The 56,947-nt window shown below is 63.5% G+C and carries 51 protein-coding genes and 1 pseudogene (1 of these 52 only partly in view); 29 read left to right on the forward strand and 23 right to left on the reverse strand.

Annotation, left to right across the window (positions count from 1 at the left end; all coding sequences use genetic code 11):
• Nucleotides 1–145: 145 nt before the first annotated feature.
• On the forward strand, nt 146–853 hold the full coding sequence (locus V3314_RS12030; protein ID WP_046615865.1) for a VacJ family lipoprotein: 708 nt from the start codon (nt 146–148) through the stop codon (nt 851–853).
• 196 nt (nt 854–1,049) lie between these two features.
• Nucleotides 1,050–2,279, forward strand: coding sequence for a hypothetical protein (locus V3314_RS12035; protein WP_338460264.1), 1,230 nt, complete (start codon nt 1,050–1,052; stop codon nt 2,277–2,279).
• Between the two features lie 26 nt (nt 2,280–2,305).
• Here V3314_RS12035 and V3314_RS12040 read toward each other — a convergent pair whose 3' ends face one another.
• The gene (locus V3314_RS12040; RefSeq protein ID WP_046615867.1) at nt 2,306–2,605 is read right to left on the reverse strand and encodes a PilZ domain-containing protein; all 300 of its coding nucleotides are present in this window, start codon (nt 2,603–2,605) and stop codon (nt 2,306–2,308) included.
• A 269-nt stretch (nt 2,606–2,874) separates the two neighbouring features.
• Between V3314_RS12040 and rssB the strand changes: the two genes are divergently transcribed.
• Together rssB and rssC are read left to right on the forward strand one after the other, a co-directional pair.
• Complete coding sequence (rssB, locus tag V3314_RS12045; protein ID WP_046615868.1) at nt 2,875–4,059, forward strand: two-component system response regulator RssB; 1,185 nt, start codon at nt 2,875–2,877, stop codon at nt 4,057–4,059.
• On the forward strand, nt 4,056–4,538 hold the full coding sequence (rssC, locus tag V3314_RS12050) for an anti-sigma factor antagonist RssC (protein WP_013971741.1): 483 nt from the start codon (nt 4,056–4,058) through the stop codon (nt 4,536–4,538). The genes rssB and rssC overlap by 4 nt, the downstream gene beginning before the upstream one ends.
• Nucleotides 4,539–4,678: 140 nt before the next feature.
• On the opposite strand, the gene V3314_RS12055 is transcribed toward rssC, so the two are convergent.
• From V3314_RS12055 to V3314_RS12075, 5 genes are all read right to left on the reverse strand, one after another.
• Nucleotides 4,679–6,529 carry an alkaline phosphatase D family protein gene (locus V3314_RS12055; RefSeq protein ID WP_046615869.1) on the reverse strand — a complete coding sequence of 617 codons (1,851 nt, stop codon included), beginning with the start codon at nt 6,527–6,529 and terminating at the stop codon, nt 4,679–4,681.
• 144 nt (nt 6,530–6,673) lie between these two features.
• A complete protein-coding gene (gene tal / locus V3314_RS12060) occupies nt 6,674–7,600 on the reverse strand; it encodes a transaldolase (RefSeq protein ID WP_046615870.1) in 927 nt (308 codons plus the stop codon).
• A gap of 347 nt (nt 7,601–7,947) precedes the next feature.
• Nucleotides 7,948–8,958, reverse strand: a complete 1,011-nt coding sequence (dusA, locus tag V3314_RS12065; RefSeq protein ID WP_338460265.1) for a tRNA dihydrouridine(20/20a) synthase DusA — start codon at nt 8,956–8,958, stop codon at nt 7,948–7,950.
• A gap of 203 nt (nt 8,959–9,161) precedes the next feature.
• Nucleotides 9,162–10,031: an AraC family transcriptional regulator gene (locus tag V3314_RS12070; protein ID WP_196174488.1), complete on the reverse strand. Its 870-nt coding sequence runs from the start codon at nt 10,029–10,031 to the stop codon at nt 9,162–9,164.
• Between the two features lie 79 nt (nt 10,032–10,110).
• On the reverse strand, nt 10,111–10,542 hold the full coding sequence (locus V3314_RS12075; RefSeq protein ID WP_080958494.1) for a GFA family protein: 432 nt from the start codon (nt 10,540–10,542) through the stop codon (nt 10,111–10,113).
• Between the two features lie 210 nt (nt 10,543–10,752).
• Between V3314_RS12075 and V3314_RS12080 the strand changes: the two genes are divergently transcribed.
• Nucleotides 10,753–11,790: a sterol desaturase family protein gene (locus tag V3314_RS12080; protein ID WP_046615873.1), complete on the forward strand. Its 1,038-nt coding sequence runs from the start codon at nt 10,753–10,755 to the stop codon at nt 11,788–11,790.
• A gap of 33 nt (nt 11,791–11,823) precedes the next feature.
• Here V3314_RS12080 and V3314_RS12085 read toward each other — a convergent pair.
• From V3314_RS12085 to V3314_RS12100, 4 genes and pseudogenes are all read right to left on the reverse strand, one after another.
• Nucleotides 11,824–12,003: pseudogene (locus V3314_RS12085) on the reverse strand (chitin deacetylase); the annotation flags it as partial.
• A gap of 30 nt (nt 12,004–12,033) precedes the next feature.
• Nucleotides 12,034–12,951 (reverse strand): amidohydrolase family protein, encoded by a 918-nt coding sequence (locus tag V3314_RS12090; protein WP_338460266.1) that lies wholly within the window; start codon nt 12,949–12,951, stop codon nt 12,034–12,036.
• A gap of 88 nt (nt 12,952–13,039) precedes the next feature.
• Nucleotides 13,040–14,368: an MFS transporter gene (locus V3314_RS12095; protein ID WP_338460267.1), complete on the reverse strand. Its 1,329-nt coding sequence runs from the start codon at nt 14,366–14,368 to the stop codon at nt 13,040–13,042.
• A 78-nt stretch (nt 14,369–14,446) separates the two neighbouring features.
• Nucleotides 14,447–15,424 (reverse strand): hydroxyacid dehydrogenase, encoded by a 978-nt coding sequence (locus V3314_RS12100; RefSeq protein WP_046615876.1) that lies wholly within the window; start codon nt 15,422–15,424, stop codon nt 14,447–14,449.
• A gap of 238 nt (nt 15,425–15,662) precedes the next feature.
• Here V3314_RS12100 and V3314_RS12105 point away from each other — a divergent pair, with 238 nt between their 5' ends.
• On the forward strand, nt 15,663–16,340 hold the full coding sequence (locus tag V3314_RS12105; protein ID WP_013971794.1) for an RraA family protein: 678 nt from the start codon (nt 15,663–15,665) through the stop codon (nt 16,338–16,340).
• A 132-nt stretch (nt 16,341–16,472) separates the two neighbouring features.
• Nucleotides 16,473–17,654, forward strand: coding sequence for an MFS transporter (locus tag V3314_RS12110; RefSeq protein WP_046615877.1), 1,182 nt, complete (start codon nt 16,473–16,475; stop codon nt 17,652–17,654).
• 4 nt (nt 17,655–17,658) lie between these two features.
• Here V3314_RS12110 and V3314_RS12115 read toward each other — a convergent pair whose 3' ends face one another.
• A complete protein-coding gene (locus tag V3314_RS12115) occupies nt 17,659–18,993 on the reverse strand; it encodes an MFS transporter (protein ID WP_338460268.1) in 1,335 nt (444 codons plus the stop codon).
• A gap of 48 nt (nt 18,994–19,041) precedes the next feature.
• Nucleotides 19,042–19,962, reverse strand: coding sequence for an SMP-30/gluconolactonase/LRE family protein (locus V3314_RS12120; RefSeq protein ID WP_013971797.1), 921 nt, complete (start codon nt 19,960–19,962; stop codon nt 19,042–19,044).
• 233 nt (nt 19,963–20,195) lie between these two features.
• Here V3314_RS12120 and V3314_RS12125 point away from each other — a divergent pair, with 233 nt between their 5' ends.
• The 6 genes from V3314_RS12125 (at nt 20,196) to V3314_RS12150 (ending at nt 28,078) form a co-directional block, all read left to right on the forward strand.
• Complete coding sequence (locus V3314_RS12125) at nt 20,196–21,512, forward strand: OprD family porin (RefSeq protein WP_338460269.1); 1,317 nt, start codon at nt 20,196–20,198, stop codon at nt 21,510–21,512.
• A gap of 248 nt (nt 21,513–21,760) precedes the next feature.
• Complete coding sequence (locus V3314_RS12130) at nt 21,761–22,477, forward strand: helix-turn-helix domain-containing protein (RefSeq protein ID WP_080958495.1); 717 nt, start codon at nt 21,761–21,763, stop codon at nt 22,475–22,477.
• 468 nt (nt 22,478–22,945) lie between these two features.
• On the forward strand, nt 22,946–23,428 hold the full coding sequence (locus tag V3314_RS12135) for a formate dehydrogenase subunit gamma (protein WP_108481876.1): 483 nt from the start codon (nt 22,946–22,948) through the stop codon (nt 23,426–23,428).
• Nucleotides 23,422–24,999: an NADH-ubiquinone oxidoreductase-F iron-sulfur binding region domain-containing protein gene (locus V3314_RS12140; RefSeq protein ID WP_338460270.1), complete on the forward strand. Its 1,578-nt coding sequence runs from the start codon at nt 23,422–23,424 to the stop codon at nt 24,997–24,999. Before V3314_RS12135 ends, V3314_RS12140 begins: the two co-directional genes overlap by 7 nt.
• Nucleotides 24,996–27,878 (forward strand): formate dehydrogenase subunit alpha, encoded by a 2,883-nt coding sequence (gene fdhF, locus V3314_RS12145; RefSeq protein WP_108481854.1) that lies wholly within the window; start codon nt 24,996–24,998, stop codon nt 27,876–27,878. The genes V3314_RS12140 and fdhF overlap by 4 nt, the downstream gene beginning before the upstream one ends.
• A complete protein-coding gene (locus V3314_RS12150) occupies nt 27,875–28,078 on the forward strand; it encodes a formate dehydrogenase subunit delta (RefSeq protein ID WP_046615883.1) in 204 nt (67 codons plus the stop codon). The genes fdhF and V3314_RS12150 overlap by 4 nt, the downstream gene beginning before the upstream one ends.
• A 163-nt stretch (nt 28,079–28,241) precedes the next feature.
• Here V3314_RS12150 and V3314_RS12155 read toward each other — a convergent pair whose 3' ends face one another.
• A complete protein-coding gene (locus V3314_RS12155) occupies nt 28,242–29,105 on the reverse strand; it encodes a universal stress protein (protein WP_046615884.1) in 864 nt (287 codons plus the stop codon).
• 154 nt (nt 29,106–29,259) lie between these two features.
• Here V3314_RS12155 and miaE point away from each other — a divergent pair, with 154 nt between their 5' ends.
• A complete protein-coding gene (gene miaE, locus V3314_RS12160; protein ID WP_046615885.1) occupies nt 29,260–29,877 on the forward strand; it encodes a tRNA isopentenyl-2-thiomethyl-A-37 hydroxylase MiaE in 618 nt (205 codons plus the stop codon).
• Nucleotides 29,878–29,899: 22 nt separating this feature from the next.
• Here miaE and V3314_RS12165 read toward each other — a convergent pair whose 3' ends face one another.
• Nucleotides 29,900–30,220, reverse strand: a complete 321-nt coding sequence (locus tag V3314_RS12165) for a DUF883 family protein (protein ID WP_046615886.1) — start codon at nt 30,218–30,220, stop codon at nt 29,900–29,902.
• Nucleotides 30,221–30,349: 129 nt separating this feature from the next.
• Between V3314_RS12165 and V3314_RS12170 the strand changes: the two genes are divergently transcribed.
• Nucleotides 30,350–30,613 (forward strand): hypothetical protein, encoded by a 264-nt coding sequence (locus V3314_RS12170; RefSeq protein ID WP_046615887.1) that lies wholly within the window; start codon nt 30,350–30,352, stop codon nt 30,611–30,613.
• 18 nt (nt 30,614–30,631) lie between these two features.
• On the opposite strand, the gene V3314_RS12175 is transcribed toward V3314_RS12170, so the two are convergent.
• On the reverse strand, nt 30,632–31,114 hold the full coding sequence (locus tag V3314_RS12175; RefSeq protein WP_085601656.1) for an LEA type 2 family protein: 483 nt from the start codon (nt 31,112–31,114) through the stop codon (nt 30,632–30,634).
• 135 nt (nt 31,115–31,249) lie between these two features.
• On the opposite strand from V3314_RS12175, the gene V3314_RS12180 reads away from it, so the two are divergent.
• Both V3314_RS12180 and V3314_RS12185 read left to right on the forward strand, forming a co-directional pair.
• Entirely contained in the window at nt 31,250–32,371 is a 1,122-nt protein-coding gene (locus tag V3314_RS12180; protein ID WP_046615889.1) for a sigma-70 family RNA polymerase sigma factor, read from the forward strand.
• Between the two features lie 213 nt (nt 32,372–32,584).
• Nucleotides 32,585–35,011 carry a TonB-dependent receptor gene (locus V3314_RS12185; RefSeq protein WP_046615890.1) on the forward strand — a complete coding sequence of 809 codons (2,427 nt, stop codon included), beginning with the start codon at nt 32,585–32,587 and terminating at the stop codon, nt 35,009–35,011.
• A 114-nt stretch (nt 35,012–35,125) separates the two neighbouring features.
• Here V3314_RS12185 and V3314_RS12190 read toward each other — a convergent pair whose 3' ends face one another.
• Nucleotides 35,126–36,016 carry a LysR family transcriptional regulator gene (locus V3314_RS12190; RefSeq protein ID WP_046615891.1) on the reverse strand — a complete coding sequence of 297 codons (891 nt, stop codon included), beginning with the start codon at nt 36,014–36,016 and terminating at the stop codon, nt 35,126–35,128.
• A gap of 102 nt (nt 36,017–36,118) precedes the next feature.
• Here V3314_RS12190 and V3314_RS12195 point away from each other — a divergent pair, with 102 nt between their 5' ends.
• The 6 genes from V3314_RS12195 to V3314_RS12220 all read left to right on the forward strand — a co-directional run bounded on the left by V3314_RS12195 (nt 36,119) and on the right by V3314_RS12220 (nt 41,725).
• Nucleotides 36,119–37,198 carry a polyamine ABC transporter substrate-binding protein gene (locus V3314_RS12195; RefSeq protein ID WP_338460271.1) on the forward strand — a complete coding sequence of 360 codons (1,080 nt, stop codon included), beginning with the start codon at nt 36,119–36,121 and terminating at the stop codon, nt 37,196–37,198.
• Nucleotides 37,199–37,223: 25 nt separating this feature from the next.
• Nucleotides 37,224–38,189 carry an agmatinase gene (gene speB, locus V3314_RS12200; protein WP_046615893.1) on the forward strand — a complete coding sequence of 322 codons (966 nt, stop codon included), beginning with the start codon at nt 37,224–37,226 and terminating at the stop codon, nt 38,187–38,189.
• A gap of 189 nt (nt 38,190–38,378) precedes the next feature.
• On the forward strand, nt 38,379–38,696 hold the full coding sequence (locus V3314_RS12205) for a hypothetical protein (RefSeq protein WP_046615894.1): 318 nt from the start codon (nt 38,379–38,381) through the stop codon (nt 38,694–38,696).
• Nucleotides 38,697–38,719: 23 nt separating this feature from the next.
• Complete coding sequence (locus tag V3314_RS12210; RefSeq protein WP_338460272.1) at nt 38,720–39,871, forward strand: PQQ-dependent sugar dehydrogenase; 1,152 nt, start codon at nt 38,720–38,722, stop codon at nt 39,869–39,871.
• A 151-nt stretch (nt 39,872–40,022) separates the two neighbouring features.
• Nucleotides 40,023–41,129: a cell division protein ZapE gene (gene zapE, locus V3314_RS12215; RefSeq protein ID WP_338460273.1), complete on the forward strand. Its 1,107-nt coding sequence runs from the start codon at nt 40,023–40,025 to the stop codon at nt 41,127–41,129.
• 14 nt (nt 41,130–41,143) lie between these two features.
• On the forward strand, nt 41,144–41,725 hold the full coding sequence (locus V3314_RS12220; RefSeq protein WP_046615897.1) for a DinB family protein: 582 nt from the start codon (nt 41,144–41,146) through the stop codon (nt 41,723–41,725).
• A gap of 31 nt (nt 41,726–41,756) precedes the next feature.
• Here V3314_RS12220 and V3314_RS12225 read toward each other — a convergent pair whose 3' ends face one another.
• The 4 genes from V3314_RS12225 to V3314_RS12240 all read right to left on the reverse strand — a co-directional run bounded on the left by V3314_RS12225 (nt 41,757) and on the right by V3314_RS12240 (nt 43,875).
• Entirely contained in the window at nt 41,757–42,755 is a 999-nt protein-coding gene (locus tag V3314_RS12225; protein ID WP_046615898.1) for an alpha/beta hydrolase, read from the reverse strand.
• A gap of 75 nt (nt 42,756–42,830) precedes the next feature.
• Nucleotides 42,831–43,268 carry a YqaA family protein gene (locus V3314_RS12230; RefSeq protein WP_013971818.1) on the reverse strand — a complete coding sequence of 146 codons (438 nt, stop codon included), beginning with the start codon at nt 43,266–43,268 and terminating at the stop codon, nt 42,831–42,833.
• Nucleotides 43,268–43,699, reverse strand: coding sequence for a DUF411 domain-containing protein (locus tag V3314_RS12235; RefSeq protein WP_046615899.1), 432 nt, complete (start codon nt 43,697–43,699; stop codon nt 43,268–43,270). The genes V3314_RS12230 and V3314_RS12235 overlap by 1 nt, the downstream gene beginning before the upstream one ends.
• Nucleotides 43,700–43,710: 11 nt before the next feature.
• Complete coding sequence (locus tag V3314_RS12240; RefSeq protein ID WP_158090606.1) at nt 43,711–43,875, reverse strand: hypothetical protein; 165 nt, start codon at nt 43,873–43,875, stop codon at nt 43,711–43,713.
• Between the two features lie 90 nt (nt 43,876–43,965).
• Here V3314_RS12240 and V3314_RS12245 point away from each other — a divergent pair, with 90 nt between their 5' ends.
• Nucleotides 43,966–44,616 carry a hypothetical protein gene (locus tag V3314_RS12245; RefSeq protein ID WP_046615900.1) on the forward strand — a complete coding sequence of 217 codons (651 nt, stop codon included), beginning with the start codon at nt 43,966–43,968 and terminating at the stop codon, nt 44,614–44,616.
• 9 nt (nt 44,617–44,625) lie between these two features.
• On the opposite strand, the gene yegQ is transcribed toward V3314_RS12245, so the two are convergent.
• Nucleotides 44,626–45,945 carry a tRNA 5-hydroxyuridine modification protein YegQ gene (gene yegQ / locus V3314_RS12250; RefSeq protein WP_046615901.1) on the reverse strand — a complete coding sequence of 440 codons (1,320 nt, stop codon included), beginning with the start codon at nt 45,943–45,945 and terminating at the stop codon, nt 44,626–44,628.
• Between the two features lie 133 nt (nt 45,946–46,078).
• Between yegQ and V3314_RS12255 the strand changes: the two genes are divergently transcribed.
• Nucleotides 46,079–47,143, forward strand: coding sequence for an AI-2E family transporter (locus tag V3314_RS12255; RefSeq protein ID WP_046615902.1), 1,065 nt, complete (start codon nt 46,079–46,081; stop codon nt 47,141–47,143).
• Nucleotides 47,144–47,285: 142 nt separating this feature from the next.
• On the opposite strand, the gene phnX is transcribed toward V3314_RS12255, so the two are convergent.
• Nucleotides 47,286–48,113, reverse strand: coding sequence for a phosphonoacetaldehyde hydrolase (gene phnX, locus V3314_RS12260; protein WP_046615903.1), 828 nt, complete (start codon nt 48,111–48,113; stop codon nt 47,286–47,288).
• Nucleotides 48,114–48,146: 33 nt separating this feature from the next.
• Nucleotides 48,147–49,253 carry a 2-aminoethylphosphonate--pyruvate transaminase gene (locus tag V3314_RS12265; protein ID WP_046615904.1) on the reverse strand — a complete coding sequence of 369 codons (1,107 nt, stop codon included), beginning with the start codon at nt 49,251–49,253 and terminating at the stop codon, nt 48,147–48,149.
• A gap of 112 nt (nt 49,254–49,365) precedes the next feature.
• Between V3314_RS12265 and V3314_RS12270 the strand changes: the two genes are divergently transcribed.
• The 4 genes from V3314_RS12270 to V3314_RS12285 all read left to right on the forward strand — a co-directional run.
• On the forward strand, nt 49,366–50,229 hold the full coding sequence (locus V3314_RS12270) for a LysR substrate-binding domain-containing protein (RefSeq protein WP_046615905.1): 864 nt from the start codon (nt 49,366–49,368) through the stop codon (nt 50,227–50,229).
• A 57-nt stretch (nt 50,230–50,286) separates the two neighbouring features.
• The gene (locus tag V3314_RS12275) at nt 50,287–51,309 is read left to right on the forward strand and encodes an AraC family transcriptional regulator (protein WP_085601645.1); all 1,023 of its coding nucleotides are present in this window, start codon (nt 50,287–50,289) and stop codon (nt 51,307–51,309) included.
• Between the two features lie 78 nt (nt 51,310–51,387).
• Complete coding sequence (locus V3314_RS12280; RefSeq protein ID WP_338460274.1) at nt 51,388–55,896, forward strand: NEL-type E3 ubiquitin ligase domain-containing protein; 4,509 nt, start codon at nt 51,388–51,390, stop codon at nt 55,894–55,896.
• A 120-nt stretch (nt 55,897–56,016) separates the two neighbouring features.
• On the forward strand, nt 56,017–56,947 hold the 5' end (the start) of the coding sequence (locus V3314_RS12285; RefSeq protein ID WP_338460275.1) for a DUF6543 domain-containing protein. Its footprint extends 3,500 nt past the window's final position; the window shows 931 of its 4,431 coding nt (coding positions 1–931); its start codon is at nt 56,017–56,019; its stop codon lies off the right edge, out of view.

Consider the following 56,947-nt stretch of genomic DNA (forward strand, 5'->3'; position numbering starts at 1 on the left):
CAGCGGGCGCCACGCAACAGTTGTTCACAAAATATTGAGCAGTGATGTGTAAAGCTGTTTATCAGCCCGCAAGCCTCTATACTGCCGCCGTACAGCAGCGCACCCGTTTGCGCTTGCGGCCGAGAAATTCGATGGAGAAACACCTATGCGTAGGATCGGTGCCAGTGTGATCGAACGAGTCACCCAGGCCTGTGTCTGCGCCAGCATGCTGCTGGCGCCCGTGGCAGCCACCCAGGCCGCCACCGAGGAAGATCCCTGGGAAGCGGTCAACCGCCCGATCTTCCGTTTCAACGATACCCTCGACACCTATGCCCTCAAGCCATTGGCCAAGGGCTACCAGGCGGTCACCCCGCAGTTCCTCGAAGATGGCATCCACAACATCTTCCGCAACCTGGGTGACGTGACCAACCTGGCCAACGACCTGCTGCAGTTCAAGCCCCATGCGGCGGGCGTGGATACGGCGCGGCTGATCGTCAACACCACCTTCGGCCTGGGCGGCTTCTTCGACGTGGGTACCAAGATGGGCCTGCAGCGCAACGACGAGGACTTCGGCCAGACCCTCGGCTACTGGGGCGTGCCGAGCGGCCCGTACGTGGTCATCCCGCTGCTGGGCCCGAGCACCGTGCGTGACGGCGTGGCCAAGTACCCGGATACCTACACTAAACCCTACCGCTACATCGACCATGTACCGACGCGCAACTCGATCTTCGCCCTGGACATCATCGACACCCGCGCCGACCTGCTGTCGGCAGAGAAGCTGATCCAGGGTGACAAGTACATCTTCATTCGCAACGCCTACCTGCAGAACCGCGAGTTCAAGGTCAAGGATGGCGACGTCGAAGACGACTTCTGAGTTGGGCTTTAGCTGAGCCAAACCCTGGTTCTGAATTGTCTTAAAATAACGCCGGCGCTTTTAGAAGCGCCGGCGTTATTTCTGAATCGGTTGGGGTGGTTGTTTCGGGCATCCTTTACCTATCATTTTTGCCAGTATCTTAATCCTGTCTCGGGCGTTATAAAACTTGCGTAATTTCATTTTATAGGTGAGCGCAATGATTGGAAACGCAGCTAGGCAGGCAGGTGAGCTTGATCCCGAATTCAATGGGGGGAAGGTCAACCTTTCTCATTTGGGTCTTGACCCGGTACTCATGAACCAAATCCGGCCAACGCCTGATGGCGGTGTTTTGGTGACCGCTCGCGGGCGAAGAGATGAACGATTCATCAGCAAGTTTACTCGGCAAGGTGAGTTGGATCTGAACTTTAGAGGGCAGGGCTATTTCGCTATCGCGGCTCAACAACAGCTGGTAGTTGCAGTGGATGGCGGTTTTTATTTGGTCGACAAGTTGTCAGCAACAGAGATCTTTGTGGAGAAATTCCATAAGGATGGCCAGCCCGATGAACGCTATGCAGAAAAGGGAAAATCCATTATCAACTTCGCAGGGGTTCATTCGGAGTTGCTTGAACGCCCCCGTACTGTTCCTGAGCTTGGTTCAACTGTACTAGCCGTGTTGGATGGAGAGTCGCTTTACGTTATTTCAGCGGGATACTGGGGAGGTTTTAACGGCTTCAGGACTGTGATCGCTCGCCTTAATCCAAACGGTGTGCTTGACCAGCTCTTTGGCAAGCAGGGCTTCGTCTTGCTTGACCGTCCTGACGAGAAATTTAATTTGCCACTCATGGCGGAGATACAACGTATTGCCGGACAGCCGGCAAGTCTGATCCTGCAAGTTGAAGAAGCTCGTCCGACTATCGAGTGGGTTCCGGGCTATTACACCTACCTGTATCGTATTACAGGTGCTGGCTCATTTGATGGTAACTTTGGTGATGGGGGAAGGTTGTCGAGACATCTGGATCAAGGGTTGTCTGTTAAATTTTTTGTTGATGAGCAGCAAACGCTCAAGGCTGGTTACCGATATGAATATAATAAGATTGAGGTTCATGGGTGGACGGTTGATGGTGGGCAAGATGAGAATTTTGAGGCGTTGTCGATTTCCATGCCGCCGGAAATGAATATTGGACTAGGTCTTAAGTCTTACGGCGCCGGCATCGATTACCGCTTGGTGCACTTTGGTTCTCGTCATGGTGAGGCAGAGGAGAAACGTGATGTGTACTGCTACTTGGCGGACGGGAACGGGGACCCAGCGTTTGGGGAAAATGGTACTGTGACTCTGGATGTCAGGTACTCAGGATGGCTTATGAATGTAGAGCTGGAAGTTGTACCCGGCACACATGATCTGTTTTTCACGACTGTCGATGATGTGTTCCGCTTGAAAGGGCGCTAAGCCCTCGAGCCTTGGCTTGTGTGGGATTAATGCATGGCGAGTACGCGCAAACCTAGTTTGTGCTGCCCGCCAGGCTGATCGGCAATCCACACTACCTCGGTGCTGGCATGGAGACCCTTCAGCGCCGGGTGGTCGGACTCGATCCTTACCTCGATATGGTCCCCCACCTGGAAGCGCTGCGGTGCCTGCACCTGCATGCCGCCGCTGGACAGGTCCAGGCATACTGCCGCGATCACCTGGCCTTCGTGCAGCAGGCTGGCCTCGGTGTCGATGCGCATGCGGATGAAATCGCGTTTCTCGTCATGGCTGGAGGGCGTGTGGGGCATGCTGCATCCGTCCCATCGGGTTGCGCTGGTCGGCTTTCTTATAACTCCCGGTGATTTGGCCTGTAAAGTGCGTCGAGGTGAACCTTTGCATGCTTGAAACGCCTGCCGGATGGGAGTACCGTCTGCGCCTTACAAGGTCCCTCTGACAGTTGCCGGGCAAGTGTTCTTGTCCTACAACTCAAGTAGAGTGTGACCACAGAGAATTCCCGTAGCTGGCCGTCTGCCTTGCCGACACCGCTGCACCACCCAAATCGGCGCCGTTCGCCCACATGCAGAAAACCAGTGCAACGCTGCTGATCATCGATGACGACGACGTGGTCCGTGCAAGCCTCGCCGCCTATCTTGAAGACAGTGGCTTCAGCGTCCTCCAGGCCAGCAATGGCCAGCAGGGGCTTCAGGTCTTCGAAGAACACCAGCCCGACCTCGTGATCTGCGATCTGCGTATGCCGCAGATGGGCGGCCTCGAGCTGATCCGTCAGGTCAGCGAGCGTGCCCCGCAGTTGCCGGTGATCGTGGTGTCCGGTGCCGGCGTCATGAGTGATGCGGTGGAAGCGTTGCGCCTGGGCGCTGCCGACTACCTGATCAAGCCGCTGGAAGACTTGGCCGTGCTCGAGCATTCGGTGCGCCGCGCCCTCGACCGTTCGCGCCTGGTGCTGGAAAACCAGCGCTACCGCGACAAGCTTGAAGCTGCCAACCGCGAACTGGAAGCCAGCCTGCACCTGCTGCAGGAGGACCAGACTGCCGGTCGCCAGGTGCAGATGAACATGCTGCCGGAAAGCCCTTGGGTGGCCGGCGATTTCGCCTTCGAGCACCAGATCATCCCGTCGCTTTACCTGTCGGGTGATTTTGCCGATTACTTCCGGGTGGACGAACGGCGCATCGCTTTCTACCTCGCCGATGTCTCCGGGCATGGTGCGTCGTCAGCGTTCGTCACCGTGCTGCTGAAATTCATGACCACACGGCTGTTGTTCGAATTCAAGCGCGGCAGCAAGATGCGCGAGTTCAAACCCTCGCAGGTGCTCAGCCACATCAACCGCGGGCTGATCAACTGCAAGCTGGGCAAGCACGTGACCATGGTTGGCGGGGTGATCGACGAAGACACCGGCCTGTTGACCTACGCCGTTGGCGGCCATCTGCCGCTGCCGGTGCTGCACACCCCCGAGCACACCCGCTACCTGGAAGGCCGCGGCCTGCCGGTGGGGCTGTTCGACGAGGCCACCTACCAGGACCTGGTAGTGGAGCTGCCGCCGCAGTTCAGCCTCAGCTTGATGTCCGATGGCATTCTGGACCTTTTGCCGGGTGACACGCTCAAAGATAAAGAAACCGCCCTGCCGGAAATCGTCAGGGCAGCAGGTGGCAGCCTGGATGGGCTGCGCCAACGATTTGGATTGGCTACGCTTGGGGAGATGCCGGATGATATCGCCCTATTGGTGTTGAGCAGGAACCTTCAATGAGTACCGGTAGAATCCAGTTCGCCGAGCAGAGTGGTACCTTCGTCCTGAAATTCGTCGGTGAAGTGCGCCTGACCCTGTGTTCGGCGCTGGATGCGACGATCGAGAAGATTTTCACCGCGTTGAACTTCTCGGCGATTGTCATCGACCTGACCGAAACCGAGAGCATCGACAGTACCACCCTGGGCCTGCTGGCCAAGCTGTCGATCCTGTCGCGTCAGAAGGTAGGCCTGTTGCCGACTGTGGTCACCACCAACCCGGACATTTCCCGGTTGTTGCAGTCGATGGGCTTCGATCAGGTGTTCAACATCGTCGATCGACCGATCCCTTGCCCGGAATGCCTGACCGACCTGCCGTCCCAGGACCAGAATGAGGACGTGGTGCGCTCCAAGGTGCTGGAGGCGCACAAGATCCTCATGGGCTTGAACGACTCCAACCGCGAAGCCTTCCATGACCTGGTCAATGCGCTGGAGCGGACCTGATCTTCAGCCTGTACCGGCCTCTTCGCGGGTAAACCCGCTCCCACAGGTACTGCGTTGCATTCAGAACCTGTGTTGCCCTGGTGGGAGCGGGTTTACCCGCGAAGAGGCCGGCAAGGCCAACACAAGCATTACCTGCCTGATCACCCCCGCCGCGCAAACTCGGTAGCCTCACCCCCACCCGCATCCAGCTGATACACCCGCGCCGGCCGCCCCTGTTCATCGAAGAACACCTGCCCCAACCCCGCGCCATTCCACAACCGTTCGCCAGCCTTGCTATGGCTGGGCGTACGCGGCACTACCTCCATTTCCCGCCGCTTGGTAAACCAGTTGAGCGGCGAGCGTGGCGCATACAGCCAGCGGTTGAGCCGGTCGAGCACATCCAGCAGGCGCCGCGGGAATTCGTTCTTGATCCCGCTGCTGGTCACCTGCCACAAGTGCGGGCTGCGCTGGCGGTGGCGAATCAGCACTTCATAGACGAACGAGTAATGCACGTCGCCGGACAGCACCACGTAGTGCCCCGGCGTGCGCGAGTGGCGGAAGATGTTGAGGATGACCTGTGCTGCACCGCGATGGGCCATCCAGTTCTCGGCATCCACCAGCAGCGGGTAGCCCAGCCAGCTGAACAGCTTCTGCACCGTCTCGATCAGCTTCACGCCAAAAATCGGCGCAGGCGACACGATGATCGCCGACGGGTGGTCCAGCAATGCTTGCTGCAGCTCGCTCAGCGCCTCCCAGTCCAGCAGGCCGGACGGCTTGGCCAGGCTGCTTTCGCTGCGCCAGCGGCGGGTGCGGGTGTCCAGCACCAGCAAGGGTGGGTTGGTGGGCAGGCTGAACTGCCAGCCCTGGAAGCGCAGCAGCGCGCCGATCAGCTCATCCTGGGTCTGGCTGTTCAACGCCTGGCATTGCCCGACCAGGGGCTTGCAGCCCTGCGGGTCGTTACCCCAGGCCTGGCACAGCAGGTAGCCGAGCAGGGCATTGCCGATGATCCGTCGCGAGAAGGGGTGGCCGTAGGCGGTTTCTTCCCACAGCGCCGAGAGGTTCCAGTCGTCGGTGATATCGTGGTCGTCGAAGATCATCAGGCACGGCAGGTGGGCCATCACTCGCGCTACCTGGCCGAGGTTGTCGGCAAACGCCTGGATCAGCGGCAGCTCCTGGAGGTAACGGGCCTGGCGCGGGGCGGTGAGCCCATCGGGCATGTCCAGGTTCACCAGCTGCCAGGGCACTGGTGACCACACCAGCAGGTACATGGCCATGACCTCGGCGAAGGTCACCAGGTGGTTGTCGGCGTTGCTGGACGAGAAGATCGGCTTGCGCTTGCCGCCGAAAAAGCGCTCGCGCAGGGTTTCGTTGCGTTCCTGCGCCGGCAGCAGGTCGGCGCGGTGGTAATAGCAGGCCGGGTGCTGGTACAGCGCCTGGCTGTCGGGCACCACCGCGCCCTCCAGTTGCTCGTCGAACAGGCCCAGGCGCGCAATCAGGCTGTGGATGGCGCGCAGCATCGGGCCGGCGACGTCGTCGGCATAGACCTGGTCGCCGGTCATCAACAGCACGGCGGGCCGGTCCGCGGGGCTTTCGCAGGCCTGCAGCAGGCGGTCGGCGCAGAGCAGGCCATCGGCGGCCGGAAAATGCGGCTTGCGGCAGGAACCGTGCAGCAGGTGGTCGAGCCGATCGCGCAGCACCAGGCTTGGGCGCTGGGCGCCGGAGTAGAGAAGGTGCGGCGCCCAGCCGGCGACGCCCTGGCCGTTGATGAGCAGGTCATAGTCGAGCAGCTGGTTGCAGGGCAGGGGCTGGGTGAAGTAGATGTCCAGCAGGTGGATGAAGGCGTGCTGGCCCACCGTGACGACCTGGCAATCGACCCGGGCCTCGCCTGCCGGGAAGATGAATTCGGGTTGCAGCGGTTGCGTGGCGACCAGCCAGATGGCCAGGCGCTGGGGTTCCAGGCGGCGCAGTACCGGGCCAGCGAGTACTAGGGGCAATGGGGTAGAGGAGGTCATCGACAGCTCAGGTTGCTTCTCGGGCCTCTTCGCGGGTTTACCCGCGAAGAGGCCCTGGAATTCAATACAAATCTAAGGCCAGGTAAAACAAAACGGGCGGAAAATGCTGAACACTTCCCGCCCGTCAGGCAATCTCGAAATGTGTCAGGCCTTTTCAGCCATCAACTTCTCCAGCTTCTCCTGGTCCCGCGCGAACTGGCGAATGCCTTCGGCCAGCTTCTCGGTACCCATGGCATCTTCGTTCATGGCCCAGCGGAACTGGCTTTCGTTCAGTTGTTGCTTGGGCTCGCCGGCATTGCCCGGCTTCAGCACTTGCGGCAGGTCGCCCTGATCATCGCTGAGCTGCTGCAGCAGCTCTGGGCTGATGGTCAGGCGGTCGCAGCCGGCCAACTGCTCGATCTGGCCGATATTGCGGAAGCTGGCACCCATCACCACAGTGTTGTAGCCGTTGGCCTTGTAGTAGTTGTAGATGCGAGTGACCGACTGCACGCCCGGGTCTTCGGCGCCCACGTATTCCTTGCCGGTGCTCTTCTTGTACCAGTCGTAGATACGGCCAACGAACGGCGAAATCAGGAACACCCCCGCATCGGCGCAAGCCTGGGCCTGGGCGAAGGAGAACAGCAGGGTGAGGTTGGTCTGGATGCCTTCCTTCTCCAGCTTCTCGGCGGCGCGGATGCCTTCCCAGGTGGAGGCCAGCTTGATCAGCACGCGTTCGCGGCCAACACCGGCGGCTTCGTACAGCTCGATCAGCTTGCGCGCCTTGGCCAGCAGGGCGGGTTCGTCGAACGACAGGCGGGCATCCACCTCGGTGGAGATACGCCCCGGGATGACCTTGAGAATGCCCGAACCCACGGCCACCGCGAACTTGTCGCAGGCCAGGTCGACATTACCCTTGGCATCGGCCTTTACCTGCTTGAGCAGCTCGGCGTAACCCGGGATGGCCGCAGCCTTGAGCAGCAGCGACGGGTTGGTGGTGGCATCGACCGGTTTCAGGCGGGTGATGGCGTCCAGGTCCCCGGTGTCGGCGACCACGGTGGTGAACTGCTTTAGTTGTTCCAGCTTGGAGGTCATGGGCGTGCTCTGTCCTGTGCAATGACTCGACATTACCCGAGCCCCGACGGCCACTCAAGGGCCCGCGAAGCGCGGTGCGAAAGGTGAAGCTTCGAGTCGCAGGCGGCCCCGAGGTTCCGCATCTGATTGCAAGGGCCACTGTGGATACAACCGGCTTACACAAAATCCGGAAGTTTGCGCGATCCCGGTGGGAGCGGGTTTACCCGCGAACACCGGCGAAGCCGGTGCCATGCACCGCGTTGCCTTCTTCGCGGGTAAACCCGCTCCCACAGAATCTGCATATGTCTGAACCCCGGCAGCATGCTGCGGGAGGGCTGGCTTGCCGGCGAGTACGCCCGCCTGCTGAATCACCGCCCCTGCAACAATTCCACCGCCTGGTCGAACACCGCTAACGGCTCTGCCGCCTTGTGAATATCCGCCGACAGCAGCTGGCGGAAGCGCCGCGCGCCTTTGAACCCTTGCGCCAGCCCCAGAATATGCCGGGTAACGTGATGCATCGCGCCACCACTTTCCATGTGCGCGACAATATAGGGCCGCAACTGCGCCAGCGCCTCGCTGCGGCTGACCACCGCCGCCTCGCTGCCGAACAGCTGCTGGTCCACCTCGGCCAGCAGGTAAGGGTTGTGGTACGCCTCACGTCCCAGCATCACCCCATCGAAGGTTTCAAGGTGTGCCTGGCACTCGGCCAGGGTCTTGATCCCCCCGTTGAGCACGATCTCCAGGTCCGGGAAGTCCGCCTTCAACTGCGCTGCCACGTCATAGCGCAGGGGCGGAATCTCACGGTTCTCTTTCGGCGACAGCCCTTCCAGGATCGCGATGCGCGAGTGCACGGTAAAGCTCCGGCAGCCTGCCTCGCGCACCTGGCCGACGAAGTCGCACAGCTCGGCGTAGCTGTCGCGGCCATTGATGCCGATGCGGTGCTTGACCGTCACCGCTGTCGACACCGCGTCACGCATGGCTTTCACGCAATCGGCCACCAGCGCCGGGTGGGCCATCAGGCAGGCACCGATCATGTTGTTCTGCACCCGGTCACTCGGGCAGCCGACGTTGAGGTTGACCTCGTCGTAGCCAGCCTCCTCGGCCAGGCGGGCGCAGGCGGCCAGGTCGGCCGGCACACTGCCGCCCAGTTGCAGGGCCAGCGGGTGCTCGGAGGCGTCGTGGCGCAGGAAACGGTGGGCGTCGTTGTGCAGCAGGGCACCGGTGGTGACCATTTCGGTGTAGAGCAGGGTGTTTTTGGAAAGCAGGCGCAGGAAGAACCGGCAGTGGCGGTCTGTCCAGTCCATCATGGGCGCAACGCTGAAGCGACGGGAAGGCTCAGAGCGCGTGGTTGCTGGGTTAGAGCCTGTGTTTGTAGTCATATCGTTCAACGTGTCTTGTACCAAATTCAGCAGTTTCGAGGGTGTTTGCAGCAAACCGAGAAGCTCGACGTAGCAAAAGTCGGCGGCAGGAGATCGGTGATTGCCAGGTCAGGCGGCTAGTTTACCAAGAGAGCTGGCTATCCGTCTGGACTCGATCCATGCGCAGCCCAGCAGCCTTCTACCCAGATTAGCCACCAGCCAACCTACTTGAGTGGCACGTAGATATCCGTTTGCCAGTGCTCCAGCGGCGTTTCCGGATACACGCTCAAATAGTGAAAGAACAGCGGATGATCCCGCAGTTCCTCATTGCTCGAAGGCAACCAGTCCCGATAAAGCGGATAAATGGTTTCGCCAATGTAGTCAGGCGACCCGGTATGCCGGATCACGGCGCAGCGGCCCGCTGGGATGACGCGTTCGTGCACGCCGAAATCATTGGGCTGCACAGCTTCGTCTATCTCGCCACACACGGCGAAGCGAAAGGCGTGCGCCGGGGTGGTGTCCGGGTTGTCGTAGGGGATGCCGAAGGTTCGGCTGCTGGCCACCGGTGACTGGCCGCTCTGAATGCGCCATTGGCGAAAACGCGCAACGCTTTCACTGACCAGGCCGGGCGCCCCTTGGTGTTCGAGCGCGGCCACATGGGTTTCGGCGAAATCCACGATGCGGATCTGCATGGTGATACTCCTTGAAAGATGAGGAACAACGAAAACCGCACTCCAGGCCTGCCAGTTCGGGGCCTTGGCAAATACGCTCGGCGCCATGCCAAACGCACGCTTGAAAGCCCTGGAAAAGGCTTCGGGGCTTTCGAAGCCGGCGCCGAAAGCTGCTTCCAGTACGGAGATGGCCGGCGAGGCGACCAGTTGATGCGCCGCGCGTCGCAGCCTCATCAGTTGCACATACCGTGATACCGGAATGCCGATGTATGCCGTGAATTGCCGATGAAAGTGAAAGGCCGAGAAATTGGCGATGCGGCTCAGGGCATTTACCGACAGGTCCCCTTCGAGGTGGCTGTCGATATAGGCAAGCACGGCTTCGAACCGTTTTGCGTAGGTTGGGTTGTGCTGTGAGTCAGTCAACGAACGGAATCTCCGGAAGGTGCGGTGAGCGCTAGCATCCGTTGTTCAGACATGGAGGTGCCTAGCCGTGATTGCTCTATCAAGGATTGTCTTGACCGTGCTGTGGATGGCTTGGCGTTGCCAATGTGTGCAGGTGAGGGCAGTACCAGGGGGCAGCAAAATCGACATGAACGTGTTTCTGCTTCTTGGGCAGGAACGGGGTATCAAGTGTGCCCAGTGCTATCGAAACCCAGTCGGCAAAGTCGCCTTGGGAACGTGACCAGAACAAAGTCGAGCCGCACTCGGCGCAGAACTCGCGCACTACCGTCGGCGAAGAGGCAAAGGCTTTGATGTTGCAGGTGCCGCGGAGGATTCGCAGCCTGCTGCGTGGAACGCTGCCATAGGAGGCGAAGGCTGCCCCGTGGCTTTTGCGGCACTGGCTGCAATGGCAATGACTGACTGCCTTGGGAGGGGTCAGTAGCAGGTAACTGACCGCTGCGCACAAGCAGCTTCCTTCGTATGTATCGATCACTGGCGCTTCCGTGCAGGTGGGAAGCGCCAGCGTAACTGCCCTCGCATGATCAGTCGACTGGGCGCAGCGTGTAGTTCACCCCTCAGACCTTGTCTGCAAGGTGGTACTGCCTGTGTCGGTCGAGGGTACCAGGCGCTTGCATAAAACCGCTTGAGTAAATAAAACTGATTTACAATTGCACCCCCCGTTTTTTGCCGAGGCTGACGTTTCGTGGATGCCCTGCCGCTTTTCTCTGAGCACCTGACCGATTGGGTGATCACGCCCGTTACCGAGCAGTTTCTCGGCATTTTCAATATGAACGGCCGTTTCGGGGTCTTGTTTCTTTGCATCTCCTATGGCGCAGCCTACGGCCTGTTCCGTTTCAGGAAGCGGCGCGGCCTGAGCGACGCCCAGTCGTTCTGGCAATTCATCGGCGGCGCCCGGGTACATCTGCATCCCTCGGCGCTGCTGGACTACCGCTACTACTTCGTGCGGGCCATCCTCAAGATTGCGCTGGTGCTGCCCGTCGTCCAACTGGTCGACCCCTACATCCTGCACTCCGGCGATTACCTGGCCTTTTTCAACAACCTCTGGGGCGCGCGCCCGCGCCTGGGCGAAAACCTCGCACTGTCCTTGCTCTACGGGTTGGGGGTGTTCCTGCTCAAGGACTTCATCCATTACTGGGCGCACCGGGCCTTTCACTCCCGCTGGCTCTGGGCCTTTCACAAGGTCCACCATTCGGCGCCCGTGCTGGTACCGGCGACGGCGAGCCGGGTGCATTTCGTGGAAAAGATCGTCGAGAAACTTAGCACCGGCATTTGCATCGGCCTCTACGCCGGATGCTTCTGGTACCTCTGCGGCGGTGAAGTCAGCCGCTACACCCTGTTCGGCGTGACCTACCTGGTATTCATCTTCAACAGCCTGGCGGCCAACCTGCGGCACAGCCATGTCTGGCTGTCTTTCGGCCCGCAACTGGAACATGTGTTCAACAGCCCGGCCCAGCACCAGATCCATCACAGCGACGCCCCGCGCCATTTCAACCGTAACTTCGGCACCAACCTGTCCCTCTGGGACTGGATGTTCGGCACGCTCTATGTCACTACATCAACGCCCGAAAACATCCGCTTCGGCACCAACGAGCAGGACCACCAGCGTTACCTGACGGTCTATAGCCTGATCGTCACGCCCTTTGTCGAAACCGGCCGCAAGGTCCTGGTGAAGTGCCAGCGCAAGGCTGTGCTCGGCGCGTCCGGCAGGGCGGGTCGTTAGCTGATCCCGTGTTTGTTGCGAACGACTGACCGCTCAGGCGGGGAACTGGGCTATCCAGTGCCTGGCAATCTCTTCGCGCCGGCAGACCCACACCCCGTCGTGGCCCTGCACGTAATCGAGAAAGCGCGCCAGCGCCATCGCACGACCAGGATGGCCACTGATCCGCCCATGCAGGCCCACGCTCATCATCTTCGGGTGGTGCGCGCCCTTCCGATGCGGCCGACTTTTCGGTTTGGCAGGTGATCAGAAGTCGTAGAGCTGGGTGGGGTTGTCGCGCAAGATCAGGGCCTGGGTTTGCTCCTTTGGTGCCCAGCGCATCAGCAGGTCAAGGACCTGCGCATCGTCGGGTTTCTGCTCGGCGGCAAGCGTCGGGTGCGGCCAGTCGCTACCCCATAGCATGCGATCAGGGCGATGGCTGACCAGTGCAGTGGCGACTCGGCCGACGTCCTCGAACAGCGGTGCTCCGATTTTCGAGCGAAGATAAGGTGCCGACAGCTTGATCCATGCCCGGTCGGTGTCCAGCAGCCGCACCAGTGCGGCGAAAGCTGGCGACTTCAGCGCTTCTGGCTGTGGTACATGGCCCATGTGGTCGATAACGATCTTGCCTGGCAAGGCCAGCAAGCGCGGGGCAACCTCGGGCAGCAGCGGCCCGGTAGCGACCTGTACGTTCCAGCCCAGTTCGCCGACCCGCGCGGCCAGGCTTTCCAGCCCATCGAGCGCCTGGCTGCCGACGCTCAGGTTGAAGCGGATACCACGCACTCCTGCCTGGTGCAGTTCGGCAAGTTCTGCGTCGGTAATCCCATTGGACACAACCGCCACACCCCGGGCATCGCCTCGGCTGCGCAACAAGCCATCGAGCATCACCCGGTTATCGGTGCCGTAGGTCGATGGCGTGACGATGACCATGCGGCGGATGCCCAGGCGCTGCTGCATTTTGCGATAATCCTCCAGCGAGGCATCCGCCGGCAGCAGGGTAGCGCCGGGTGCGGCCGGGATACGGCTGTCGTAGAGGTGCATGTGGCAGTCGATGCTGCCTGCGGGCGGCGTCAGGCGCGGGTGCGCATCGCCCTTGCTGAAGGGCACGTCGGCCATGGCGCCCATGGAGGCGACAGCACCCAGTGCACCGGTGGCCTGCAAGAATTGACGACGAGACAACGTCATGGATATTCCTCGTTTCTTGTTGTTGTGAAATGACGATGCCCACGTTCCTGAGGCAGGAAAGTGGGCATCGAAGTACGGCTTGCGCGGCTTATTTCGCGCTGAGGGCGCTGGCTGCCGCAGCTTGCTCGCGCTGGCGCTTGCGGCCGATCACCAGTACCGCGACCCCGGCCACGGTGCACAGCGCGGCCAACGGCATCAGCGCCAGGGAGTAGCTGCCGGTGGCATCGTGAATGGCGCCGTAGGCATTGACCATGATGCCTCCGCCAATCAGGTTGGCCATGGCGCCCACGGCTGCCAGCCCCGCAGCAGCAGTCGAGGAAGACAGCCAACCCGACACCAGCGCCCAGAACGGCCCTTTCATCGAGTAGGCGCCCACCAGGACCATGGTCAGCATCATCACCGTTGCCGGCAGGGACGAGGTGAACAAGGTCATCAACAGGCCCGCCGCGATCAGCAGCATGGTCATCGCCGTGTGCCAGCGACGCTCGCCGCTGCGGTCGGAGCTGCGACCCCAGATGATCATCAGCACAGAGGCAACACCGTAAGGGATGGCATTCACCAGGCCGATTTCCATCGAGCTCAGGCCGAATGTCTTCAGCAGTTGCGGGGCCCACACGCTCATGGTACTGCCTGCAGCTGAAGCGCCCGAGTAGATCAGGGCCAGCACCCAGATGTCTTTGTGGCGCAGCAGCTTCCACAGCGAAATATGGCCGATGGCGGTCTTTTTCGAGGCTTCATCAGCCAGGCGCTTGGTGAGCCAGCCGCGCTGCTCGTCATTCAGCCACTTGGCCTGCTCGGGGCGGTCGGTAAGCACGAACAGGCAGGCGATGCCCAGCAATACGGCAGGAATGCCTTCGAGAATGAACAGCCAGTGCCAGCCACGCATACCCATCCAGCCGTCCAGGTTCAGCAGCAGGCCCGACAGTGGCGAACCAATGAAGTTGGCGGCAGGGATCGCCACCATGAACAGCGCCACCATGCGCGCGCGGTAGGCAGACGGCAGCCAGTAGGTGAGATACAGCAGCACGCCCGGGAAGAAACCGGCCTCGGCAGCACCCAGCAGAAAGCGCATCACGTACAGTGAATTGGCACCCTGAACGAACGCCGTGCCTGCCGAGATCAGGCCCCAGGTGATCATGATGCGGGCTATCCAGATGCGTGCCCCGTAGCGTTGCATGGCCAGGTTGCTGGGGACTTCGACCAGGAAGTAGGCAAAGAAGAACAGGCTGCTGGCGAAGCCGAACACCTTGGCCGTGAGCTGCAGGTCCTCGTTCATCTGCAGGGAAGCCATGCCGATGTTGCCGCGATCGATGATCGCGATCAGGTAGCAGACGATCAGAAAGGGCAGCAGTCGCCAGGCGATGCGGCGCATGGTGCTGCGTTCGAGTTCATCCGGCAGCGATGTTGCTGAAGTCATGGTGCTCTCCAATTGTTTTTTTTCTGGAGTGACGCGTGTGAACGTGCCTCGCTCACGAGAGGCACGCGAGGGGTGCGATCAGCTGGCGAAGAGGTGGCGGTTGACCACGCAACGCGGATCCAGAGCATTGCCCGCCCATACATCGAGAACCTGCTTCAGCGCTACCAGGCCTACCCTTTCGCGGGCCTCGGTGGTGTTGGCACCGACATGCGGCGTGGCGACCAGTGTCGGCAGGCCCCACAGCGGGCTGTCGGCAGGCGGCGGCTCGGGGCTGAAGGTATCCAGGCCGGCACCGGCGATGCGGCGTTCGCTGAGCGCTTTTACCAGGGCGTTGGTGTCGATCAGCTCACCACGGGCAGTGTTGATCAGGATGGCGCCTGGGCGCATGCGCTCGAACTGGGCAGCGCCAATCAGGTTGTGGTTGGTCTCGGTCAGCGGGCAGTGCAGGCTGATGATATCGCTTTCAGCCAGCAGGCGATCGAAATCCTCTTCGCGCTCGACGTGCGGGCGCTCCGGCAGTTGCTTGAGGTAGGGGTCGAACACCTTGACCTTCATGCGCAGTGGCGCCACCAGGTCCATGAGGATGCTGCCGATCGAGCCCAGACCGATAAGCCCCAGGGTTTTGCCCGACAGCTCCATGCCGTTGGCCGAGGATTTGTCCCAATGCCCGTCACGCATGCGCGCATCCAGCAGCGCGGTTTGACGTGCCACGCTGAACATCAACGCGAAGGCCAGCTCGGCCACCGACTGGGCATTGGCGCCCAGGGCGATCGATACCGGGATGCTGCGGTCGGCGGCGGCCTGCAGATCGATAGTGTTGTAGCCCACGCCGTGCTTGGCGATCACTTTCAGGTTGGCTGAAGCGTCGATCATGGCGCGGGTCAGTTTGCCCTGGCGGACCACGATGGCATCGGGCTGTTCAGCGCGAATGATCGCTTCCAGTTCTTCGGCGGGCAGGTAGGGCGTAGTGGGGACGATTCTGACGCCCTGTTCGGCGGCAAGGTTCATGGCCTCGGCAGCAAGCTCAGGGCCGGTCAGCAGAATGGTACGGGACATCGGGGATACCTTGTTCTTGTCTGGGAGCGGTTCGGGCGCAGTCTGCCGCTCATGTGCGGCAATGGGGTAAACCCTATCATAATGAAACGCTGTTGCAAGAAAATTCATGTAGTCGCCGATGCCTGGCAAAAAAAAAGCCGACAAAAACCAATTGCCACGACTTTAATGAAATGACATTCTAAAAAACAGATTCGGCAGCGGCCGATGACATCGAATAACACCAAGAGAGGTATGTCACATGAGCATTGGCTTCCAAGTGCTTGAGCGCGCACGTAAAGTCGGTGATGAGTGGGTTGCACGTTATCGTGAGGTTCCGGTTGCCAACGTCAGCGATTCGATGAACCGGATGACTGCAGGTGGTGCCCGCCTGCGCCCCATGCATCGCGAAGGTGTGCTGTGTGGCCCGGCCTTGACAGTCAAGGCGCGCCCAGGTGACAACCTCATGCTGCATTACGCGATCGATATCGCTCAGCCGGGCGATGTGATCGTGGTCGATGCCGGTGGCGATCTGACCAACGCCCTGATCGGTGAAATGATGGTGGCTTACGCGGTCAAGCGTGGCTTGGCCGGTATCGTCATCAACGGCGCCATTCGCGATGCAGCCAACATCGGTGCGGGTGACTTCCCGTTGTTCGCTGCTGGCGTTTCGCACCGTGGCCCATACAAGGACGGCCCGGGCGAGATCAACGTGCCGATTGCCATTGATGGTATGGTGATCGAGCCAGGCGACCTGGTGATCGGTGATGACGATGGCCTGCTGTGCGTGCCTTACGACCACGTCGCCGAGGTCTATGCTCGCGCCACCGCCAAGCACACTGCCGAAACCGCACAGATGGAACACATTGCCCAAGGCACCAACGACCGTTCCTGGGTCCTGGAGTCCTTGAAGAAGAAAGGCTGCCTGCTGCCAGGCTGATCCAGCATGCGCTGCGCACCTTGCGATGGGGTGTGCAGCGGCTGTTGGGTCGGTGTCGGTCGCGGGTTCTATTGAGGATTCGCAGACTTGTCCGATTCATCGTCACCGCATCGCAAACGTTGGCCCGCCGCCGTGCGGGCGCTCGCTCATCGCAACTTTCAGATCTATTTCGCCGGCCAGGGTGTTTCCACTCTGGGCAAGTGGGTTCAGCAGGTTGCATTGGCCTGGCTGGCCTATCATCTGACCGGTTCGGCCGTACTGCTGGGGCTGATCACCTTCCTTTCGCTCGCGCCGCAATTGCTCATCGGCCCGTTGGCAGGAGCGTGGATCGATCGGCATGACAAGCGCCGGTTGCTGATCATCGTGCAGCTTATCCTGATCGCGCAGTCGCTCGTGCTGGCGCTTGCAACCTGGCGCAACTGGATCGATGGTCCGTTCATTGCTGCCATGGCATTGCTGCTTGGCTTGCTCAATGCCTTGGAAACCCCTCTGCGCCAAGCGCTGATCGGCAGTTTTGTCGACGACCCGGCCGACCTGCCGAACGCGCTGGTGCTCAATGCCATGTTGATCAATGCCGCACGGTTCGTCGGCCCGCCATTGGCCGGTGGGCTCATTGCCCTGGCCGGCGAGGCGGCCTGCTTCGCCCTTACTGCCGTGGCTTTCATGGCCTTGCTGGGTGGCTTGCTGAAAGTGCGCGGTACTGCCGGCCCAAAGGCCAGTGGCTCAACCGCGCAAGTGTTTCGCGAAGGGTTGTTGTATCTGTGGCAAACGCGCAACGTTCGCCAGTTGCTGGTCAACGTGATCATGGTCAACTTGTTGGCATCCTGCTACGCGGCACTGCTGCCGATCCTGGCCAGGGCCGTGTTCGCTGGCGATGCGCGAGTGCTTGGATGGTTGTGGGGGGCGGCAGGCGCGGGCGCGTTCGTGGCCACGCTGGTGCTGGCGGTTGGCGGTGCATTGCCTCGCCTGCGCCAGTTCACCGATGCTGGAGCACTGCTATGCGCGGTTGCGCTGATCGGTTTGTGGATGGCGGGTGCGCTGCCACTGGCGCTGCTGGCGCTGGGCGTTCTGGGTTTCGGCATCACCCTGAGCAATGTCAGTACCAACATGCAGCTGCAAAGTGGCGCACCCAGCCATTTGCGTGGCCGGGTGATCGCTTTCTATATTGCCATGCGCTTCGGCTTCGAAGCTTTGGGCGGCATGGCGGCGGGGCTGATCGCGGCCCGCTGGGGAGCGCCGGCGACCTTGGGGGTCGCCGGAGGGTGCCTGGTGATCGGGCTGTTGGGTCAATACGGCATGCGTCGTCGCAGCTGAGCGGTCAGATTGTCTGGCCTTGGCCGTGAGGCGTCTGCTGCTTGGCGGGGTCGCCCAGCCAAAGCATCAGGCAGGTGCCGACCAGCAGGATCGATGCAACGGCAAAGAACGGCATGCTGAAGCTATGAGTGGCGTCCTTGATCAGGCCGATCAGGAACGGGCCTGTGAAGCCGCCCAGGTTGCCGATCGAGACGATAATCGCCAGGCCGCCAGCGGCGGCACGACCAGTCAGGAAGGTCGAAGGTATCGCCCAGAACGTGGCCTGGAATGACAGGATGCTCGCCACCGCCACGCACAGGCTGGCGATCTTCAACACCGGCTGGTCAAGCAGGGCGGCGGCCACCAGGGCCACGGCGGCCAAGGCCAATGCGCTGACCACATAGGGCAGGCGGTGACGGCTACGGTTGGCCAGCCGTGCCCACATCGTCATCGCCAGTGCCCCGAGCAGGTAGGGCAGGGCGACCACCAGGCCGACCACGCCGCTATCGATGCCCAGGCCTTTGATGATCTGTGGCAGCCACATGCCTATGCCAATCGAGCCGACGATGCAGCAAAAGTTGATGGCCGCCAGGGTGAACACCTTGGGGTTGGTCAAGGCTGCGCGCAGCGTATTGCCATGAGACGCACCGATGGCCTGTTGTTCTTGGGACAGGCGCTGGTCAAGCCAGGCTTTCTCTCGCGGGTTGAGCCATTTTGCCTTGGCCGGGGTATCGACCAGCACGAAGAGGCAAGCGATGCCAAGCAGCACGGCCGGCATCGACTCGGTGACCAGCAGCAGTTGCCAGTTCTTCAGGCCCAAGACGCCGTGCTGTTCCATCAGCCAGCCGGACAGGGGCGAGCCGATGATGTTGGCCGCAGGAATGCCCAGCAGGAAGGCGGCAGTGGCTTTCGCCCGCCATTTGCCGGGGAACCAGTAGGTGAAGTACAGGTATACGCCGGGCGTGAAGCCCGCTTCGGCAAGCCCCAGCAAAAAGCGCGCAATGCTGAAACTGATTGGCCCGGTGGCGAAGGCGGTGGCCATGGAGATCAGCCCCCAGGTGATCATGATTCGCGCAATCCACACCCGTGCGCCGAAGCGCTGCATCAGCAGGTTGCTGGGGATCTCGAACATGAAGTAGCCGAAGAAGAACAGGCCGGCTGCCCAGCCGAACATCGTCGCGGTAAGGCCCAGGTCCTGGTTCATGCTGATGGCGGCGAAGCCGACATTGGTGCGGTCGAGGTAGCTGATCACGTAGCAGATGAAGATGAACGGCACCAGGCGCCACAGCACGCGGCGCATCAGGCGTTCGCCCTCGGCGTCGCTGAGCGGCGCCTGGGCAGCGGGGGTTTCGTGGGTCATGTCGTCACTCTTTTGTAGTTGTTGTGTGCCCTGACAGGGGGGCCTGGTTCAGCTGTGGGAATACATTGGCAGCCCAGGCGCAGTGGTGCGCACCTGCAGAATGCTGCCGGTTTCGGATTCGGTGATGTACAGGGTCTGCCCGTCATTGCCGCCGAAGGCCAGGTTGGTGTTGCTGATGCCTGCGCAGGAGACGATGCGCTGCAATGGCTCAGCGACTTTCGACAGCTTCCATACCGAGCCGAAACCGGTATGGGCGATGTACAGGTTGCTCTGGGCATCGAGGGCCAGGCCGTCGGGCCCGCCCAGGCCGCCGTGCAACTGGGCGAAAACGCCCACCTTGCCGATGATCGAGCCGTTGCCCAGCGGGATGCGCCAGATCTGTTGCGCGCGTGTCACTGCTACCAGCAGATGATTGAGGTGCGGGTCGTAGACGATGCCATTGGGGCTGGGGATGGTGCCAAGCAGGCAGGTCAGGTTGCCGCTGGCGTCGAGCTTGTACACGCGACCGCTGGCATCCTGCAGCCCGGTCTGGCCTTGGTCTGTGAAATACAGGTCACCGTTGGGTGCGAACACCAGGTCGTTGACGCCTTTGAAGCCTTCCGAACCAGCTGAGTCCAGCAGTGCTTCGATAGCACCGGTATCTGGGTCGAGCAGCATGATCCCGCGCTTGTAGTCGGTAATGAAGATGCGTCCGTCCTGGTGAATCTTCAGGCCGTTCGGCCAGCCATCGTACTGACACACCAGTTCCCATTCGCCCTGCGGCGAGATGCGGAAAATTCGCCCGTTGGGAATGTCGGTCACGTAAAGCCGGCCTTGACGATCGAATGATGGGCCTTCGAGGAACGAGTCGATGGCGCGGCCCTGGCGGTTGGCATTGGCCCAGGCAGTCGGGCGCGGGTCGCGGAAGCGGTCGGGCAGGCGGGTGAATACCGTGGTCTCCACGGTCGGCGGGGCAGCAAAGAAGCTCATGGGCGCTCCTGTAGGGCCGAGGACGCCTGGGCGTCCGATTGTTGTTTTGATGTATTTAATGCAATGGCGTTGCAAAATAAAACAAAATCGGACGAAGGGTGAAGCTGTTTTTGCGGGGATTTCTGATTTTCAGGGTTGTGTAGCGCTGGCTGTTGACGAGGCTACGATAATCTGCCTCCATATAAAGAAACGCCGTTTCAAAATAATAACAACGATCCTTTGGAGTCTCTTGCTTGAAATCCCTACCTTCCATCTGCCGCATTGCCTTGGCAGCAGGCGGCAGCGTCATAGGCTTGTCTGCCCAGGCCGACCTGATCGGTGACAGCCACGCGAACTTGTCGATGCGCAATTTCTACTTCAACAGCGATAACCGCGACGGTACGGCGCAGCCCTCCAGAACCGAGGAGTGGGCGCAAGGCTTTCTGCTCGACCTGCGCTCCGGTTATACCGACGGTGTGGTTGGTTTCGGCGTGGACGCCACGGCCATGCTGGGCCTTACGCTGGACAGCGGCAGAGGGCGGCATCAGGGCGGTAGCATGATTCCTTCCGATGGCGATGGCGCAGCTGACCGCTGGAGCAGTGCCGGTGCCACCGTCAAGATGAAGATGAGCCAGACCGAGCTGCGCGTGGGGCAGCTGATGCCCAGGTTGCCGATACTGGTGGCCTCTGATGGCCGGTTGCTGCCGCAAACCTTCCAGGGCGTGCAATTGCAGTCCAGTGACATCGATAACCTCATGCTCATCGGCGGGGCGTTGAACCGCGCCAGGGGCCGGGCTTCGACCGACCTTACCGGCATGGCCGTAAACGGCGGTACTCAGGAGAGTGACCGTTTCAACTTTGTCGGTGCCGACTACCGCGCCACCAAAACGCTGCTGCTGCAGTATTACGCCGGGCAACTCGAAGACTACTATCTGCAGCAGTTCACTGGCCTCAATCACACCCTGGCGTTGACCGATGACAGCTCGTTGACCACTGACCTGCGCTATTTCCGCACCCGTGCGGACGGTGCCAACGGCAGTAGCTCAGGGCGTAGCCAGGGCTATACCGTTGGTGGATACACCAAAGGTAGCGACGGGGAAATCGACAACGACCTGTGGAGTGCGGCGTTCACCTATCGTTTGCGGGGCCACTCGCTGACCCTGGGTTATCAGCGTGTTTCCGACGATAGCAACTTCGTGCAGATCAACCAGGGGTCGATCGACAAGGGGGCTGGTGGCAGCAGCCTGTATCTGTGGACGGACAAGATGCTGCTCAGCTTCACGCGCGCTGGTGAGCGTACCGGCTTTGCCCAGTACGGCTATGACTTTACTGCCAACGGCATACCTGGGCTGAAGGCTTCGGTGATCTATTTGAAAGGCGACCACATCCAGGCAGCCGCTGGCGCCGAACAGTCGGAGTGGGAGCGAGACTTCTCGCTGGACTACGTGATCCAGGGCGGCACGTTCAAAGGGCTTGGCGTGGCCTGGCGCAACGGCAAATCGCACAGCGAGGCAGCACGCAATGGTGACCAGAACCGCCTGATCATCAACTACACCCTGCCGCTGTTCTGAGCGTCGGCCAGCGCAGCGAAAGGGGCCGCATCGGCGGTAAGGTTCGCTGATTGCCAGGTCTGCCGATATTTGCCCCATACGACAGCGATCAACCTCTAGCCAGCAGGCGCAGATATATTGCCCTGCTGGCTTTTTTTACTTTGCACGCGCAGCGCATGCTACGTTGGCGGTGGCCGACCGTTGTCGGATAATGAGGTTTTTCCGCCCTTGCGTACAATCGAGGGCTTCGATCCTGTGAGGTTTTGCAAATGGTGAAAGCGCGGCCGCGTCCAGCGGTAAATGGTGTGGCATCGGCAGACCGTGTTTTGACCGTGCTGACCGCGTTTCAGATAGGCGACTCTGCGCTGAGCCTGGTTCAGCTGGTTGAACGTACCGGCCTCATCAAAAGCACGATCATGCGTTTGATGGTGTCCCTGGAAAACCATGGCTTCATCACGCGCATGGCTGACGGGCGTTATCAGCTAGCCAGTGAAGTCATGCGCTTGAACACGGTCTATCAAGAGGCACTGGACCTCGAAAGGCATGTGATGCCACGTTTGCACGATTTGGCTGAAAAGTCGGGTGAGACCGCCTCCTTCTATGTGCGCCACGGTGCATATCGGATGTGCCAGTACCGTGTTAACTCTTCCCATCGACTTCGCCTCAATCTTCAACCCGGCGACATGCGGCCGATGGATGAAGCGGCGGGGGCTCAGGCGTTGCGCGCGCCGTATCACATCGGTATTGCATTGCAGAAACCCTACTACTCGAAGGGAGCCACCGACCCGCATGCCGCTTCAATGGCGCTGCCCATCTACGGAGCGCAGCAGGAACTGATGGGAGCTCTTGTCATTTCAGGACCAGCAAGCCGTTTGACGGAGGAATATGCCGAAAGCCTCAAGCTCATGTTCTTCGAGGCGGCACGTGATCTGATGCGAAGCCTGGGCTTCAAGCCTGCGTCATTGGAGGCAGAGTCGGTCCAGTAAGCGCGCCTCATGGGCCCGGCTTGCGGCGTCTTTGTCGAGCAGCCTGGCTGATCGAGGCGGCCAGGCACTGATTGACAAAGCCGTGCAGCTTTGAAGCCGCGCGCAGGCATTTGTAGGACCGGCCTTTTGCTGCGAAGAGGCCGGTGCTGGCAATTCATATCCGTTGCCCGTATCGGCCCTCTTCGCAGCACAAGGCTGCTCCCGCAAAAGATGCGCCAGGCGAGCGATAGCATGGAAACAACCCGCGTCGGTTTCAGGATGCGCCTGGTCGTTCGCACGCAACCCCCCGGCGCCACAAGTGCCATGCTTGCAGGATGCCTCGGACCAGCGCGCGCAGACGTGCGGCCGCAGGCAAGGAGGCCGCTGGCACCACGCAACCGTGACGTGGTCGGCGCGCCGCAGCAGAACACGCCGGATACCTGCCCTCACAACAATTCAGGCGGGGTCCGTGATGCCGAGGTCCGCTGTATGCCTGATGAATTGCTCCACCTGCCTGTGATCCACCGCATTCTGGCCCGTGACAAGGATACCCCCGGCGCGCTGTTGCCGATCCTGCATGCCATCCAGCACGACATCGGCTACATCCCCGATGCCGCTGTCGCCGAAATTGCCCATGCCCTGAATCTCAGCCTGGCCGAGGTGCATGGGGTGATCAGCTTCTACCACGATTTCCGCACCACGCCACCGGCACGCCACACCCTGCGCCTGTGCCGCGCCGAGTCATGCCAGAGCCGGGGCGCCGAGGCGCTGGCCGCGCAACTGCGCGAACAGCTGGCGCTGGACGACCACGGCACCAGCGCCGATGGTGCCATCAGCCTGCGCCCGGTGTACTGCCTGGGCGCCTGCGCCTGCTCGCCAGCGCTGGAACTGGACGGTCAGGTGCATGCGCGCCTTACCCCTGAGCGCCTGCGCGCGCTGGTCAACGCTTGCCGGGAGGACGCAGCATGCTGAAGCTGTACATCCCCTGCGATTCGGTAGCCCGTGCCGTGGGCGCCGACCAGGTCGCCGATGCCTTGCAGCGGGAGGCCGAGCGCCGCCAGCTGCCGCTGGACATCCAGCGCACCAGCTCCCGCGGGCTGTACTGGCTGGAGCCGTTGCTGGAATGCGACAGCGCGCAAGGGCGCCAGGGTTTCGGCCCGGTCACCCCGGACGACGTGCCGTCCTTGCTCGACGCCTTTACCGGTGAGCCCGGTGAACCCGGTGAACCCGGCGGCCATTCACTGGCCCTGGGGCCGGTCGAGGACATCCCTTACCTCAAGACCCAGCAACGCCTGCTGTTCGCCCGCGCCGGCATCACCCGCCCATTGTCGCTGGACGACTACCGTGCCCATGGTGGTTTTGCCGGCCTTGAGGCGGCCGTGGCCCTGGACGGTGCCGAGGTGGTCGCCGCCGTGCTCGATTCCGGCCTGCGTGGCCGCGGCGGCGCGGCGTTCCCGGCCGGCATCAAGTGGCGCACCGTGCGTGACGCCGGAGCAGGCCAGAAGTACGTGGTGTGCAACGCCGACGAAGGTGACTCCGGTACCTTCGCCGACCGCATGCTGATGGAAGGCGACCCGTTCCTGCTGATCGAAGGCATGATCATTGCCGGCCTCGCCGTGGGTGCCGACAAGGGCTACATCTATGTGCGCTCGGAATACCCCGATGCCATCCGCGTGCTCGACCAGGCTTTCGCCATCGCCCGTGACGCCGGCTACCTCGGCAGCGACGTGGCCGGCAGCGGCCAGGCCTTCGACCTGGAAGTACGGGTCGGCGCTGGCGCCTATATCTGTGGCGAAGAAACCGCGCTGCTCGAATCCATCGAAGGCAAGCGCGGCATTGTCCGTGCCAAGCCTCCGCTGCCCGCGCTGCAGGGCCTGTTCGGCCTGCCGACGCTGGTGCACAACGTGCTTACCCTGGCCTCGGTACCCATCATCATGGCCAAGGGTGCGGCGTTCTACCGCGACTTCGGCATGGGCCGTTCGCTGGGCACCATGCCGTTCCAGTTGGCCGGCAACATCCGCCAGGGCGGCCTGGTGGAACGCGCCTTTGGCCTGACCCTGCGCGAACTGGTGGAAGGCTATGGCGGCGGCACGGCAAGTGGCCGGCCGCTGAAGGCCGCGCAGGTGGGTGGCCCGCTCGGTGCCTGGGTACCGCCAAGCCACTTCGACACGCCGCTGGACTATGAAGCCTTCGCCGCCATGGGCGCGATGCTCGGCCATGGTGGTGTGGTGGTGGCCGACGACACCCTGAACATGGCCAGCATGGCGCGCTTCGCCTTGCAGTTCTGTGCCGAGGAGTCCTGTGGCAAGTGCACCCCGTGCCGCATCGGCTCGACCCGCGGCATGGAAGTGGTCGACCGGCTGATCGCCACCAGCGACATGACCGAGCGGCACGACCAGGCCCTTTTGCTGCGCGACCTGTGCGACACCATGCAATACGGCTCGCTGTGCGCCATGGGCGGCATGACCGCCTATCCGGTGGCCAGCGCGCTGAAGTACTTCCCCGCCGATTTCGGGCTGACCCACACGGAGGCCGCGCAGTGATCAATTTCTTCGACCCCGCTTCTGATAAAAGCAGCGACTTCGGCACCCCGGCCCGTGACAGCGAGGTACAGGTCAGCCTGAGCATCGATGGCCGTGCCATCACTGTGCCCGCCGGTACTTCGGTGATGCGTGCCGCGGCCATGCTCGGCACCAGCATCCCCAAACTGTGCGCCACCGACAGCCTCGAAGCCTTCGGCTCGTGCCGCATGTGCATGGTAGAAATCGAAGGCATGCGCGGCTACCCGGCCTCCTGCACCACCCCGGTCAGCGAAGGCATGGTGGTGCACACCGAAACCCCGCGCCTGGCCGGCCTGCGCCGCAACGTGATGGAGCTGTACATCTCCGACCACCCGCTGGACTGCCTGACCTGTTCTGCCAACGGCAACTGCGAGCTGCAGACCGTGGCCGGCCAGGTGGGCCTGCGCGAAGTGCGCTATGGCTACGATGGCGCCAATCACCTGGCTGAGAAAAAGGACGTATCCAACCCGTATTTCGACTACGAGCCGAGCAAGTGCATCGTCTGCAGCCGCTGCGTGCGTGCCTGCGAGGACATCCAGGGCACCTTCGCCCTGACCATCACCGGGCGCGGCTTCGAATCGCGAGTGGCGGCCGCGGGTGGTGAAAACTTCCTCGCCTCCGAGTGCGTGTCGTGCGGTGCCTGCGTGCAGGCCTGCCCGACCGCGACCCTGACCGAAAAGAGCCTGGTGCAACTGGGCCAGCCAGAGCGTGCGGTCATCACCACCTGCGCCTATTGCGGCGTGGGCTGCTCGTTCCGCGCCGAAATGAAGGGCGACCAGCTGGTGCGCATGGTCCCGGACAAGAACGGCGGCGCCAACCACGGCCACGCCTGCGTCAAGGGCCGCTTCGCCTGGGGCTACGCCACCCACCCGGACCGCATTACCAGGCCGATGATCCGCAAGCGCCTGGAAGACCCATGGCAGGAAGTCAGCTGGGACGAGGCGGTGACCTATGCCGCCAGCGAGTTCCGCCGCATCCAGCTCAAGTACGGTCGCGATTCCATCGGCGGCATCACTTCCAGCCGCTGTACCAACGAAGAAGCCTACCTGGTGCAGAAACTGGTGCGCACGGCGTTCGGCAACAACAACGTCGACACCTGCGCGCGGGTGTGCCATTCGCCCACCGGTTATGGCCTGAAGCAGACCTTGGGTGAATCGGCCGGTACGCAAAGCTTCGACTCGGTGATGCAGGCCGACGTGGTGCTGGTGATCGGCGCCAACCCCACCGACGCCCATCCGGTATTCGGTTCGCAGCTCAAGCGCCGCCTGCGCCAGGGTGCTCGGCTGATCGTGATCGACCCCCGGCGTATCGACCTGGTCGACTCGCCGCACGCCCGCGCCGAGTTGCACCTGCAACTGCGCCCGGGCACCAACGTGGCCATGCTCAACGCGCTGGCCCACGTGATTGTCACTGAAGGCCTGCTGGCCCAGCGTTTCATCGATGCACGTTGCGAAACCGCGGATTTCGCCCGCTGGCGCGACTTCGTCAGCCAGGCGGATAATGCCCCCGAAGTACTTGGCCCTGTCTGTGGCGTACCCGCCGAGCAGATCCGCGCCGCCGCCCGCCTGTATGCCACCGGCGGCAACGCGGCGATCTACTATGGCCTGGGCGTGACCGAGCATAGCCAGGGCAGTACCGCGGTGATGGGCATCGCCAACCTGGCCATGGCCACCGGCAACATCGGCCGTGAAGGGGTAGGGGTGAACCCGCTGCGCGGGCAGAACAACGTGCAGGGCTCGTGCGACATGGGCTCGTTCCCCCACGAGCTGCCCGGTTACCGGCACATTTCCAACGAAGGCGTGCGCGCCGAGTTCGAGCGTGCCTGGGGCGTTACCCTGCAGCCCGACCCGGGCCTGCGTATCCCCAACATGTTCGAAGCGGCGCTGGACGGCAGCTTCAAGGCCTTGTACTGCCAGGGCGAGGACATTGCCCAGAGCGACCCCAACACCCAGCACGTCACGGCGGCCCTGCTGGCCATGGAGTGCGTGGTGGTGCAGGACATCTTCCTCAACGAAACAGCCAAGTTCGCCCATGTGTTCCTGCCGGGCAGCTCGTTCCTCGAGAAGGACGGCACCTTCACCAACGCCGAGCGGCGTATTTCGCGGGTTCGCAAGGTCATGGAGCCGCTGGCCGGCAAGGCCGACTGGGAGGCGACCGTGGCCCTGGCCAATGCCCTGGGCTACCCGATGAATTACCGTCACCCGTCCGAGATCATGGACGAGATCGCCCGCCTGACGCCCACCTTCCACCGCGTCAGCTACGCCGAGATCGACCGCCACGGCAGCCTGCAGTGGCCGTGCAACGATGCAGCGCCCGATGGTACGCCGACCATGCACATCGACCAGTTCGTACGTGGCAAGGGGCGCTTCATGCTTACCGGCTACGTGCCCACCGAGGAGAAGGTCAACAACCGCTACCCGCTGCTGCTGACCACCGGGCGTATCCTCAGCCAGTACAACGTCGGCGCCCAGACCCGGCGCACCGGCAACGTCGCCTGGCATGACGCCGATCGCCTGGAAATCCACCCGACCGACGCCGAAAGCCGTGGCATCCAGGACGGTGACTGGGTCGGCATCGGCAGCCGCGCCGGGCAGACGGTGCTGCGTGCCAAGGTCAGTACCCGGGTGGCGCCGGGGGTGGTATACACCACGTTCCACTTCCCCGAGTCGGGGGCCAACGTGATTACCACCGACAACTCCGACTGGGCCACCAACTGCCCTGAGTACAAGGTGACGGCGGTGGAGGTGGTGAAAGTGTTCCAGCCTTCGCAGTGGCAGAAGCGCTACCAGGACTTCAGTGACGAGCAGCGGCGCTTGCTGAAGGAGCGCCGTATTGCGGAAAAAGCCGAGGTGCGCCGATGAGCAGTGAGAACCTGGTCAAGATGGCCAACCAGATTGCCCATTACTTCGACAGCGAGCCAGACCGGGCGCTGGCGGTGCAAGGGGTGCGGCAGCATCTGCAGAGCTTCTGGACGCCGGCGATGCGCCGGCAGCTGGCGCAATGGATCGAGGCCAATGCAGGGGAGGGGCTGGACCCGAAGGTGCGGGAAGCGTTGGCCTGACTGGCTCAAGTTCCAAGACGTGCGCGGTCCTTGTAGGAGCGGCCTTGTGTCGCGAAAGGGCTGCGTAGCAGCCCCAGCGATTCCTGCGTAGACGCCAGGATCCTGGGGCCGCTTTGCGGCCCTTTCGCGACACAAGGCCGCTCCTACATGGAGCGCGTCACTTTTAGCCGCGGGCCAGTTCCGCCTGGTGGGCAATTGCTTCCTCGCTCTTGAGTACCAGCACATCCCCCTCCAGCGCATCCAGCACCACCTCCGAGGTATTACCTATCAACGCCCCGGAAATCCCCGTGCGGCACACGGTGCCGATCACCGTCACCACCGCATCGATCTTCTTCTCGGTATGCGGAATCAGCACATCCGCCGGCCCTTCGGCCACATGCAAGCGGTCTTCGCCGATGTCGTACTCTGCCTGGAATGCCTTGCACGCCTCGCGATAACGCTTCTCGATAGTTTCCGTCAACTGGTACACCGGGTCCGACGCCGACAGCATCGGCGACGGATGGGCGGTGATGACGTGCAACTCACCCTTGGCCAGTTTGGCAATCTCGAAACCATGGTCGATGATGCCGGCGTGCAGGCGGCGGTGGTCCTCGTCCTGGTTGCCCACATCCACCGCAGCCAGGACCTTGCCGCCGGTCCAAGGCCGCTCGCTCTTGACCATCAGCACCGCACACGGGCATTGGCGCAGCAGCTTCCAGTCGCTGGGTGTGAGCAGGGCCTTCTTCAGTGGGTTGTCCGGGCGGTGTTCCTTGATCACCAGATCGCAGCCCTCGGCCTGCTGCACGTAGATGATGGTGTCGTGCAGGTTGTCGCGCCAGGCCTCTTCATGGGTGACGTTGTCGTACCCGTCATCATGCAACTGGCTGCTCAGCAGGCTCAACAGCGCGCTGTGGTCGTGCCTTTTGTCGCACATCAGCAGGTGCAGGCGCGCGCCGGTGACGCCGGCGATCAGCTTGGCCCGGGTCAGGGCCCGGCTGTGTGCGTGCTCGGGGTCGAGGACGACGAGGATGCTGCGGACGGCTTGCATGGGCTTCAACTCCGTTCAAAGGTGGCGGCCAATGCCTGACTATAGTCGGCGCTTCCCCCGCTGGCGCTTGATGTACATCAAGCATAGTCACTGGCGCCGCCCGCCGCCGCCGGTATAATCGCCGGCCCTGCCCGTTCTTTGTGGTTGCACGCTCATGTCCCTGATCCCCGAAATCGACGCCTTTCTTGGTTGCCCGACACCAGACGCCTGGATCGAAGCAGCGCTCGCCGACCAGGAAACCCTGCTGATCGACCACAAGAACTGCGAATTCAAGGCTGCCAGCACCGCCCTGAGCCTGATCGCCAAGTACAGCACCCACCTCGACCTGATCAACATGATGTCGCGCCTGGCCCGCGAGGAACTGGTGCACCACGAGCAGGTGCTGCGCCTGATGAAGCGTCGCGGCGTGCCGCTGCGCCCGGTGTCGGCGGGGCGTTACGCGTCGGGGCTGCGGCGGCTGGTGCGCGCCCATGAGCCCGTCAAGCTGGTGGATACGCTGGTAGTGGGGGCGTTCATCGAGGCGCGCAGCTGCGAGCGCTTTGCCGCGCTGGTACCGCACCTGGACGAGGAGCTGGGCCGCTTCTACCACGGCCTGCTGAAGAGCGAAGCGCGCCACTACCAGGGTTACCTGAAACTGGCGCACAACTACGGCGACGAGGCAGACATCGCCCGCCGGGTGGAACTGGTGCGGGCTGCGGAGGTGGAGCTGATCCAGTCACCTGACCAGGAGCTGCGCTTCCACAGCGGTATCCCGATGGCGCAGGCCGCCTGATCCGCGCCAGGCGGCCCGGGCGTCAGTGACGGCGACCCAGCAGCAGGCCGACCACCAGCCCGAGGCCTGCGGAAATGGCCACGGTCTGCCACGGGTGGCCGCCGATATAGTCCTGGGTAGCTTCCACCACCGGTTGCGCCTTGCTGCGCACCTTGTCGGCGGCCTGGCGCGCCTGGCGCAGTTTGAGACTTACCTGCGCGCGCAGGGTTTCCGCCTCGTCACCCACCAGCGCTGCGCTGTCGTTCAGCAGTTTTTCCGATTCTTCGATCAGCGCCTGCAGTTCGCTGAATACCTGGTCCTTGATCTGATCGCTGTCGGCCAGCGCGGCGTTTTTCCGGGCCATGAACTCGTCCTCGTCGATGGTATGGTTTGAACAATGGATGCCGGCGCGCCAGGAAAGTTGCGGCGGCTTTGGGCTGTTGCAGTTCCTGAGTGTAAGATAGCGGCCATTTTCAAACCTGCAGGTACCTTCATGAGTTTCAATCTGGCCAACATGAGCTTCGAGGAACGGGCGCAGATCGAGGCAGAGAAGGCCCGGCTGTTCGAGCTGTGGCAGAACAACCTGGGCAAGGCCAAGGGCGAAGCCGCGCGGCTGATCGCCGAAAAGCCACGGCGCAAAGGCAAATGGGCCGAGTGGGTGCGCGCCGAGCTGGATGGCATGTCGCCGCCCGAATACGCCAGCATGGTGCGCAGCGAAGTCAACAAGCTGATGGCCGCAGCCAGCGCCAACCGCTGATCACACCCCGCCGGGCGCCTACCAGTAGGCGCCCTTGGGCAGGTCCAGCTTGCCCTCGTCGGTAAAGCGCACGGTGCCCAGCAGCCCGCCGGCAAGTTTGCCCCGCAGCACATAGGGCAGGCCCTGCAACGAGTCCACCCGGCCCAGCCCATAGGCCTGGCGCAGGAAGGAAAACGCCGTGATGCTCACCGGCACCACGACCACCGCTTCGCCATAACGGCCGATGTGCCCCTGCTGGTCGCTGACCCCGGCAGCCAGCGGCTGGCCGTTCACCTCCAGGTTCAGGGCGATGCCGTTGTAGTCGATCGGCGCCTCGTTGGGGTTTTGTACCCGCATCTTCACCGCCATGCGCAGTTCCAGCTCCTGCCCGGGCAGCGGTTCGATACCGATCACGCTGATATTGACCGGGTCGCGTGCCTGGAACAGCGCACAGGCCCCCGGGCCGCAGGCCAGCAGCAGGACCAGGAACAGGCGGGCGTAGCGGTGCAGACGGGCAGCCATGGGGTACGACCTTGCCAGAGTGAGCGAATGGGCAGTGTGGCAAATGTGCGTCGACGTTGAAAGTCTCCGCCCATATGAAAGATACTGTTTCTCATTAACGCCCGATAACTTCTCCTACTGGCCGTTCCCGAACCCATGCTGACCTCTCCCGCGCCGGGCCTGCTGGCAAGTTTCCAGGAGCACTACGACGACCTGCTGCAGTTCCTGACCCGGCGCATGAGCGACCGCCAGCGCGCTGCCGACGTCGCGCAGGAAACCTACCTGAAGCTGGTGAACATCGACCAGCAGGCAGTGCCGGTGCTGCACGCGCGCAGTTTCATCTTCCGCGTGGCCGGCAACCTGGCGATCGATGCCTTGCGCCGCGAGCAGCGCATTGCCGCCAGCCACGACGACAGCGAGCGGGCAGGTGAGGTGGCCTGCCTGGCGCCGGCACCCGAAGCGGCCTTGCTGGCCCGGGAGCGCCTGCAGATCCTCGACCAGGCGCTGCAGCAGCTGCCCGCCAATGCCCGCCAGGCGCTGTTGCTCAACCGCGTCGACGGCCTGACCCAGGCGCAGATCGCGCAGCGCCTGGGGGTTTCCGAAAGCATGGTGGCGAAGTACATCGGCCAGGCCCTGCGCCATTGCCGCAACTGGCTCAAACAGGCGGGCGTGGCTGCGGCCCTGGTGCTGGCTGTTGCTGTGGCGGGTTGGCAGCAGGCGCCGGTGCTGCTGGCGGATTACCACACCGGGGTGGGCGAGCGGCAGGTGGTGACCCTGGCCGATGGCACGCGGGTGACGCTGAACAGCGCCTCCGCCCTGAGCGTGGTGTTCAGCGACCGTGAGCGGCGGGTGGTGCTGGAGGCCGGTGAGGCCTTGTTCGAGACCACCGATGATTCGCGGCCCTTTGTGGTCGACACGGCCGGTGAGCGGGTGCAGGGGAGTGCGGCCACCTTCAGCGTGCGGCGCGATGGCCGCGTGGTATTGGCGCGGGGCGAAGCCAAGGTTGGCGAGCATGAACTGGCAGTAGCGGCCGATGCCGGCACGCAGATGGCCTGGCAGCGCGGCAAGCTGATCTTCAACGGTAAGCCGCTGGGCCAGGTGCTGGCGGAGCTCGAGCATTACCGGCATGGGCGGATCGTGTTGTCCGACAGCAAGCTGGCGGCGATGGAGGTGAGCGGGGTATTCGACCTCGATGAGCCGGAGGCCCTGTTGCGCACCCTTGAGCAGCGCTATGGGCTGAAGGTGACCTACCTGCCGTGGTTGGCCGTGGTTCATTGATTCGCCTGTGCCGGCCTCTTCGCAGCACAAGGTTGCTCCTACAGCGAACTGCCATCCCTGTAGGAGCAGCCTTGTGCTGCGAAGAGACCGGCACAGAAATAAAAATATTTTCCATTTGGCACTGCAAGTTCCTGCACGCCAGATCGTCGTAGTGGGACTGATCAGCAACCCATTCTCATTTACGACTTGTCAGGAAGCTCATTCGTGCCTCTGATGCTCAAGCCTTCGCACCGCCGTCGCGGTCCACTTCACCATGCCCTGATGTCCTGCAGTGCCCTGGCCATGCTGGTCGGCCCGCTGCAGGCGTTTGCCTCGACCGCCACCGAACAGGCCCAGACCCAGGCCCGTCAGGTCCAGCTCGACCTGCCGGCCCAGTCGTTGGACCAGGCCCTGACCACCTTCGCCGACCAGGCCGGCCTGCACCTGCTGTACACCACTGGCGACGTCGCCGGCCAGGCCAGCCCGGCCTTGCAGGGCAGCTACAGCATCGAGCAGGCCCTGCAGCAGTTGCTGGCCGGCAGCGGCATGAGCTGGCACTTCAGCGACGCCCGCACGGTGACCCTGCGCAAGGCCGACGCCGCGCCGCAGGCGGTCAACCTCAAGCCGATCGAGGTCAGCGTGGCCTCGCGCACCAGCACCGCGATCAGCGAAATCCCCGGCACCGTGTGGGTGGTCGACCAGCAGCAGCTGCGCGAGCAGATCGATAGCGGTGTCAGCCTGAAGGAAGCCATCGGCAAGCTGGTGCCAGGCCTCGACCTGGCACCGGAAGGGCGCACCAACTACGGCCAGAACATGCGCGGGCGCAACGTGCTGGTGATGATCGACGGGGTCAGCCAGAACAGCTCGCGCGGCCTGTCGCGCCAGTTCGACAGCATTTCGCCGTTCAATGTCGAGCGCGTCGAAGTGCTGTCTGGCGCCAGTGCCATCTACGGCGGCGGCGCCACCGGCGGCATCATCAACATCGTGACCAAGAAGGGCGAACCCGGCCCGGCGCGCTTCGAGACCCAGCTCGGTGCCAGCAGCGGCTTCAACAACAGCGATGACCTGGCCACCCGCTTCGCCCAGTCGATCAGTGGCGGCAACGAGCGGTTCAACGCCCGGCTGGGGGTTTCCGGCGAGCAGAACGAAGCCTTCTACGACGGTGCCGGCGACCAGATCTTCATCGACAACACCCAGACCGACCTGCAGTACAACCGCACCATCGACGTGCTCGGCACCTTGGGGATGCAGCTGAACGACCAGCAGAGCCTCGACCTGTTGGCTCAGTACTATGACTCGGGCAACCACGGCAGCACCGGCATCTACTTCCCCAACCTGAACTACAACGCCCCCTCCGACCTGGAAGACGCCGAGCTGCGCAGCGGCTACTCGTCGGACCTGGAGCCGCGCACCCGGCGCCTGCTGCTCAACGCCAACTACCACCACACCGACGTGCTGGGCCAGGACTTCTACCTGCAGGCCTCGTACCGCAAGGAAGACGACAACTTCTACCCGTTCCCGTACTACAACCGCGCCACGCCCACCGGCTCGCGCGGGGTGTACTTTGCCGCCTCGCAGCAGAACTTCGAAGTCACCAGCCTCAAGGGCCTGTTCGCCAAGCAGTGGGACGCGCTGAAGCTGACCTACGGCGTCGACCTGGACCGCGAGCGCTTCAACGCCGAGCAGACCACCTTCAACGCCCAGACGTCGTCCGAGTCGGGTGGCCTGGAGCTGGAAAAGGAAAGCAAGGCCGCACGCTACCCCAGCTACCGGGTCGATGGCGTGTCGGTATACGCCCAGCTGGACTGGCATGCCACCGATAACCTGACCCTGTCCGGCGGCGCAAGGCGCCAGCAGATGGACGTGGACGTCAGCGACTTCAAGGGTGTGCCCGGTGGCAGCAACGATTACCAGGTCAACCTGTTCAACGTGGGTGCCATCTACGACTTCAAGAATGGCCACCAGGTATGGACCAACTACGGCGAAGGCTTCGACTTGCCCGACCCGGCCAAGTACTACGGCAAGCCCGGCCTGAGCGTGGCCGACAACCCACTGGCTGGCATCAAGAGCCGCCAGGTGGAGCTGGGCTGGCGCTATGCCGACCTGGACTGGGATGCCCAGGCGGCGCTGTACTACATCTGGTCGGACAAGATCATCAACGTCGATTCGCAGACGCTGACCATCAATGTAGAAGACCAGAAAAGCCGCGACTTCGGTTTTGAAGGCGCTTTGACCCGGCACTTCCAGACCGGCTGGGAAGCCGGCGGCACCCTGCACCTGACCCGCTCCGAGGAAGAGGACGCGGATGGCGGCTGGATCAAGCGCGATGCCCGCTATGCCTCGCTGTCCAAGGCTACCGCTTTCGTTGGCTGGAAGGGCGATGGCCGCAGTGCGCGGCTGCAGGCCAACCATGCCTTCAGCCTGAAGGACGATGCCGACCACGAGATCGACGGCTATACCACCTTCGACCTGCTGGGCAGCCAGGACACCGGCTTCGGCACCTTCAGCGCCGGCATCCAGAACCTGCTGGACAAGCAGTACAGCACGGTCTGGGGGCAGCGTGCGACGCTGTTCTACTCACCGACCTACGGGCCGGCGTACCTGTATGACTACCAGGGGCGCGGACGTACCTACACCCTGACCTGGAGCATGGCTTACTGATGGGTGTCGTCTGTCCCGGCCTCTTCGCGGGTAAACCCGCTCCCACAGGCACGGCGCAGCCCTCAGGCTGTGTGAGAACCCTGTGGGAGCGGGTTTGCCCGCGAAGAGGCCGGTTCAGGCAAACGCCGCCAGCAAATCCTGCGCAAACGCCTGCTGTGCCTCGCCAACCGCCTGCGCCCGGTGCCTGGCCAGGGTAAACGGCACCACAAAGTCCAGCCCAGGGTCCAGCGCCCACAACATCCCCTCAGTCTCCCACCCCTGCGCGCAATGGCATGGCAGATAGCCAATATGCCGCCCCGACAGAATGAACGTCAGCACGCTCTCGATCTGCTCCGCCACCGCCATGCTGCGCTGGCTCTGGAACGGCTCGCCGCCCTTGAGCAACCGGTACGGATGGCGCACCTGGTCCATCGCCAGCAACCGCTCCCGCCCAACGCCAGCCTCACCGAACAGCACATGCCCCTTGCCGCAATACAGCCGTTGCCGCTCCTCGAACAGCGGCTGGTAATCGAAGGCTGCCTGGTTGCCGGAAAAGTAGCTGATGGCGTAATCCAGCCGCTGTTCCAGCAACAACCGCTCCAGCTCTGCCGGTGGCGCACTGATCAGCTCCAGCTGCACCGCCTCCTCGCGCCTGCGAAACGCCGCAATGGCCGCTGCCAGCTTCAGGCTTACCGCCTTGTCCTGGTTCTCCGCCATGCCTATGCGCACGGTCCCCAGCAGCCGCCCGGCAACGCCATTGGCCTGCTGGCGAAACTGTTCGATGTTCAGCAACAACCCACGGGCGGCGTCCAGCAACAACGCACCTTTTTCCGTCAGGTGAAAGCCACCCTTGCCGCGGCTGCACAGGCGGTAGCCCAGCCGTGCTTCCAGCTGCGCCATGCGCTGGCTGATGGTGGGCTGGCTCAGGCCCAGCACGCCTTGTGCGGCGCTGAAGCCCCCGGCCTCGACTACAGTGACGAACAGCCGCAGCAGTTGCAGGTCGGGGTCGTGAACTTGTCCGAGCATTACATTGCTCCTGATGAATGTCAGCTTTGAAAACTTGCCATTCCTGCAATGTAACCCGGCTGGCATGCTCGCGGCATCCACCCATTTGCCGAGGTGTCCGCCATGCGTCGATCGTTGTGCCTGCTGTCCCTGTTCCTGGCCTTGCCGCTGCAGGCTGAAGAAAAGGTCGTCAACCTCTACAGCTGGGCCGACTATGTCGCCCCGCAAACCCTCCAGCGCTTCGAGCAGGAAACCGGCTACAAGGTGCGCTACGACACCTTCGACACCACCGAAGTGCTGGAAACCAAGCTGCTTACCGGTGGCAGCGGCTATGACGTGGTGGTGCCGTCGTCGGCGGTACTGGCCCGGGCGCTCAAGGCCAACGCCCTGCAGCCGCTCGACCCCCAGGCCATGCCCGGCTATGCCAACCTCGACAAGGACCTGCTGGCCAAGCTCGCCGAGGCCGACCCCGGCAACCGCCATGCCGTGCCCTACACCTGGGGCACCCTGGGCCTGGGGGTGAATGTGGAGGCGGTGCGCCAGCGCCTGGGGGATGTGCCGCTGGACAGCCTCGACCTGCTGTTCAAGCCCGAGTACGCCAGCCGGCTGAAGGACTGCGGCATCGCCATGCCCGACTCGCCGCAGGAGGTGATCGGCGTGGCCCTGAATTACCTGGGCAAGGACCCTTACAGCCAGGACAAGGGCGACCTGGGCGCCGCGCAGAACCTGCTGAGCCAGCTGCAGCCGTCGATCAGTTACGTCGCCAATGGCCGGCAGATCAGCGACTTGGCCAACGGTAGCGTGTGCCTGGCGCTGACCTACAACGGTGATGCGGCGATGGCCGCCGACCAGGCGCGCCGCGCCGGCAAGCCGTTCGAGCTGATCTACCGCATCCCCCGCGAAGGCACGCTGGTGTGGCAGGACAACCTGGTCATTCCCAAGGATGCCCCGCACCCCGAGGCTGCGCGGGCGTTCATCACCTTCATGCTCAAGCCCGAGTCGGTGGCCGCGCTGACCAACACGCTGTTCTTCGCCAACGCCAACCAGGCGGCCACGCCGCTGGTGGACGAAGCGGTGCGCAACGACCCGGACATCTACCCGCCGGCCGCGGTGCGCCAGCGCCTGTATGCCGACCGCAGCATGGCCCTGGCCGACCTGCGCCAGCGCAACCGCCTGTGGACCGCGTTCCGCAGCCGCCAGTAACCAATAACGACAAAGGAGCCCGACCGTGGAGCAAGCCGCGAACAACGACCAGGCCATGACCCGCGACAGCCTGTATGGTACCGCTGCGGAAAGTACCTACGCCGGCATTACCAGTTTCTCTCGCCGCCGCTACAGCCGCGACCTGCGTGGCGTCGACGTGGTGGTCAGTGGTGTGCCGTTCGATACTGCCACCAGCAACCGCCCCGGTGCGCGCTTCGGCCCGCGGGCAATCCGCGCTGCCTCGGTGCAGCAAGCCTGGGCCCGGCACTGGCCCTGGGCGTTCGACCCGTTCGACCACCTGGCGGTGATCGACTATGGCGATTGCGCCTTCGACAGCGGCACCCCGCAGTCGGTCCCAGACAGCATCGAGGCCCATGCCACGCATATTCTGCAAGCAGGCTGCGCCATGCTCACCCTGGGTGGCGACCATTTCATCAGCTACCCGCTGCTCAAGGCCCATGCCCACCGCCATGGCCCGCTGGCGCTGATCCATTTCGATGCCCACAGCGATACCTGGCCGGACGAGGAAGGCCAGCGCATCGACCACGGCACCATGTTCTGGCACGCCGCCCGCGAAGGCCTGGTGGACCCGGCCAGCTCGGTGCAGATCGGCCTGCGCACCACCAATGACGACAGCCAGGGCTTTGCCATCCTCGACGCCCGCCAGGTGCACCGGCAGGGCACCGAGGCGGTGATCGCGGCGATTCGCCAGCGGGTGGGCGAGCGGCCGGTGTACCTGACCTTCGATATCGACTGCCTCGACCCGGCCTATGCGCCCGGTACCGGCACACCGGTGTGCGGCGGGCTGAGCACGGTGCAGGCGCTGGAGATCCTCGGCGGGCTGCGCGGCATCAACCTGGTGGGTATGGACCTGGTGGAGGTGGCGCCGGCCTATGACCATGCCGACATCACAGCGCTGGCCGGGGCCACGCTGGCGATGGAAATGCTGTGCCTGTATGCGGCGCGGCACAAGGTGGACAAGGGGCAGTAACCAGGGGCCGCTTTGCGGCCCATTCGCAGCACAAGGCTGCTCCTGCAGGAGGCGACCTTGTGCTGCGAATGGGCCCATACTGAAACATCAGGAATCATCTCCACCCGCATTCACACCTTTGCCGCGAACCCTTCGCGCCTTAGGCTATCAAACCCACCAGGCGCGGCATTTTCGTACAGGAGGTGAAGCATGACCCCAACCTTGCCCATCCTGGCCCTCGGCCTGGTGCTGTGCCTGCCCGCGCAAGCGGCACCCGCGCCGCCATTGCAACTCGCCGCCGGCAACAATAACCCCTACAACAGCCCGATCCAGCGTGCCAACCCCAACAGCCGCCAGGGCAGCATGCCGGCTGCACCACCCGTGCGCGGCCCGTCCACCGACCCGTACCAGCGCACGCCCACCCTGGACAACCGCGGCATCGGCAATGGCGACAACCTGCGCCGCCAGCAGCAAACCCCGAACCTGGAGCCAACCCGACCACCCCGGGGCAACCCGCGCGCGCCATGAGCGCCCTACGAAAGGAATACTGCATGCTTCGAGCACCCTGGCTGGTAACCTTGATCGCCGCCGCACTCCTGCCCCTGCTGGCGCAGGCGGCGGCCGAACAGCAGTTTCGCAGTGAAGAAGGCAGCCTGACCGTCAGCACAGTGGCCGACGGCCTGCGCAACCCCTGGGCCCTGGCGTTCCTGCCTGGCGGCAAGGACATGCTGGTCACCGAGCGCGCCGGCAACTTGCGGGTGGTCAATGCCGAAGGCAAGGTCGGGCCGCCGATCAGCGGTGTGCCCAAGGTCTGGGCGGAGGGCCAGGGCGGCCTGCTGGATGTGGTGCTGTCGCCGGAGTTCGCCAAGGACCGCACCGTCTACCTGTCGTATGCCGAAGAGGGCAGTGACGGCAAGGCTGGTACGGCGGTCGGCCGTGGCCAGTTGTCCCAGGACCGCGCCCGGCTGGAGAACTTCAACGTCATCTTCCGCCAGCAGCCCAAGCTGTCGGAGGGCAACCACTTCGGCTCGCGCCTGGTGTTCGACCGCGACGGCTACCTGTTCATTGCCCTCGGCGAGAACAACCAGCGCCCGACCGCCCAGGACCTGGACAAGCTGCAAGGCAAGATCGTGCGTATCTTGCCGGACGGCGAAGTGCCCAGGGACAACCCCTTTGTCGGCAAGGACAACGTGCGGCCGGAGATCTGGTCGTTCGGCCACCGCAACCAGCAAGGCGCCGCACTCAACCCCTGGACCGGCAAGCTGTGGACCCACGAGCACGGCCCGCGCGGTGGCGACGAGATCAACATTCCCGAGCCCGGCAAGAACTATGGCTGGCCGATTGCGACCCACGGCATCAACTACTCGCTGCTGCCGATCCCCGAGGCCGAGGGCAAGCATGTGCAGGGTATGGTCGACCCGCACCATGTATGGGAGAAGTCGCCGGGCATCAGCGGCATGGCGTTCTACGACAGCCCCACGTTCAAGGCCTGGGACCATAACCTGTTCATTGGCGCGCTGGCCACTCAGGAGCTGATCCGCCTGCAGCTGGATGGCGACAGGGTGGTGCATGAAGAGCGTTTGCTGGGGGAACTGAAGGCGCGTATCCGCGATGTACGGGTGGGGCCGGACGGTTACCTGTATGTGCTGACAGATGACAAGGACGGCGCGTTGCTCAAGGTAGGCCTGGGCGACGGCACCTGACACAGTACAGTACTTGTGGGAGCGGCCTTGTGTCGCGAAAGGGCCGCAGAGCGGCCCCAGGATTTTCGCGTCACGGCGAATATTGCTGGGGCCGCTGCGCGGCCCTTTCGCGACACAAGGCCGCTCCCACAAGGTATGTGTAGAATGCCGCATGGTTATGAATCCCCATTCCCTCTACCAACAGGCCCTGACCACCCAGGGCTATGTCGCCGACCCCGCCCAGGCCCGCGCCGTCGAGGCCTTGCAAGCCTGTTTCCAGGCTGTCGAACAAGGCTGCTCCACCCAGGGCATCTACCTCTGGGGCCCGGTCGGGCGCGGCAAGACCTGGCTGATGGACCAGTTCCACCGCTGCCTGCGGGTACCCAGCCGGCGTCAGCATTTCCATCACTTCATGGCCTGGGTCCACCAGCGGCTGTTCCAGCTCAATGGCACCGCCGACCCGCTGCTGGCGCTGGCTGGGGAACTGGCCGGGCAGATTCGCGTGCTGTGCTTCGACGAGCTGTTCGTCAACGACATCGGTGACGCGATCATCCTCGGCCGCCTTTTCCAGGTGCTGTTCGACCAAGGCGTGGTGATCGTCGCCACCTCCAACCAGCCACCCGAGCAGCTCTACCGCGACGGCTTCAACCGCGAGCGTTTCCTGCCGGCCATCGCCGCCATCCAGCGGCACATGCAGGTACTGCCGGTAGCCGGCGAGCAGGACCATCGCCTGCACCCCGGCGTCGAGCGCCAGCGTTACTGGGTGGAGAAAGCGGGCCAGGCCAGCCAGCTAGCCGAGGTGTTCCGCCAGCTCAGTCCCGGCGATGCAGGCCACGATCAGCCCTTGGCGATCGGCTCCCGGCAGGTGCAGGTGGTGCGGCGCAGCGCGCAGGCCATCTGGTGCCGCTTCACCGACCTGTGCGAACAGCCACTGGCGGCCATGGAGTTCATGGCCCTGTGCGACCGGTTCCCGGCCATCCTGGTGTCGGACATTCCGGCGCTGGGGGGTGAACAGCGGGCCGGCCGCATTGCCCGGGGCACCGAGGATGCGGCGGCGCGGGTGGTGGCGGGTGACCGCGAGCTGCCGGCGCTGTCGCCCAAGGACGACGCAGTGCGCCGCTTCATTGCCCTCGTCGACGAATGCTACGACCGCCGGGTGGCGTTGTACCTGGAGGCACAGGTGCCGCTGGATGCGCTCTACACTCAAGGGTATCTGGCGTTCCCGTACCAACGGACCCTGAGCCGGCTACGGGAGATGCAACTGCAACGCTTCGCCTGAAAAGGAGCCGAACCATGGAGCCGCTGTCGCATCATCTGCTGACCCAGGCCTACAACAATGGCTGGGCCAACCACCGTCTGTACAAGGCCTGCCTGCAACTGACCCAGGACGAATTCGTCGCCCCACGCTGCAGCTTCTTCCCGTCGATCAAGGCCACCCTGAACCATCTGCTGACAGTGGACTGGTTCTACCTGCACATGCTCGAGTGCGAGCAGCGTGGCGAACAGCCCGACGCCGACGGCGAGCGTTTCTTCGACCCGGAGCAGCCATTTGCCACGTGCACCGACCTGCATGCCGAACAGGCCCAGGCCGATCACCGGCTGATCGCCTATTGCCGGGGCCTGCGCGATAGTGAGCTGGGGCGCTATGTGAGCATCGTGCGCCCTGAGCGAGTACAGCGCGAGCAACGGCTGCGGTTGTTGGCGCACCTGTTCGAGCACCAGGTGCATCACCGTGGGCAGGTGCATGCGATGCTCAGTGACACGGCAGTGAGGCCGCCGCAGCTGGATGAGTTTTTCTGCGAGGAAGAGGCGGGGTTGCGGGCGGCGGACTTTGCCGAGCTGGGCTGGACCGAGGAGCAGGTCTGGAAAGTGTAGGGGGCTGCAAAGCGGCCCCTCGACTATTGGCTCACTTGCCCAGCCACTCCACCAGCGTACGGTTGAACCGCACCGGCTCCTCGATCTGCGGCGCATGCCCCATGCCTTCAAAGGTAATCAGCTCACCCTTGGGAATCAGCTTGGCCACCTGCGGCCCCAACACTGCATACTTGCCCAGCTTCGCTTTCACCTCTGGCGGCGCGATATCACTGCCGATGGCTGTGGTGTCCTGGTCACCGATCAGCAGCAGGGTGGGCATCTGCAGCTCCTTGAACTCGTGGTACACCGGCTGGGTGAAGATCATGTCGTAGATCAGCGCCGAGTTCCACGCCACCGCTTCATGCCCAGGCCCCTTGTTCAGGCCCACCAGCATCTGCACCCAGCGCTCGTACTCCGGCTTCCAGCGCCCGGCGTAGTAAGTCTTGCGTTCGTACGCGCGCACGCCTTCGGCATCCAGCTTGAGCTCGCGCGCATACCACTGGTCCACCGTACGGTAGGGCACGCCCAGGGCTTTCCAGTCTTCCAGCCCGATGGGGTTGACCATCGCCAGGCGCTCCACTTGCTGCGGGTACATCAAGGCATAGCGGGTGGCAAGCATGCCGCCGGTGGAATGGCCGAGCACGATGCTTTGCTTCACGCCCAGCTGCTCGAGCAGGGCATGGGTGTTGCTCGCCAGCTGCTGGAAGCTGTACTGGTAATACGCCGGCTTGCTGGAGCTGCAGAAGCCGACCTGGTCCGGGGCGATGACCCGGTAGCCAGCCTTGCTCAGGGCGTTGATGGTAGTTTCCCAGGTGGCAGCGCAGAAGTTCTTGCCGTGCATCAGCACCACGCTGTGGCCGTTGGCCTGGCCTTGTGCGGGCACGTCCATGTAGCCCATCTGCAGGGCCTGGCCCTGGGACTTGAAGTCGAAATGCTTGAGCGGATGCGGGTAGCTGAAGCCCTCCAGCTGGGGGCCGTAGGTGGGCGATTCGGCGGCGATGGCCGAACTGCCGGCGAGGCAGGCCAGGGCCAGGGCGGTTGCGCGCAGCATGGGGGCACTCCGTGTAGGGCCATGTAGAAAGGGGCGACTGTAACAGCCAGTGGACCACGCGGTACGTGAAAGGTGTTACCAGGCGTGAAACCAGCCCAGGGTAATCATCGCCAGCACCCCATAGCGGCCAGCCTTGGCCAGGGTTACCAGCAGCAGGAAGCGCCAGAACGGCTCACGCATGATGCCGGCGATCAGCGTCAGCGGGTCGCCGATCACCGGCATCCAGCTGAGCAGCAGCGACCATTGCCCCCAGCGCTGGTAGCGCTGTTGCGCGCGCTCCAGCTGGGCAGGGCTGAACGGGAACCAGCGCTTGTCGCGCAGGTGCTCGATGGCCCGGCCCAGCACCCAGTTGACCACTGAGCCCAGCACATTGCCCAGGGTCGCCACCAGCAGCAGGGTGGCCCAGGCCTCGGGCTGGCGCAGCAAAAGGCCGACAAGCACGGCCTCCGATTGCAGCGGTAGCAGGGTGGCGGCGCCGAAGGCGCTGAGGAACAGCGCCCACAGGCTTAGCATCAGTAGTTGGCGACCACGGTGTCCTTGCCGTCCTGGGTCACGCCGATGACCTGGTAGGCATCCTTGTGGTCACCCATTTCCATGCCCGGCGAGCCCATCGGCATGCCCGGCACCGCCAGGCCCTTGAGGTCGTTGCGCTTGGCCAGCAGGCGCACCTGCTCGGCCGGCACGTGGCCTTCGACAAACTTGCCGTCGATCACCCCGGTATGGCACGACGCCAGGCGTGGTGCCACGCCCAGGCGTTGCTTGACCTCGCTCATGTTTGGCTCGACATGGTCGTTGACGGTGAAGCCGTTGTCGCGCAGGTGGCTGATCCAGGCCTTGCAGCAACCACAGTTGGGGTCGCGGTAGACGTCGATGGTCTCGCCAGCCTGGGCCAGGCCAGTGACAGCCAGCAGGCCCAGGGGCAGCAGGTGTTTACGCAGCTTCATGAAGCACCTCTTCAAAAACGTGGGCGGATACCGGCGACCAGGCCTGTGCCTTGCACGCGCCCGGTGCCGTTACGGCCCCAGGGGCGGTCCGGTATCCATCGGTTGGCCAGCAGCATAGCGCAAGCGGCTTTCTGGCGCAGCGCGGCCTGTTGCTGTTCGCCAGCGTTGTCAGGCACCCAGTCTACCTGCCTGGTAGTGGTTCCGGATGCCGGCCTGTCATCACGCTGGCTAACGTGCGGCACACCTATCTGAGAGCCTGCTGGATCATGACGCTACCCCTGGACTGCCTGTTGTACTCCAAGACCAATCTGATCGGCATCGGACCAAACCTGTCCGAAGAGGAACGCCAGGACGTGCAAACGTTGCTGGACCATGCCGATGAGTTCGCAAGCCGCTTCCTCGACCGGGACGAGCTATGGAAAAGCTGGTTCGACCGCTTCCGCAATCGCCTGGAGAAACATGGCTGCGTAAGGACGGCCGCCCTGGAGTTGCCGCCCCAGGTCATCAGGGATCATGACGATTTCGATACCAGGCTCGAGCCCATCGGCACAGGCAGCACACCGACGCTGTTGGCCCAACTGGCGCGTGCCTCCATGCAGGAACTGCGAATCAGTGCACACGCCAGCAAGTTCCTGCAGTCTGGCTGGCAGAACGACGTCGCCTCATCGTTTCTGATAACACCTTGCCAGAAGGACGAGGAAGGCCAGATCCATCTGGCGGTCTACTCGTTTCGCTTCAATGGCACGGTGGAGATGCGCGACTTCGGATTCTGGAGCGAGGCCCAGCGTGACATCGTCGTGTGGAACACCGGCACTGTTTACCGTTTTGACCTGGAACGTTTCGCCGCTTTTCGTCAGCAGATTCGTAAAGAGTTGGGCGACCGGCGCCTTGGCGCCATTACCAGGATTGAGCTCTAGCCACCTCGCTCAAGCTGGCAGGTCACGCATCAGCAGGCCGTATGCCAATGGCACCTGCTCGGGAACAGGAAGGTAGATGGTGTGGCCATCGCCCGGGGCGACCTGCAGCGGTTGCTGCTGGCCATTGCTCATATGCTCGAGATCGAAGTGGTAGTTGCCGCGTGGGGTCATCAGTTCCAGGTGGTCACCCACGGCGAAGCGGTTCTTTACCTTGACCTCGGCCAGGCCGTCCACGCGCAGGCCGGTCAGTTCGCCGACGAACTGCTGGCGTTCGGACACCGAGTTGCCGCGTTGGTAGTTCTGGTATTCGTCATGCACGTGACGACGCAGGAAACCTTCGGTGTAGCCGCGCTGCGCCAGAGACTCGAGGTTGTCCATCAGCGAGCGGTCGAATGGCCGCCCGGCCACTGCGTCGTCGATCGCCTGGCGGTACGACTGCACGGCGCGGGCGCAGTAGAAATGCGACTTGGTGCGGCCTTCGATCTTCAGCGAGTGCACGCCGATGGTGGCCAGGCGCCCGACGTGCTGGATGGCGCGCAGGTCCTTGGCGTTCATGATGTAGGTGCCGTGCTCGTCTTCGAACGCCGGCATTTCGGTGCCGGGGCGGTTGCTTTCCTGCAGCAGGAATACCTGGTCGGTCGGCGCACCCAGGCCCAGCGTGGGCTGCACCTCTCGCACAATGTCGCCGGTGGCGTTCTCGGTGGCTGGGGTAGCGTCGTACTTCCAGCGGCAGGCGTTGGTGCAGGTGCCTTGGTTGGCATCGCGCTTGTTGAGGTAGCCCGACAGCAGGCAACGACCGGAGTAGGCCATGCACAGGGCTCCATGGACGAACACCTCCAGCTCCATGTCCGGCGCCTGCTGGCGGATTTCTTCGATCTCTTCCAGCGACAGCTCGCGCGACAGGATCACCCGGCTCAGGCCAAGTTGCTGCCAGAACTGCACGCTGGCCCAGTTCACCGTGTTGGCCTGCACTGACAGGTGCACTGGCATCTGCGGGAAGTGCTGGCGTACCAGCATGATCAGGCCTGGGTCGGACATGATCAGCGCATCCGGTGCCATCTCGATCACCGGCGCCAGGTCCTTGAGGAAGGTCTTGAGCTTGGCATTGTGCGGGGCAATGTTGACCACCACGTAGAAGCGCTTGCCCAGGGCATGCGCCTCCTGGATGCCCAGGGCCAGGTTGGCATGGTCGAACTCATTGTTGCGCACCCGCAAGCTGTAGCGTGGCTGGCCGGCGTAGACCGCGTCGGCGCCGTAGGCGAAGGCGTAGCGCATGGTCTTGAGGGTGCCGGCGGGGGCCAGCAGTTCGGGCTTGGCGATAGGGTTCATGTGCGCACCGGAGCAAAAGGCGCGGATGCTAGGGCTGGCAGATACGGCGCGTATTGACTTGCATCAAGGGAATGACGGCACTTTTACCAAGGCGCGGTGCACTAATAACGCATAAGCCATGCGAGGAACCGCGATGAACCAGACCGCCCTGCAGAACAAAGCCCTGGCAGTACTGCTGGCGCTGGTGACCATCGCCTTCATCTGGATCCTGTTGCCGTATTACGGTGCCATCTTCTGGGCGGTGATACTCGGCATCCTGTTCGCTCCGCTGCAGCGCCACCTGCTGCTGCGTTTTGGCCGTCGGCGCAACCTGGCCGCGGCAACCACCTTGCTGGTGTGCCTGCTGGTGGCGATCCTTCCGGTGATCATCACCAGCGCGCTGCTGGTGCAGGAGGGCGCCACCCTGTACCAGCGCATCGAGCATGGGGAGCTGGATATTGCCGGCTATGTCGAGCGCGGCAAGGACATGCTTCCGGCTTTTGCCCAGCGGGGGCTGGACAGCATGGGCATGGGCAATCTCGACGGGCTGCGCGACAAGATCACCAAATGGGCAACCCAAGGCAGCCAGGTGCTGGCCAGCCAGGCGTTCAACTTTGGGCAGGGCACCTTCGAGTTCGTGATCAGCTTCGGCATCATGATGTACCTGTTGTTCTTCTTCCTGCGCGAAGGCGCGGAGGTCGCCCGCCAGGTGCGTCTGGCAGTGCCGCTGCCTGAACACCAGAAGCGCCGTTTGCAGCTGAAGTTCAACCGTGTGGTGCGGGCGACGGTGAAAGGTAACGTGCTGGTGGCCATTACCCAGGGGGCGCTGGGCGGTTTCATCTTCTGGGTGCTGGGTATCCCGAGTGCGCTGGTGTGGGCGGTGCTGATGGCGTTTCTGTCGCTGTTGCCTGCGGTAGGTGCGGGGATCGTGTGGGCGCCGGTAGCGGCGTATTTCCTGCTGACCGGTGCAATTTTGTCGGGGGTGATCCTGACCGCATTCGGCGTGCTGGTGATCGGCCTGGTGGACAACTTGTTGCGGCCGATCCTGGTGGGCAAGGACACGCGAATGCCGGACTACCTGATTCTGGTGTCGACGCTGGGCGGGCTGGCGGTGTTCGGGCTCAACGGCTTCGTGATCGGGCCATTGATCGCGGCACTGTTCGTGTCGAGTTGGGCGATCTTTGCGGCAACCAAACCCCGGGTGCAGTTGCCGGAGTAGGGGCGGGCCTTGCTGGGGCTGCTTTGCAGCCCATCGCCGGCAAGCCAGCTCCCACAAATACAGCGTTGTTCTCAAGATTGTCGCTGGACCTGTGGGAGCTGGCTTGCCGGCGGTGGGCCGCAAGGCGGCCCCCATGGCCGGGTCAGGATGTTTGTGGCATCTCACCCTTGGCCAGGCGCCGGTTGATGTCGGCGATCACTTCGGGCAGTTCGTTGATGGTGTCGATCAGGTAGTGCGGCCGGGAGCCGGCGAACAGGGCGTGGATGCGCTGGCGCTCGCTTTCCAGCTTTTCGGCGCTCAGTGCGCGATAGCCTTCCCAGGTCAGCCCCAGGGCATTGCCCGAGCACACCAGGGCCACGGTCCACATGCCGGCGCGGCGGCCTTCGAGAATACCTGGTACGGTGTCGTCGACCTTCACGCACGCCGCCACATCGTCGATACCCAGCGCGATCACGTTGGCCAGGGCCTGGGCCGGCCATGGGCGGCCGTTCGGGGTTTCGTCGGTGGCCACCACATGGTCGGCCACATAGCCGTTTTGCGCGGCCAGCTCCACCACCTTGTCCATCACCACCTTCGGGTAGCCCGAGCAAGAGCCGATCTTCAGGCCTTCCTGGCGCAGGCCGGTGAGTGTGTCCAGGGCGCCAGGGATCAGCGCCGAGTGCACGGCGATCTTTTCGATCTGCAGCGGCATGAAGCGGTTGTAGATGGCGGTGACATCATCGTCGGTCGGGGTACGGCCGAACACCTTGCGGTAGCGCTCGGCAATTTCTGGCACATCGCACAGAGTGCGGATGTGGTCCCACTTGCCCATGCCCATCGGGCCGCGGGCTTCTTCGATGGACACCTGCACATCGAATTCGGCAAAGGCTTCGACAAAGATCTGGGTCGGGGCGAAGGAGCCGAAGTCGACCACGGTGCCGGCCCAGTCGAGGATGGCGGCTTGCAGCTGGGTAGGGTTGCTGTAGTTCATGTGCGCTTGTTCCTGAATTGGGTGGGCAAAGGGTCAGATGTCCAGCACTTCCATTTCCCGCAGCACCTCGGCCACGGCATTCACGGCGGCCTGCATGCCATCCGCTCCGACCACGCCGATGCAGCCGACACGGAAGGTTTCCACCTGGGTCAGCTTGCCCGGGTAGAGTATGAAACCCTTGGCCTTGACCCGTTCGTAGAAGTCCTTGAACTGGTAGCGGGGATCGTTCGGTGCGTGGAAGGTGACGATGATCGGCGCCTGGATCTCGGCAGGCAGGAAGCTGCGCAGGCCGATGGCGGCCATGCCATCGAGCAAGGTCTTGCAGTTGTCGGCGTAGCGCTGGTGGCGCGCTGGCAGCCCCCCTTCCTCGTTGTATTGCTGCAGCGCTTCGTGCAGGGCTGCGACCACGTGAGTCGGCGGGGTGAAGCGCCACTGGCCGGTCTTGGCCATGTAGGTGTGCTGGTCGTGCAGGTCCATGGCCAGCGAATGGGCATTGCCTTCGGCTGCGGCCAGGGCGGTTTTCTCGGCGAACACGAAGCCCATGCCAGGTACCCCTTCCAGGCATTTGCCGGAGGCGGCAATCAGCGCCTCGAAGGGGATGGCGCGGGCATCGATCGGCAGTGCGCCGAACGAGCTCATGGCGTCGATGATCAGGCGCTTGCCGTGGCCTTTGACCACTTGGGCGATCTCGGGCAGCGGGTTGAGAATACCGGTGCTGGTTTCGCAGTGGATCAGCGCGACATGGGTGATGGCGGGGTCGGCGGCCAGCAGGCGGTCGACGTCGGCGGCGGTGGTCGGCTGGTCTTCGGCAGTTTCGAAGGTGCTGTAGGCACGGCCCAGCACTTTGCATATCTTCGCCAGGCGCTGGCCATAGGCGCCATTGATAAGCACCAGGACCTTGCCATCACGCGGCACCAGGGTGCCGATGGCCGCTTCCACGGCGAAGGTGCCGCTGCCTTGCAGGGGGACGCAGTGGTGGCTGGCGCTGCCGTCGATGATGGCCAGCAGTTGCTCGCAGACACTGGCAGTCAGTTGGTTGAAGTCGCGGTCCCAGGAGCCCCAGTCCACCAGCATTGCTTGACGGGTGCGGATTGATGTGGTCAGGGGACCTGGGGTCAGCAGAATCGGGGCGTTGCTCATTCCGTTATTCCTCACAAGCGGTGGGCTGAAACTACGGGGCCTAGGTTGCAATTGGCGCTGTCATCAATCAAATTGTTTGTTGTTATTCGAGCTATAAGTCAGGCCGATAAATATGAACCTGTTCCAGTTGCGTGCCTTCGATGCCGTGGCCCGTGAGGGCAGCTTCACCCGTGCCGCCGCACGCCTGTTCATCAGCCAGCCGGCAGTGACCGGGCACGTGAAGGCGCTGGAGGAGCACTACCAGATCACCTTGCTGCGGCGTACCGCGCGGCGGGTGGAGTTGACCGAAGAGGGCACCCGCCTGGCGGCCATCACCCGCGCCATGTTCGGCCTGGCCGAAGAGGCGCAGGCCATGCTCGAGGCCAACCGCCAATTGCTGACCGGGCGCCTGGAGGTGGCGGCCGATGGCCCGCACCGGGTCATGCCGATGCTGGCGCTGCTGCGCGAGCGCTACCCGGGCATTACCGTCAACCTGCGCCTGGGTAATGCCCAGGAAACCTTGGCGGCATTGCTCAGCGAGCATGCCGATGTGGCCGTGCTGACCGAGATCGAGCCGCGCAAAGGCCTGCATTTGCAGAACCTGTGCGAGTCGCGGTTGTGCGCCTTGCTGCCGGCGGGGCATGCCTGGGCCAACGGCGATGGCGACTTGCCGCTGGCTGAGCTGCACCAGCAGATCATGGTGTTGCGCGAACCCAGCTCCACTACGCGGCGCACCTTCGACAAGGCCTGCAGCAAGGCCGCCGTGCAACCTCGGGTGCTGCTGGAACTGGATAGCCGCGAGGCGGTGACCGAAGCGGTGGCCTCTGAGCTGGGCATTGGCGTGGTCTCGTCCACCGAAGTGGCCAATGACCCGCGGGTAGTGGCGCGGCCACTGGCCGGTGACGGCCTGGTCAACCAGCACCTGATCGGCTGCCTGGAGCGTCGCCGCGAACTGCGCCTGATCCAGGCGTTTCTCGGCCTGGCGGCGGGGCTGTGATGGCTGTTTTCAGCGGGGCGGCCTAAGATGGCCGGCATTGAGCCGACAGGACTGTCGATGAGCGAGAAAGACACCATTTCCATGCAGCTGGTGCGCGAGGCGCTGTTGCAGACGTGCCCCGCCGGCGAGCCCGATACCGGCTTGCTGGCCCGGGCGGGTATCGCCGTCGAACAGCTGCACCTGCCAGCGGCTCGAGTCAGCGCCGAGTCCTATGCCCGGCTCTGGCGTCTGCTGGCGCGGCGCTGCAACGATGAGTTCTTCGCCATGGACCCGCGCGGTCTGCGCAGCGGCAGCCTGGCGTTCATGTGCCGCGCCAGCATGGGCCAACCGAACCTGGGCGCCGGCCTGGAAACCGCGCTGGCGTTCCTGTCACTGATGCTTGAAGACCTGCAGCCAAGCCTGGTGCGCCAACAAGGCCTGGCCGAAATCGTCATCAACGAACCGCGTGACACACCGCGCCGCGCTTTCACCTATTTCACCTTCTGGATGATTGTGCACGGTGTGACTTGCTGGCTGGCCGGGCGGCGTATCCCCATCCTGGCCATCGATCTGCGCTGTGCCGAGCCGCCGTTCTGCGATGACTACCGGGTGATGTTTTCGGAGAACCTGCAGTTCGAGCGCCCGCGTACGCGCATGATCATCGCTGCCGACTGCCTCGAGCTGCCGCTGCGGCGCAGCGAAGAAGAACTGCAGCGCTTTCTGGCCGAGGCGCCGGGCAACATCCTGGTCAAGTACCGTGACCCGGCCAGCCTCGGGCGGCGCATTCGCACCGATCTGCTGCGCCTGGACCCTGGGCAGTGGCCCGATGGCGACAGCCTGGCGCGCCAGTTGTGCCTGTCACCCTCGACCCTGCGCCGACGGCTGGCCGAGGAGGGGCAGAATTACCAAGGCCTGAAGGACAGCGTGCGACGTGAGCTGGCGATTGCCTGGCTGAGCCAGGAAGATGCGGCCATGGGCGAAATCGCCGAGCGCCTGGGCTTTGCAGACAGCAGTTCGTTCTACAAGGCGTTTCGCAAGTGGTTCGGCTGCAACCCCGGGCATTACCGGGCGCTGGTCCTCAAACGCGGCAGTGGCGGCTAGGGAACCACGCCTTCCCGCTGCCGGCTTGCGCCGCTGGCAAGCATCGTGACAAGTCGATCACTGACCAGGAAATCGACGATGTCTCAACCTGCCTTGCACCCCAAGTTGCTTCACCCCGCCGAAGATTTCATCGCGCAAAGCTTGCCCGCCTGGTTGAAGGCGGCCAAGCCCAAGCAGCTTGCCAGGCTGCAATTGCGTTTCAACGCCTATCTGGCGAGCCAGCGGCTGATGGCAGGGTTCGCCGACCGCCTGCAGCCTCTGGACCGTTTTGCCAAGCAACTGTTCGAGCCTGCCTTGCGCCAGGACAGCCAGCTGAAGCTGCAGGTCGACCTGGACAAACTGGTGTGGCGCGAAACACGCGCACGGCTGGATGTGAGAACCGGCTTGATTCCTGATTATCAACCGTACTTCGTGCGCATGCCGGCCTTGCAAAAGCTGTTGCAGAACTTCAAGGCCAACGAGTCCTTCTTCCTCGGCACCGCCTTGACCCTCCCGGGAGCCCACCAGGACGAGCAGGTGGTGAGCGAAGACATCGAGCGGATTGTCAGCCTGTGCCGCCAGGTGGATGTCGGTAGCGCCTATCAGCGGCATCTGGCGCAGGTATTGACCCCTGACTTTGAAATGGCCCTGGCCACCGACCGGCGCCTGGAACTGGCCGTGGCGATCGAGATCGCGGCCATCAAGCAGCAGCTGGATGCGGAAGACCTGCTGACGCTGCGTATCGCGTGCAAGGATGAACCCGCTGTGATCAAGGGGCCGGTGCAGCTGGAGATCGGTGCACTGCAGGTCCTCGGCTGCCGGGTGGATGGCGCGCTAGCGGTTGAATTGATCGAGCAGCGCCGCCACCAGTCCACGTTTCCCTTCGGGGTACCAGGGCGCTTGAAAAGAGTGATCCTGTACACCCCCGACGATCAGGCGCAACCCCTGCGCGCGTTCACCAATTGGGATGAGGCGAACCGTGCCCTGGCCACGGCGATGGGCAACCAGGACTATCGGCAGGCGTTTGTGCGGCGGATTGCCTTGGGTGATCGCGCCACTTGCGAGCAGGCCCTGGCCACCCGCTTGCAGGATGCACAACCTGACCTGGAACCCCGCAGGGTGTTGGAAGCGGGGGACGGTTTTGCGTCGATGGCCGCCTGGCACATGCAGCGAATCAAGGCCGATGCACTTTTCCTTGCGGTGCCCACCGCCCAGGCCGATGACGCGGCTTCGGAGCAGCGCCTGGACGAGCTCAAATGCGCCGGCCTGGTATTGCTCAACTTGGCGGGCCTGTTCGTCCCGGTCATCGGGGCTTTGCTGGTGGCGGACCTGGCCAGGCAACTGTTGACCGAAACTTTCGAGGGCGTGCGTGACTGGCAGTTGGGCCATCAGCATGAGGCCTTGACGCACATGCTTCAGGTGGCCTTCAGCGTGGCAACCACCGGTGCGGTGGTTGTCGGTGTCCATCTGGCCCGCAGCGCATTCGTCGAAACCCTGGAGCCGATTATCACCGAGGATGGCCGGCAACGGCTTTGGCGCAATGAGCTGGCGCCTTACCAGGACACTACGCCACCAGAACAGCTGTCGGAACTCGACAACGGCTTGCTCGCCGAGGGTGAGCGTCATTGGTGGCGGTTGAATGGTGCCTTGTATCGGGTAAGGCAAACCGCCAATGGCGCTTGGCGCTTGCTGCATGCCGAAGGTGAGGCGGCGTTCGGGCCGGTACTGGAGCGTTGCTCTGCGCGTGGCTGGCGGCTGGCTTACGAGCGGCCACTGGAATGGCAGGGCGCCGCACTGTTGCTCGGGCGGCTTTGGCCGGCGGCGACAGCGATGGACCCCGTGCGGGTGGAGCAGGTGCTGAAGGTCGCGGATGTCGACGAGGCCTACCTGCGTGGCCTGCTGGTGGAACGGCGCAGGTTGCCGGTGCAGCTGCGCGATACCTTGCAGCGCTTTGCCGTGGACGCACGCGCGCAAACCTTTTTCAGCCGGCTGGAAGCGGGGGAGGCCGATACCGCTACCGAGCTATGGCAATGGTGCATTGAACGGTTGCAACTGCAGGGTGAAACCGTCGAAGAACAGGTGCTGTCGATCCGTGACGCGGCAATCGAGTTGCGTGAGGCGATGCTCGAGCATTTTTCCAGGATTTACTTGGCCGACGACCCGCTGCTGGGCTTGATCCAGCGCGATTTCCCGACGCTGCCAGAGGCCTATGCCCTCGATGTGCTCGAACAGGCAACAGAGGCTGTGCGCTTGCGCATGCAGGCAGAGTCCCGCCTGCCGCTGGCGTTGGCTGAACAGGCGCGGGTGGCCCTGCAACTGGCGCGCCTGACCCGCATGCGCGAAGCGTTGTACCTGCAAGGCAGTTACCGGCCGGAAGTGGTGGCGCTGGCCTTTGCCCTGCTGCGTCGGCATGGCCCCGGTGCTGCCGGGTTCAACCTGGTATTGCGCCGTGACCCGTATGCCGGGGCGGCGATGGAACGGCTGTTCGCCGAGACCGACCATGAGCAGGCCGTGGTGCTGGTCAGGCGGGAGGGGCGCTTCCAACTCTACAATGACAGAGGCTTGCCGGATGAGCGCGAGGTCGCCGCCCCCGAGGGGCTGTTCGAGGTGCTGGCCGCTTGCCTGCCCGTGGAATACCGGGTGCGACAGGGGTGGAATGGCGCCGATGCGCCGACCAGAATCCGCGAGCAGATGCAGGCCTGGCTACCCGGTGACCGGCAGGCCCTGCTGCGCCTGCTCGGCTGGCGGGAGGCAAGGCCCATGGCATCGCCCATGCAGCGTTTGGCCGATGGCCGAGCGGGTTATCCACTGGGTGGCTGCCAGTCGTGCATCGGCTCGCCGGAGCGCGTGGTGCGGCAGCGGGTGCGCGCGTTGTATCCCGGTATCGGGGATGCGGGCGTCGATCGCTATGTCCAGAGCCTGTTGGACATGCGCGGGGGCCTGTTCGTGAACCTGCTGCGTGTCGAGCAGGAATATCGCCGCCTGGATGACAGCTTGCTGGCCTGGGTTGACGAGGTGGCGGGCAGCGCCAGCCGCGCACGCCGCCGTGTCGCAGATTCGTTGCGGCGTGCCTGGCAGATGCGCAGCGACCGCGCCGTCGGGGCTATCGGCAACGATGCGGTGCTCAGCCTGAGCATCATCGCCGTACCGGTGGGCAGCCTGCCCGTGTTGCCGGTCGGGACGGACTTCTCGCACGTGTCGGAATTGACCCTGTCGGCGCTCGGCCTGAATGCCATCCCGTCGGGGTTCCTCGCCTGCTTCCCCGATCTGCTGTGCCTGGACATGAGCGACAATGCCTTGCGCGCGCTACCTGCGGGGCTGGAGCGGTTGACCGCCTTGCGCCAGTTGCTGATGCCGCGCAACCGTATTCGTATCTCGGAGCCGCAGGCCAATGTGCTGACCGGCCTGGCGCTCTTGCGTTCGCTGGACCTGAGTGACAACCCGCTCGGCGACATCAGGCTACAGTTCGAGCGGTTACCCAGCTTGCGGATCCTGCGTTTGAACCGCGTGCAGATGACGGCGCTGCCCCGGGGCCTGGAGTGGTGTGGCCTGTTGGTGTTCGCCGACCTTCGCAACAACCAGATAGCCGAGTTGCCGGCAACTTTGTTCCAGGCCCCGTTGCAGTTGCGCCGTGCCATGCACCTGGAGGGCAATGCGCTGCCAGTGCAGGATCTCGATCGCCTGTATGGCGCCGAACGCCTGCTGGCCACGCCCCGCCCGCAACGACACGCTCCGGCCCGGGAAGAATGGCTGCAGACCCTGGACCCAGCGGCGCGGCAGGAGCAGCAAGGGAAATGGGATGCGCTGAATGCCGAGCCCGGTAGCCTGGCTTTCTTCGAGCTGCTCAGGCAACTGACGAGCACGGCCGAATTCAGCAAGGCGCCGGCCGAACTCGGGTTCAGGGTATGGGCAATGCTGGATGCCGCCCATGCCGATACCGCCACGCGCGTGGCGCTGTTTGACCTGGCAGCCGAGCCCACCACCTGTGTGGACAGCGTTTCCACCGTGTTCAGCCGCCTCGAGGTGCGCATGCATGTCGAGCAGGCCACCCGCGGCGGCGACCCGATTTCGACCCGCGCGGCACGCCTGCAGTTGGCCAAGCGGCTATTTCGCGTGCACTGGGTAGAGAAAATCGCCCGACGCGAAATCGACGCCCGTTACCAGGATGGACGTTGGAGCCGCGGGAACCATGATGAAGAGGAGGTGGAGGTCAATCTTGCCTACCTCAGCGGCTTGGCCCAGCGCCTGGACCTGTTGGGGCAACCTCGCCATATGCAGTTTGGCAGGCTGGCCAACGTGTCGCCGCTGCAACTGGAGGAGGCCTTCAAGGAAGTGCTGGAGGTGGAGGCGGGCGAGCAACGGATCGTGTTCATAAGCGAGCGTGATTTCTGGTTGCCGGTACTGCGGGCAGAGCATGCGGACGAGTTCGAAACCCTGGAAACGCAATTCTCCCTGCGTCTGGAAACTCTGGACGAGCAAAGGGAGGCCTTGACCAGTGACGAGTACTGGAAGCTGAGCAACGCCCTGCGCGATGAGCGCGAGCAGGCCCTGGCCAGCCTTGCCCAGCGCCTTACGCACGAAGCGTTCATGGTGCCAGAGGCAAAGTGACGGCGCTTCACGGGCGGCGCGCAGTGTGCCGCCCTGCTTCTACAGCAGGGGTTCCCTCTGCGCAAGCGTTGGCAGGTTGCACACCATGCGTGGCTTTCGACAGCCATCCAGGGACCTGCCATGACCCGCGAACCACACGCACCACAGCCAGCCTCTGCGTCTTCCAGCCATTTGCACGACGGTTTCATCGGTGACCGGTTGCCTGCCTGGCTCAAACAGGCCACGCAAAGCCAGATACGCACCTTGCGCGAAAGCCTGGAGGCCCATCATGCCACCCAGGCCCGGTTGCGCGGGATCACCCTGGCGCTGCCGTCACCACAGCAGTTCGCCGAACGGCAATTCGCCAGTTTGTTGCACGAGCCGCTGCCGGGCGACGTAGCGTTCTGGCAGTTGGAGTGGCTGGAGGTTTCCCATCGTTTTTCGTCCACGCTCGGCGCTGAGCCGCAATTTCCCACTTACGGGCAACGGCGTGAAAACGGCTTGCTCCGCCTGATGCGCAACTTTTCCGCCAGCAACGATTTCTACCTGGGAACCGGATTGGTCGCGCCGGGGCAGGAACGGGTACTTTCGCGGGGCACCGATGAACTGGTCGAGGCGTGCCGCAAGCTCGATGCCGGGCGCCTGTATCAGCAGGAACTGGACCGCACATTCGATACTGCGGCACAGCACATCTTGTGTGAGGACAAGCGCTCCGGGCTGCGCCTGGCCGTGCAGGTTGCCGCGCTGAAAGGCGAGATTACCGAGCCGGTCAAGGAGGCATTGCACGCCTTGGTGGATGAACCTGCGGATCGGCGATCCGCCAGCCTCACGGGCCACCCGGGCCTGCTCGAAGCCCTCGGTTGCACAGTGGCGGATGGTGTGTGGATTCAACTTCGCGACAGGCATGGGCAAACGCAGGGCGGCGTGCTCTACCTGCCCAGCGACCCGGTACAGGCGTTGCGACACTTCGACAGCCATGCCTCGATCAATAGCGCGCTGGTGGCCGAGCTGCGCCATGAACCCTATCGCCAGGCGTTCAGCCAGTTAATCGGCCTGGATCAGCGTGCCGGGT

Source organism: Pseudomonas sp. TE3-3-F2023, from assembly GCF_036784815.1.
Lineage (GTDB): Bacteria > Pseudomonadota > Gammaproteobacteria > Pseudomonadales > Pseudomonadaceae > Aquipseudomonas > Aquipseudomonas pudica.

Bases quoted from the DNA above. Each gene is read 5' to 3' on its own strand.
- V3314_RS12235 (WP_046615899.1), bottom strand. From the start codon at position 43,699: ATGAAGCTGCGTAAACACCTGCTGCCCCTGGGCCTGCTGGCTGTCACT.
- V3314_RS12040 (WP_046615867.1), bottom strand. From the start codon at position 2,605: ATGCCCCACACGCCCTCCAGCCATGACGAGAAACGCGATTTCATCCGC.
- V3314_RS12095 (WP_338460267.1), bottom strand. From the start codon at position 14,368: ATGACTTCAGCAACATCGCTGCCGGATGAACTCGAACGCAGCACCATG.
- V3314_RS12220 (WP_046615897.1), top strand. From the start codon at position 41,144: ATGGAGCCGCTGTCGCATCATCTGCTGACCCAGGCCTACAACAATGGC.
- V3314_RS12175 (WP_085601656.1), bottom strand. From the start codon at position 31,114: ATGGCTGCCCGTCTGCACCGCTACGCCCGCCTGTTCCTGGTCCTGCTG.
- V3314_RS12140 (WP_338460270.1), top strand. From the start codon at position 23,422: ATGCTGAAGCTGTACATCCCCTGCGATTCGGTAGCCCGTGCCGTGGGC.
- V3314_RS12185 (WP_046615890.1), top strand. From the start codon at position 32,585: ATGCTCAAGCCTTCGCACCGCCGTCGCGGTCCACTTCACCATGCCCTG.
- V3314_RS12130 (WP_080958495.1), top strand. From the start codon at position 21,761: ATGGTGAAAGCGCGGCCGCGTCCAGCGGTAAATGGTGTGGCATCGGCA.
- V3314_RS12190 (WP_046615891.1), bottom strand. From the start codon at position 36,016: ATGCTCGGACAAGTTCACGACCCCGACCTGCAACTGCTGCGGCTGTTC.
- V3314_RS12170 (WP_046615887.1), top strand. From the start codon at position 30,350: ATGAGTTTCAATCTGGCCAACATGAGCTTCGAGGAACGGGCGCAGATC.
- tal (WP_046615870.1), bottom strand. From the start codon at position 7,600: ATGACCTCCAAGCTGGAACAACTAAAGCAGTTCACCACCGTGGTCGCC.
- rssC (WP_013971741.1), top strand. From the start codon at position 4,056: ATGAGTACCGGTAGAATCCAGTTCGCCGAGCAGAGTGGTACCTTCGTC.
- V3314_RS12280 (WP_338460274.1), top strand. From the start codon at position 51,388: ATGTCTCAACCTGCCTTGCACCCCAAGTTGCTTCACCCCGCCGAAGAT.
- miaE (WP_046615885.1), top strand. From the start codon at position 29,260: ATGTCCCTGATCCCCGAAATCGACGCCTTTCTTGGTTGCCCGACACCA.
- V3314_RS12230 (WP_013971818.1), bottom strand. From the start codon at position 43,268: ATGCTAAGCCTGTGGGCGCTGTTCCTCAGCGCCTTCGGCGCCGCCACC.
- zapE (WP_338460273.1), top strand. From the start codon at position 40,023: ATGGTTATGAATCCCCATTCCCTCTACCAACAGGCCCTGACCACCCAG.
- V3314_RS12195 (WP_338460271.1), top strand. From the start codon at position 36,119: ATGCGTCGATCGTTGTGCCTGCTGTCCCTGTTCCTGGCCTTGCCGCTG.
- V3314_RS12030 (WP_046615865.1), top strand. From the start codon at position 146: ATGCGTAGGATCGGTGCCAGTGTGATCGAACGAGTCACCCAGGCCTGT.
- V3314_RS12135 (WP_108481876.1), top strand. From the start codon at position 22,946: ATGCCTGATGAATTGCTCCACCTGCCTGTGATCCACCGCATTCTGGCC.
- V3314_RS12055 (WP_046615869.1), bottom strand. From the start codon at position 6,529: ATGACCTCCTCTACCCCATTGCCCCTAGTACTCGCTGGCCCGGTACTG.
- rssB (WP_046615868.1), top strand. From the start codon at position 2,875: ATGCAGAAAACCAGTGCAACGCTGCTGATCATCGATGACGACGACGTG.
- phnX (WP_046615903.1), bottom strand. From the start codon at position 48,113: ATGAACTACAGCAACCCTACCCAGCTGCAAGCCGCCATCCTCGACTGG.
- V3314_RS12210 (WP_338460272.1), top strand. From the start codon at position 38,720: ATGCTTCGAGCACCCTGGCTGGTAACCTTGATCGCCGCCGCACTCCTG.
- V3314_RS12090 (WP_338460266.1), bottom strand. From the start codon at position 12,951: ATGACGTTGTCTCGTCGTCAATTCTTGCAGGCCACCGGTGCACTGGGT.
- V3314_RS12180 (WP_046615889.1), top strand. From the start codon at position 31,250: ATGCTGACCTCTCCCGCGCCGGGCCTGCTGGCAAGTTTCCAGGAGCAC.
- V3314_RS12105 (WP_013971794.1), top strand. From the start codon at position 15,663: ATGAGCATTGGCTTCCAAGTGCTTGAGCGCGCACGTAAAGTCGGTGAT.
- V3314_RS12165 (WP_046615886.1), bottom strand. From the start codon at position 30,220: ATGGCCCGGAAAAACGCCGCGCTGGCCGACAGCGATCAGATCAAGGAC.
- V3314_RS12035 (WP_338460264.1), top strand. From the start codon at position 1,050: ATGATTGGAAACGCAGCTAGGCAGGCAGGTGAGCTTGATCCCGAATTC.
- yegQ (WP_046615901.1), bottom strand. From the start codon at position 45,945: ATGAACCCTATCGCCAAGCCCGAACTGCTGGCCCCCGCCGGCACCCTC.
- V3314_RS12275 (WP_085601645.1), top strand. From the start codon at position 50,287: ATGAGCGAGAAAGACACCATTTCCATGCAGCTGGTGCGCGAGGCGCTG.
- V3314_RS12155 (WP_046615884.1), bottom strand. From the start codon at position 29,105: ATGCAAGCCGTCCGCAGCATCCTCGTCGTCCTCGACCCCGAGCACGCA.
- V3314_RS12100 (WP_046615876.1), bottom strand. From the start codon at position 15,424: ATGTCCCGTACCATTCTGCTGACCGGCCCTGAGCTTGCTGCCGAGGCC.
- V3314_RS12205 (WP_046615894.1), top strand. From the start codon at position 38,379: ATGACCCCAACCTTGCCCATCCTGGCCCTCGGCCTGGTGCTGTGCCTG.
- V3314_RS12265 (WP_046615904.1), bottom strand. From the start codon at position 49,253: ATGAGCAACGCCCCGATTCTGCTGACCCCAGGTCCCCTGACCACATCA.
- V3314_RS12120 (WP_013971797.1), bottom strand. From the start codon at position 19,962: ATGAGCTTCTTTGCTGCCCCGCCGACCGTGGAGACCACGGTATTCACC.
- V3314_RS12150 (WP_046615883.1), top strand. From the start codon at position 27,875: ATGAGCAGTGAGAACCTGGTCAAGATGGCCAACCAGATTGCCCATTAC.
- dusA (WP_338460265.1), bottom strand. From the start codon at position 8,958: ATGACTACAAACACAGGCTCTAACCCAGCAACCACGCGCTCTGAGCCT.
- V3314_RS12255 (WP_046615902.1), top strand. From the start codon at position 46,079: ATGAACCAGACCGCCCTGCAGAACAAAGCCCTGGCAGTACTGCTGGCG.
- V3314_RS12225 (WP_046615898.1), bottom strand. From the start codon at position 42,755: ATGCTGCGCGCAACCGCCCTGGCCCTGGCCTGCCTCGCCGGCAGTTCG.
- V3314_RS12245 (WP_046615900.1), top strand. From the start codon at position 43,966: ATGACGCTACCCCTGGACTGCCTGTTGTACTCCAAGACCAATCTGATC.
- V3314_RS12115 (WP_338460268.1), bottom strand. From the start codon at position 18,993: ATGACCCACGAAACCCCCGCTGCCCAGGCGCCGCTCAGCGACGCCGAG.
- V3314_RS12270 (WP_046615905.1), top strand. From the start codon at position 49,366: ATGAACCTGTTCCAGTTGCGTGCCTTCGATGCCGTGGCCCGTGAGGGC.